Source organism: Spartinivicinus marinus (assembly GCF_026309355.1).
Classification (GTDB): domain Bacteria; phylum Pseudomonadota; class Gammaproteobacteria; order Pseudomonadales; family Zooshikellaceae; genus Spartinivicinus; species Spartinivicinus marinus.
The window spans coordinates 1-57,671 of record NZ_JAPJZK010000002.1; the positions used below are offsets into that span (position 1 = coordinate 1).

Below are 57,671 nucleotides of genomic sequence, written 5' to 3' on the forward strand. Positions count from 1 at the left end.
TGGTTATCGAATTGAGTTAGGGGAGATAGAAAATGTATTACTATCTCATCCTGAGATTGATGAATGTACTGTTAGTCTAACCACAGAAGTAAACAAATCTATTGCAAAAGAAGACCTGCAATTCTGTGTGAAATGTGGGATTGCTTCCAACTATCCGAATACGGTATTTTCTGAAGAAATGGTGTGTAGCCATTGTAGTGCATTTGAGAAGTATCGCGATGTTGCAGAAGCTTATTTCAGTGATATGCAGAAGCTACAGAAAATCGTAGATAAAATGTGTAGTGAAAACCATCCAAAGTATGATTGTATCGTGTCACTCAGTGGTGGTAAGGATAGTACCTATGCGCTTTGCAAAATAAAGGATATGGGCGCTCGGGTGTTGGCCTTTACTTTGGACAATGGATATATTTCCGAGAGAGCGAAGGATAATATCAATAGAACGGCTGAACGCTTGGGGATAGAGCATCGTTATATTTCTACGACCCATATGAACGAGATATTTGTCGATAGTTTGCAGCGTCATAGTGATGTGTGTAACGGGTGCTTCAAGACTATTTACACGATGGCGATCAATCTGGCGCTAGAAGTTGGTGTTAAGTATATCGTTACTGGTTTGTCCAAAGGACAGCTATTTGAGACGCGTTTGTCCGAACTCTTCCGAATGGAGACTTTTGATGAAAAGGTTTTTGATAAAAATCTTATTCAGGCTAGAAAGGTCTACCATCGTGTTGAGGATTCCGCTAATTGTTTATTAGAGAATGATTGGGTTGACGATGACGACGTGTTGGAAAATATACGTTTCGTAGATTTTTTCCGTTATAGCAACGTCTTACGTAATGATATGTATGGGTACATTGAAGATAGGGTGGGTTGGGTCAGACCTCCCGATACAGGTAGGTCGACGAACTGTCTTCTAAACGACGTTGCGATATATGTCCACGGTAAGGAGCGTGGCTACCATAAGTATTCGCTTCCATATAGTTGGGATGTGCGTATGGGGCATATAGAGAAGGGGGATGCGTTACGTGAAATTGATGACTCTGCAGAGATTGATGAAGCCAAAGTTAGCTCGATTTTGAACGATCTTGGTTACGAAGTTCGAGATGAAACTCTTGGCGTGGGGGATGCACAAATCGTTGCTTACTATAAGTCCGATGTTGAAATTCCTGTCGCGAGAGTGGATGAGTATATGGCAGAAGCACTTCCTGAATACATGGTGCCTTCACATTTTATCCGGTTGGAAAAAATGCCACTTACTCCAAATGGTAAGCTTAATAGGCAGGCGTTGCCAAGGCCAAATGATTATAGAAAGAATTTTGCTGAGAGTTATGTGGCACCGCGAAACGAGTTGGAGGAGAAGCTTGCTGAGCTGTGGAAGGAAGTGCTAATGGTAGATAAAGTAGGTATCGAAGACAATTTCTTCGAAATCGGTGGTAATTCTCTTCCTGCTTTGATGCTGTTGTTTAAGGTTGATTCTCAATACAACAAACTCATCAGTATCCAGGAGTTTTCTGAAGATCCAACAATTAAAGCGTTGTCTTCAATATTGCAATAACTTTGTGCAAAAAGACAAAATCATTTGACGATGCCATATATAGGGTGAAGTAGGTTTGAATAATATGAACGAAATGAAAATACAGGGGGCTGTTCCACCGCCGGATCAAAATTTTGCATACCCGCACCGTTGGGCGGCAATGTTCACTTTGTTAGCCGCAAATTTTATGGTGTTTCTGGATGTAAATATTGTACTGGTAGCTATACCGAGTATCCAAAGTAGCCTGCAAGCAAATATGATGCAAATGGAGTGGGTTGTTGCTGTATATATTGCCTGTTATGCCCTGGCTTTGTTGCCGTTAGGAAAGCTGGGTGATCTGTATGGGAGAAAGAAACTGTTTGCTAGCGGAGTTGCGGGGTTTATTGTTTCTTCTTTTCTTTGTGGCGCATCCACTACAGTTGAAATGTTGATATTCTCACGAATATTGCAAGCTGTTTCAGCGGCGATGATCTCTCCTCAGGTGATGGCAGTTGCAACATCAATGTTTTCGCCAAAAGAGAGGTCAGCTTCTTTCGCTCTATTTGGTTTGGTGGCTGGATTGGCAGCAATTGTAGGGCCCGTTGTTAGTGGTGCACTGATTAAGGTGAACCCCTTCGATTTTGGATGGCGATCTATTTTCTATATTAATATCCCGATTGGATTGGCTGTTTTATTTGTAGCTTTGTACCGAGTGCCGAATACGGCTTCATATGCCGGTGAGCGCAAGAAGAATGACTGGTTAGGTGTTTTGTTGGTTGGTATTGCTTTACTAAGCTTGATATTTCCCCTGATTGAGGGGCGTGCTTATGGTTGGCCTTTATGGTGCTTTTTACTTATGGCCGCGTTCATTCCTATAATTTCAGTATTTATTGGGCGGTCAATAAAACTGGCAAAGGAAAATAAGCCAACACTATTGCCAATATACCTAATGGCTAATCGCAATTATATGTTTGGTGCAATAGCAGTGATGGGATTCTTTTCTGCTTTGGAAGGGTTCTTACTGATCTTTGTGATTTTTTTGCAGCAAGGTCATGAATTCACCCCAATGCAAACAGGTATGGCAACTGTTCCATTTTCGATAGGGGTGTTAGTAGCAACAGTTATTGCGGCGCGTTTTCAAAATTTGAAAGTCAAGATTTTTTCCGGAGCTACATTGTGCTTCGTTTCCACTATTGTGCTTTGGTTTGTGGTAAATAATGTTGAAGATCTAGGCGCAAAGGGCTTGATGTTGCCGCTTCTAATTGGCGGTTTGGGTTCCGGGGTGACCATTGCTTCACTGTTTCAGACTGTTATGCGAACGGTGCCTCTTAAAGATACGGGTGCGGGATCAGGTGCTTTACAAGCTATGCAGCAGGTTGGTGGTGCTTTGGGTATAGCCTTGGTGTCCCAGATATTTTTCTCTGGTTTCTTGAATGATGCGCAGAGTGTAGAAATTTTTAATGCTTCTTTTAAAGATGTATTGGTTTACTGTATGGCAGCTTATGTATTTGTTGTGTTTGCTGTTTTTGGTGTGGATTTTAAATTGCCGTCGAAGAACGAGCCTCAGCGGCCGCCTGTAAATATGCCCTTGGAAGAGGGCAGTTAGTTTTTTGTTTAGAAAATTATTGTTGGGAATTTTTCGGTGATAACACCAAATAACTCTTTTGAGTTATACAATTGGTAAGTTCTAGAAAGGATCTCCGTATTTGGCTCTAAACCAAAGTGCGAAGCAGTTGTTTCGCACTTTTCCAGACGAATATCGATAACTTCTTTAAATATTTCCAAACGCTCTTCTTTCCATAAAAGACCAATAGGGGTTTCGGTGTGAAGCAGCTTGTGTTTCATTGTTTTGGATAATTTGTTGATAAGAAAAGAAGACTCAGCAAAAATGTAGTTTTTGGATGAGTCTGTTAGCATGACTTCTCTGTTTAGTAGTGTGGAATCTTTTGATTGAGATGATGAATCTCCTGGAAGTTTTCCTTTTTCAATAGATTGAAAAATTACTTTTGCTTGAATACTTTGGTTTGTATAAAGGGAGAGTAATTCAGTGATGGATCCGTCAGTAGTAAGTAAAATCTTCTGGAATAGGCTTAGTGATGGGTTGGCGATAATCTTGTCCATTGATTCTCCATTGGCCTAGCGATTTTGTGCGAGGTTGGATGAAAATTGAAGTTAGTTTGAAATAAGCTGGAAAGTGGATACTAAATAAAATGAATTGGACGCGAGTCTAGCACAAAAATAATAATAAGTATGTTTTCACTGCTTTCCCGTTAACTTTCAGGCATGGTTCAGAAATAGGTGTTTTTAGTGAACACTGGGCGACCGAGAACCTACCACAGCAGTAGTATAAAAATTAGTTTTCAGCGATAAAAGTGGCGTTGTTGAATAAATAGCTTACCCCGCTCTTGTTGTGTGTTTTTGGCTAATTGGTGGTACCCTGACGCAAAAACCAACCGATCAGAAGCCATCACATGCCGTATAAACATAACCAATCCAGTCACCGGCAACATAAAAAAGCCAAATATAAGGTGATTAATTGGGCGGCATATACGGAAGCATTGCGTCGTCGCGGCGACATTACCATTTGGTTTAGCGTTGAAGCCATTGATGAATGGCATCCAGCCAAAATCCCAGGCTTACGTGGCAGGCCTCTAAAGTACTCGGATGTAGCCATCGAGTGTTGTCTAATGCTGCGGCAGGTGTATCACTTGCCGCTACGGCAAACAGAAGGGTTTACGCGCTCATTAATCCAGTTAATGGGGCTTGACATTAAAGCACCGGATTATAGTTGTCTATCGAAACGAAGTACGTCACTCCAGCTACAGAGGCTCATTGATAGTATTGATCCAGGTTCACACGTCCTTGTTGATAGCACCGGGCTGAAGGTCTATGGCAAAGATGAATGGCATCAGAAAAAGCATCATGTAAAACCTAAGCGAACATGGCGCAAGCCAGTTCAAGTTCATGCAGCGTAACGTACATACCGCCTTCATCAATCAATACGGACGAATGGCATGGCAAAAAGAAGACTTTTTAAGTTGGTGTTGACAGCAACAAAAAACCGAGGCTGAGGTATCCGTGCGCGTATTAAATAGAATGACTAGTCTTGGCATGCCTATTTCTGTGAAAATTGGATAATATAGTGGACTGAATGCCTCAGCACGCCTGATTTTTCGATTTATTCAACAACGCCTAGGAAAGGCCAGTCTGCTAATCCAATGGCTAAACATAAGACAATGTTTGAACAGTTTTGTGCTTTAGTAGGCTAAGTTTGCCCAAAATAAGTTTGTTTTTAACCTAAATAATTTTTGCGACAGAGCCGTTGAAAGAGGCTTCACTTTATAAAGTAAAATTGCATGCGGCTAGTGGGTGGTTCGATCTGCGCTTACCTTTTTTACTATCATTTTTTGTGTAAAATTTTGTAATATTCCAATATATAGATACTTATTAACAATAAACCCTATTTTAGAGAGAGAAACATATGCACAACACCAGTGCCAAAGACGACACTCCCTTAATTATCAATGGCCATCAGGAATCATTGGAACAGTGGGCAGACAACAACAAGCAAATTATCACAAACAAATTAATCCAACATAAAGCAGTACTCTTTCGCAACTTCAGCAATAGAGAGGGACTAAACAGCATTTCAAAATGTTTTTTTTCCGAACTACTAGACTATAACTACAGATCCACGTCTCGTACATTGCTGAGCGAGAACGTCTATACATCAACGGAATACCCACAAAACCTGACAATTCAACAACATTGCGAAAACTCTTACCAGACAAACTGGCCCCTAAAATTACTATTTCATTGCGTCACCCCTGCCACTAAAGGAGGGCAAACACCTATCTGTGACATGATCAATGTGACAGAGGCCATTGATAATGAAATAAAACGAGAGTTCGAACAAAAAAAGGTAATGTATGTCCGAAACTTTCGAAAAGGCGCCGACCTGCCATGGCAAGAAGTTTTTAACACGACCGAAAAAGCACACGTCGAAGCCTACTGCCAATCTCATAACATTGAATTCCAATGGATAGGCGACGACCTAAAAACCCGCCACATAAGCCAGGCCACCGCAACACACCCCATAACACAACAAAAAATTTGGTTTAATCAAGCACATCTCTTTCATATCACAGCTTGGGAAAAGCCTTACAGACAGGTACTTTTGTCTCACTTCACAGAAGAAGGCCTTCCCCGAAATACCTACTTTGGCGACGGCAGCCCCATCCCTCCCGAAACACTCGATCATATACGATCTGCGTTTGACCAAAACATCACTTTCTTCGACTGGGAAAAAGACGATGTACTACTTTTAGATAATATGCTGGTCTCTCACGGACGAACCCCTTACGAAGGAGATAGAAAGGTCACCGTCTGCATGACGGAAGCATATTCTCCACAAGATAACTAACACCTAAAATCAGGCAGGCACGCCCCTCTCTTTTGTGCCTGCCAAACTCTCATTCAACTGCAACAATACTATATCAATCACCGCTTGCTGATTTGTATGTATATAGAAGTGCCCGCCAGCCAGCTCGTAAGTAGAAAATTCCCCCACGACCAAATCAGACCAACGGTCAACATTATCAACAAGCCCATCATCAGAGCCGAACAAGATACTCACAGCACATTCGATTTGTTCCCCGCCCTTCCTGTAGCGATAACTCTCACCTAATCGGAAATCAGCCCTCAATCTTGGAATAAGGTAGTCAATTAATCCTTCATCTTTTAGTACCGCCTCAGGCGTCCCTCCCATTTCTTTAATTTCTTGTACAAACTCATGTTTTTCCAAATGACTAATTTTTTTTCTTGTCAAATCTAGATGAGCAGGAGACCTAGCAGAGATAAATAGATGTATATGATTGCTTTTTTGCTTATCACTCATCCTTCCCACCAATACATAACTGATCAACCCTCCATTGCTGTGACCAAAAAATGCAAAATTAACATTTAGCATTGGTGAGATCACGCTATATAACCGCGCAACCATTTCGTCACAGCAACTAATGAGAGGCTCAGTATTTCCTCCTCTTCCAGGGTACTGAACACCCACAACCTCTACCCCATCAGGCATATTTAACGCCCAATCTCGATATATATTGGCATCCCCTCCAGCATAAGGAAAACAAAATATTCTGATTCGCACCTTTTCCTGCGGATTGAAGATAACAAACCAGGGAGAGGTCTTTACTGCAGGTCGACGCTTGAAAAAAATATCTTTTTTAGACATTCCTAAAACCAATCAAACCAAATCCACTTCACTTCCCAGCTGTTTTAAACAAGCAGATACCGAAAGATTTTTATCTACTACACTATATTCGTAGGGCGTTCCAAGCTCAGACAAATATTGCCATATAGGTTTCAACACAGCCTCTGCTTTTAAGATAATTTCCTCATACTCGCTGCTTGGATCAGAAAGATAGGTAATTGCACCACCAGCACCGAATTTAATTGTTTGCCCATCATAAGAAAGCGTTCTGATTGCAATATTAAGATCTGCAATCCGGTTGTAGCCAAGGTAACCAATGGTTCCGCAATACACTCCTCTTGAGTCCTGCTCCAATTGATCAATAATTTCCATCGAACGATATTTAGGGGCACCTGTAATTGAGCCTCCAGGATACACCGCTTTAAGCAATTCCACCAATGTACACTCTGACTTCAAATATGACTCTACGGTACTAACCATCTGGTGCACGGTTTGGTAACTTTCAATATCCATCATCTTGGACACAATAACACTACCAGGCACTGAAACTCGGCCAAGATCATTCCGCATTAGATCCACAATCATCAGATTTTCAGCTTGATCCTTTTCCGATGCAGCCAAAACCCTTGCATTTTCAGCATCAGTTGCTGGGTCTTCAGATCGAGCACAAGTACCTTTAATTGGTTTGGTTTCAACCCGACCATTCTCATCAACTTTCAAGAAACGCTCTGGGGAAGTACTTAAAATTCTAACTTTACCAATACTAATCAGCGCACCAAAAGGGGCTGGGTTTTCTTTTCGCATAATCATGTAAAGCTCTACAGGGTCGAGCTCTATATCACACGAAAATTGATTCGTTAAGCAAATTTCATACGACTCACCATCAACAATTTTTTCTTTACTCTTTTCAATGGCATCCAGATAACACTCTCGACTCATATCCATATCGATACTGGCTTGCTCTATTCCTAATCCCTGGCCAGCGGATGCATCAACACTTACCAACCTAAGCTGCTCTTCCATTTCATCAATCCAGGCATCAGCCTTCGCTTGCTCCTCTTTCGTCGCAGCATATACCAACCAAACTGACTTATCTAAATGATCAAACGCAACAAATTTCTCCACCCTCATCCAAACCGCATCAGGTATCTTATTTCTATGACGCGTCTCGGCGCCAAAAAGTGTCTTCATCTCATAAGACATATAACCTACATAACCACCACGAAACTCAAACGGTAAGTCCTCATGACTTGCAACATCTACAGCCTCCAACGCACACTCCAGGTTTTTGAGAAATGCTAGACCACCAGAAAAATCTTCGGAGTCTTCTGTAATTTTGTACGTCAACACATCTTCCGGAATTACCTTTCCCATGAAAGAAAAACGAGACATCCCCCTCCTAACGGATTGACTGTCCAACCAAAAACTATTTCGCTCTTCAGCGAACATAGAGCGGAAAACCTGCTCATCTGATACAGGGATATCCACTTTTCGGAAAAATAATTGTTTCTTCACTTTGGACCGTCGAGCTATCTCCTTAGACACTGAAACAGGGGATTTTTTAGTATCGCTTTCCTCTATATTGGCGTGCTTATATGACAGTAACTTAAAGTTTTCGACCAATTGCATACCATATTCAGTCAGAATTGATTCTGGATGAAACTGCACGCCCCACTTGGGTAAGAACTTGTGCTCAACCCCCATTATCAATCCACACTCGGAACGTGCTGTGACGTTCAAGTCTTTAGGCACTGTATCAGCAGCCACAACAAGAGAGTGGTACCGAACAGCTTCAAAAGTATTAGGAAGCTCCTTAAACAAACCAACATTATCGTTATGGACAATATTGGACTTTCGACCATGATAAGGAACTGGTGCATGAACTATCTCACCACCATATATATGCGAGAGCCCTTGAAAACCGAGACACACCCCAAGCACCGGAATATCATTTTGCTCCAACGCTTGACGACTGACACGAAAATCACTCGCATTAGTCACTGAGCCCGGACCAGGTGACACAATAATGGAACCGAACTCGCCAAGCTGCTGAATCTCGTCCCACGTATATTGATCATTATGTATTACTAAAGGCTCATTACCATATATTTGTGCAACATAATCAGCCAAGTTCCAAGTAAACGAATCGTAATTATCGATAATGAGGCAACGCATACGCCTCCCTTTAAACAAAAAAGCGTTAGTCATCATGCAAAATGTATATTTTTTAAGGTATGTATTTTTACTCACCAATGTTGTGGTCAAGTAAACTTGTACAACATTACGTACAGTTAATTTAATAACTCTTTAGCTGCAGGTGTTAAGTAGCCATTGTAACTATGAACACGACAATGGTTGTAATATTTAATGAACTGCATAATATCTTTTTCAGATTCTTGGTAGTTTTTGTAAAAAGTAGATGGCATCCACTCAACTTTATAACTTCTAAGAAAACGTTCTGTTGGGGCATTGTCCCTGCTCTGTCGCAAAAATTATTTAGGTTAAAAACAAACTTATTTTGGGCAAACTTAGCCTACTAAAGCACAAAACTGTTCAAACATTGCCTTATGTTTAGCCATTGGATTAGCAGACTGGCCTTTCCTAAGCATGTGCACTAACTCAATTCCAATCAGTGTAGACCTGGCACTATTGAATGATTTAAAACCCAACATTAGCCGAGTAATGCGCTTTATAAATCGGTGATCCTGCTCAACGATGTTATTGAGGTACTTGACTTGGCGTATAATAATTGGCGTTTTCATCTCCTTATTGATTGTTTCAATAGCCGCTTTATTCGCCGCACTGCCATCAATTGTTATCTTTTCTGGTGCGCCATTAGCGCGAATGGCCTTTTTGAAAAATCGCTTGGCAGCCTTAGTGTCCCGGTGCTTGGTAAATAAGAAGTCAATGGTTTGTCCCGCTTTGTCCACGGCCCTGTACAAATAGTACCAGTCTTTTTTTACCCGGATATACGTCTCATCCATACGCCAGCTGTTGCCGACAGGTGATTTCTTCTTTCGAAACTGTTTTTCTAACTTAGATGAGTAGGTCACCACCCAGCGTTGAATAGTGGCGTGGTCAACGGGAACATTCCGATCTTGCATAAGCTCTTCAATATCGCGGTAGCTCAGTGCAAACCGAAGGTAATAATACACCACTTGCAGTACAACGCACTTGGGAAAGTGACAACCTTTAAAGCGTTCATCAGCACTCATCGTGACTACAAAACAACCATGATTCTGGGAAGGGTTACGAAGGTTATCATTTCAGGCTAAACTTTGCGACAGAACCTTTGTCTTTACGCTAAATAATTTTTGCGACAGAGCCGATCTTTGCGATTACATTCGGTTGATGTAAACTAAAAATCAATTTTAGCTGGCAAGGTAACGAGATAATGGAAGATTTGACATCTAAACAATTCGAGTACGAAGATCAAACTTTTGAAAAAATCGAATTACAAGATCAAACACTTTCAGGCAAAGTTTTTTATGATTGCATTTTTATTAATTGCAATTTCAACAGTACAGCTTTTGACAAGTGTAAATTTAACGACTGTGAGTTTAAAAACTGCAACCTAAGCACAATAAGTGTAAATGGAACCAGCTTTCGAGATGTAAAATTTAAGGATTGCAAGATGATAGGGATCAACTGGACTAGCGCAGCGTGGCCCAGTGTTCAAATATCCAGCCCAGTCGAGTTTGATGGATGCAGATTAGATAATTCAATATTTTTCGGGTTATATTTGCAAGAAATCAAAATGGAGGCATGCCAAGTTCATGACGTCAACTTTACAGAAGCAGACTGTGAACATGCCAGCTTTATTCAATCGGATTTTTCAAATAGTGTCTTCCACAACACCAATTTAAGCAATTGTGATTTTTTTGATGCACTGAATTACACTATAGACGTTTTTGAAAATAAAATAAGCCGTGCAAAATTCAGTTTACCTGAGGCCAACAGCCTTCTCGACGGCCTGGATATTGAAGTCTATCAATAATTCATTTCACCACAACATGGATTAAAACGTGACATCTCCTATCTGGACAACACCAAAAACCCTAGAAGAGCTCAATGAGTTTTCTAAAAACACACTACACGAACACCTTGGGATCGAGTTTATCGATATGGGTGATAATTACCTGAAAGCGAAAATGCCTGTGGATGCCAGAACCCTCCAGCCCCACGGTATACTTCACGGGGGGGCGTCTGTTGTACTGGCAGAAACAACTGGCAGTATTGCATCAGAAATGTGTGTCGATCATGACAAACGGTGCATTGGACTCGACATCAATGCCAATCACATACGTAAAGTCAGCTCAGGCTATGTATACTGCACGGCCCGCCCGGCACACATGGGGCAAACAACACAGGTTTGGCTGCTTGATATTACTAACGAACAAGGGAAAATGATTTGCCACTCTCGCCTGACCATGATGATCCAGCCTCAGTAAAAGGGGCTCTGTCGCAAAGTTTAGCCTGAAATGATAACCTTCGTAACCCTTCCCAGAATCATGGTTGTTTTGTAGTCACGATGAGTGCTGATGAACGCTTTAAAGGTTGTCACTTTCCCAAGTGCGTTGTACTGCAAGTGGTGTATTATTACCTGTTGTGGTCAAATAAATTTGTACAACCTAAATAATTTTTGCGACAGAGCCCGGATAAGTTCAAGCGCTTATTAATTCGATTTGAACGTCTTAGCAATCTCCATTACGCACTTAAAACAGTCGCCTACACAATGATTAACCTACGACATTTCTGTTAGAATTTATTAATTAACTCGTAGGTTATTTTGTGAGTACGTGAATGCCATAGTGGCAGAATGCTAGGGTCGATCATGCCTTGTTTTTGATAAAAAATCGCAAACAATAGTTTTTCAGGTTAATAATAAACCAGTTTTATCACATTTCATCTATTATTTTGGTTGGGTCAAGCACTGAGGCTGCAAGGTTTCTTCAGCAGATACGAAACCCGCAACCAGTAGCGGGAAGTACAAAGGTCAGTATGTTTTTTGAACAACCAAGAACAAAAAAACAACTCCATGTACTGGGTCATAGAGTGAATATAGTTTTTCAACCACTTCACCTAACAAGCTATGTTTTAACAGCTTTAACTAAAAAGCTCTGAGGAACACCCGGAATGCCTCTTGGCGCGAGAGGAAAAGGCCAACGGTTAAGTTTATGTCCCATGGCTGCAATTGTACAAACATCTACGTCCCAACCCAACGGTTCTACAATCCTCTCCGGCTCGTCAGTTCCAAATTGTTGAGCCATATCATGAAGCACTTTCGCATTGGGAGAATTTAGCATTGAAAGACCAATAACATCAAAGAGGCAAATACTACCTTTGGCACTTAACTCACTGACTCTCGAAAACAATAACTTTACGTACTCTTCCTTCAAGTAACACAACAATCCTTCAATTACCCACACTGTTGGAATTTCTGTATCGAATCCGATCTTTTTCAATTCTGCTGGCCAGTCTAATTCCAAATTCATAGCCAATGGAATATATTCACACTTTGATACTACGTGCTCTAACTTTGTGTTTTTATGATCTAACACATTTTCATAATCAACTTCAAAATATCGAGTATTTCGTGGTAACTCAAGCCTATACACCCTCGCATCCATTCCTGCCGCAAGACTAACAACCTGAAACATACCATTTTTAGCTGCCAAAGTAATTTCATCGTCTAACCAACGAGTTCGAACTTGAATCGCAGGAGGCATCACCTTTTCATTCGTTGCTGTACTACGCAGTTCATCGATAAAACTATCATCATCAACTAGCAGTTGAGCAAACGGATCATGAAAAAGAGGATTTTCACCCTCAGATTCAACCGCTCTCATCCCTGCCACCCACAAGGCTGTTCTCTCTATACTACCCATTGACACCGTAAATACTCCTAATTTTCAAAACAAATGATAAAAAAATTTTACTGCTGGCCCACATTTCACCTTCTTGAGCCATCAAAAAAATGTATCCTGCACCCAACAAAATAAACATTCCAATAATCAAAATTTACTAAACCGAAAACTTTGAGCGTGCCTCCTGTTATAAGCTAATCTTTCTTTTCTTCCACTAACTTCCGCAAACTATAGCCTAAAGGAGAGATCCAGGACGCATACTTTTCGACCTCTAACGTCTGCACCATTATAGCTTTTACCATTTCATAATCTTTTTCCGTGGGCAACCAATCACTCACTTTTCTACTATCTCCCTCAGGCATTATATTTCCTTCAACATCATATGGAAGCCTTTTACATGGCCCCGTATTCCTATTAAAACGTTCATGAGGAATAGAAAACTGAAAATCTAGTTTAAGCTCTGCCAGAGACCTGTTCCATTTATCAATTACTCGGCCAATTTCTTCGATATACTGACTTCGCATAATACAATTCAATACCTTACCACCCTCAATCTCCACCTGCTCGACACGGTCATTCTTGCGACGATCAATGACAAACATACTGTTTTCATATACATCAAGATCTCTTGGCGTTCGAATACCAATCTGATACATATTGTTTGCTGTATTCGACTCGTCATTACCAAATAGATCCAATACTCTAGGTACCCAATAATTTATATACTTCTGAATCACAGGCAAAGGAATTGCAACATGCTCAAAGATATCAAAACTCCCACTTTCTAAAGTGAGCTTTGCGCTTTTATATAATGTTCTATCGAGTCCACTAACCCCCATATTAATATGAAGAGGCTCCTCAAAAAGCATAAATCTCGATGCTCTAGCTAAAGGCGCAAAGGCGGCTTGCGTTACTGCTTGTAATTGATACTTCCCATCTCTATCAGCAAGAAAAAGCCACATAAAATGAGACAACCAATCATCAGTGGTGAAATTAAAAGCATCCAATAAACGAGGGTTATTCTCATCTCCACACATGCGATCCAACAATGCCTCAGACTCAACCAAACCATCATGACCAAAATGTTCAAGTAGTATGTGCACCATTGCCCACGAATGTCTTCCTTCCTCGAGCAAAAACTGAAAAAGATTATTCAAATCATAAAAGCTGGGCGCCATTTGAAGTAACAACTGCCCTTGCTCTACACCACCATTTTCAACATCTGCTTGAACTCTAATATGATGCAATAGATAGCTGTAGTAGTCTGTAGGCACTGTCTCCCAAAGCGCCTCACCTTTATGAATACCATGCTGAATCGAGTCATGTCTACATGGAGCCATATATAACCCCCAACAATATTCCGAAGGCCGTATTTTTACAGTTTTATACCAACGTCCTTTAGTTGACCCGTTTGGAATTCGCAATGTCATTGGTACATCAAGAAACTCCGTTGGACCTCTTAATTTCCACCAACTTTTAAAATCTGCCTGGTAGTGCTCAAGTTGCATTTTCAGTGGCTTGTTTTCTTCAAGTCCTACATTGTTTGGTATCATAAGTAATATTCTCTTTATATTATCGTAAGCGCTGATCGAAGTACCTACTTGGCTCTGTCGCAAAAATTATTTAGGTTAAAAACAAACTTATTTTGGTCAAACTTAGCCTACTAAAGCACAAAACTGTTCAAACATTGTCTTATGTTTAGCCATTGGATTAGCAGACTGGCCTTTCCTAAGGCATGTGCACTAACTCAATTCCAATCAGTGTAGACCTGGCACTATTGAATGATTTAAAACCCAACATTAGCCGAGTAATGCGCTTTATAAATCGGTGATCCTGCTCAACGATGTTATTGAGGTACTTGACTTGGCGTATAATAATTGGCGTTTTCATCTCCTTATTGATTGTTTCAATAGCCGCTTTATTCGCCGCACTGCCATCAATTGTTATCTTTTCTGGTGCGCCATTAGCGCGAATGGCCTTTTTGAAAAATCGCTTGGCAGCCTTAGTGTCCCGGTGCTTGGTAAATAAGAAGTCAATGGTTTGTCCCGCTTTGTCCACGGCCCTGTACAAATAGTACCAGTCTTTTTTTACCCGGATATACGTCTCATCCATACGCCAGCTGTTGCCGACAGGTGATTTCTTCTTTCGAAACTGTTTTTCTAACTTAGATGAGTAGGTCACCACCCAGCGTTGAATAGTGGCGTGGTCAACGGGAACATTCCGATCTTGCATAAGCTCTTCAATATCGCGGTAGCTCAGTGCAAACCGAAGGTAATAATACACCACTTGCAGTACAACGCACTTGGGAAAGTGACAACCTTTAAAGCGTTCATCAGCACTCATCGTGACTACAAAACAACCATGATTCTGGGAAGGGTTACGAAGGTTATCATTTCAGGCTAAACTTTGCGACAGAACCGTAATGATATCAATCAGCTTATGACGACGATGACGTTCAACTCGAGGGTCATTTAACTTGTCAAAGTGATCTAAAATTGTACTATTTTGTTCCAATGTTGCGCTCTATATCAGTTACTGTTCATTCTATTATACTGATTTTGTTGTATTTTTATATGCGATTGCCCTGGACGAAGCAGTGGGTTTGTTGAAGGATTAAATAATAAAATTAAAGTAGTGAAGCGAAGGTGTTACGGATTCTTTAAAACCGACACTTTGCAAGGGTATAAACTGTACACTTAATTACCAACGAAAAGCGCAGAAGAGCTAGCCTCTTCTGGGTCTGGAGGGTGTAATGCAAAGCCTGTGAAGTCCAGTGCTTAGGTTTGTGTGTTCGGTGGTGCTGGTAATTGACAAGTAAGTTATATATCCGGCAGAATGCAATGGTTTTTTATTTGTTAGTAAATGAAGCGTTGATAAAAATATACTTTTTTTGAAGTTAAAATTGAATAGGGTTGTGGTGTTGATTATGGAAAAGAATAATAGTTCTGAAGTATATGTTGTTTTGGTTAATGACGAAGGCCAGTATTCTATTTGGTCGCAACAAATGGATATTCCGGAAGGGTGGAGTCAAGTTGGAGCTTCAGGTAGTAAAGAGGAATGTTTAGCTCATGTCGAACAAGTTTGGGTGGATATGAGACCTAAGTCGTTGGGGCTCTGTCGCAAAAATTATTTAGGTTAAAAACAAACTTATTTTGGGCAAACTTAGCCTACTAAAGCACAAAACTGTTCAAACATTGTCTTATGGGTAGTGGGCTAGAACTATGGTTAAGCATGAATATCCACCCCAAATTCAATCTTGTTGATGAGCAGTCCAATCACAATATCATGCATTTTTTCTAGCTTTGAAAAGCAAATGGTCTTTCGCGCTAAACGTTTGATCCAGGTTCTAAAGTTAAGATTTTTTCGCTCAATTTTTTGAGTATTTATTTTTCCAACTTCATGCTTTTCAGGGTCAAGATTGCGATCATAAGCTCCCCAATTATCCGTGTAAAATCGCTTAATATTAAAGGGCTCTAACAATGATTGCAGCTTGTTGAAAACACTATCTTTTCGCTTTCCAAATACATAAGCAAGCACTGTGTTGGTATCATGATCTACTGCATACCACAACCAGCGTTGATTAGGCTTTTTACCTACAAAAGACCACTGTTCATCCATTTCAGCTTCTTCGCAGACGAGTTCCAGTCTAACATCTAGAGGATTGTTTGTTTTTTGCTCATGGAGTTTTGGGTTGACTTGAGTCAGGATACTTTCTTTTTTTTAATGTACTAATGACCGTGCTTTTACTTATTTTCAGAACACGCGCCGTATCCCGAATGCCGCTACTATTGATACTCATTTCGATGATTTGTTCTTTTACTTCAGGCTCACATGCTCTATAGATATATTCCAGCATGAAGGTTTTAGTTTGACACTCAGGATTCATACACTGGTACCGTTGTGTACCCGTTTGGCTTTTTCCTGCTTTTACTATAATGTCACTACTGCAGTCACGGCAGATTATGGTATAATCATGACGTATATATAGAGGCTGCGGAGGGTATGATTTTTGCGTAATTGGTAGTGTTGCTTTTATTTTATATTGTACAGTAAATCAATACTGTAGACAGTTTTTGGTCTTAAAGTGGTAGGATTGAACCAAAAATAGAAACTGTGAGAATGCGGTTGTCGAAATCGAATTGTCACAGGAATCTATCTTTGGAAAGCATAGTAGAAACGGTTTTACGCTCAATGTCCAATGTTAATAAACCTCAACAGACATTTATTGTTGCTTTATTGACGACGCTGGTGGTCTTTCAAGGCAAAGCGACCTTTAGAAATATGAGCCGTTATAGCCAAATGAGTGAAAAACGTTTTAGCCGCTGGTATAGGCGCCAGTTTGATTTTGCCCAGTTCAATAGAGACACATTAACTCTTGCTCTTCCTAAAAATGGTCGTATCGCGGCTATCGATGCCAGTTTTATTAACAAGTCAGGAAAGAAGACTGAGGGCTTAGGCTGGTTTTATAATGGCTCTGTTAGTCAAGCCCAGCAAGGCTTGGAAGCTTCACTTCTCGCATTGATTGACCTTAAATTGAATACAGCTTTTGCTTATGATGTGCGTCAAACAATTGATCAAGAAGATAAAACGCGTATTGAAGTCTATGCAGAGCAAGAAGTGGAATTGACTCCCCAACTTCTAGAGCAAGGCATTCAGTATTTAGTCGCCGATGCTTACTACAGTAAAGAAAAATTTATCACTCCCGTGGTGAAAGCAAAATTAAAGCTTATCGGTAAACTGAGGACCGATGCTGATTTACTGTGGCTTTATGAGGGTGAATACAGTGGGGTTGGACGTCCCAAAAAGTATGATGGAAAAGTGTATTTCGAAAAAGAACTACACCGTTTTGAGCAAGTAGGTAGCCTGCAAGAAGGCTTAGATATTTACAGCAAAACGGTTTATTCAAAGAAATTCAAATGTGCTATTAAAGTTGTAATGCTAAGGCAAACCTCAGATAAACAGGTTAGTAGAGCATTGCTTTATTCAACTGACACAGAACTGGATGCAATGACAGTCATTGAATATTACAAAGCACGATTCCAAATTGAGTTTTTATTTCGTGATGCTAAACAGCACACAGGGTTGACCCATTGCCAGTCACGCAAAAAAGAAGCCATTCATACCCATTTAAATGCTTCATTGTCAGCACTGAATTTATTGGAGCTAGAAGATCAGCAATTAAAAGGAGGCAATGATGAGACCGTTATTTCAATAACCTCATGGAAACGTAAGAAATTTAATCAGTATTTAATGGAAAAACTTTTTAATAAGTTAGGTCTGAGCAAAAGTAATAAAAAAGTCGCTCAAGTGTATGAGCAGTTAAGCGACTATGGGGCTATTGCTGTATAAAAGTGTCTACAGTATTGGTAAATAATAGAAATATTTATTTTCCTAGAAAGGGGGTATCATGGGAAATTGTGTCGCTTGTCGTAGAGAGCAAATCGTTGACGCTGCCAGCGGGGTTGAATTCTCAACATTGATTTTATACTCGACCGAAGTGGCCTCTACTGAGGTGAGTTTTGGTCCTTTTTCAATGAATGTGTCCATGAATGCAGAAGCATGTGAAGGGTATTTTCCTCTTGTAGTGATCTCGCACGGGTCAAGTAGTTCCAACATGATGTTTCGATCGTTAGCACACTTTTTAGCTAGCAATGGGTTTGTTGTATGTTTACCTGAACATTCAGGTGACACTGTATTTGATAATAAATTGCAATATACATATGAAAATATGGTCAACAGACCTAGGTGTGTGTCACAGGTGATTGATTATGTGTCGGAGCTTGCACCACTTAAGGGGAGTGTCGATAGTGATTCCGTCTCTGTAATTGGACATTCTGTTGGAGGGTATACAGCCTTTGCGTTGGCAGGAGGAGAGCCTCATACAGGTTTTTTCGTCGATTTTTGTCATGCACCTGAAAATCAGGAACACCCATACTGGACGAAAATTGTAAGAGATAATGAAATGGAGTCTCAAGCCGTGGGCGTGAGCCCAGACAAACGCGTGAAATCAATCGTTGCTTTAGCTCCTGATGTCAGCTTGTTTATGCATGAAAATGCACTTGCTAATATTAATATCCCGACATTACTTGTGCTTGCAGAAAAAGATCTTTGGGTTCAAGAGACCATTGATACCGTTAGTAAAGGTATTGGTGATAAGAGTGCATTGACTTGTAAGGTGGTAGAAAATGCGGGGCACTACTCGTTCATAAGTCCTTTTCCTGAAATGATGAAAGCTCGCGTTGGGGGGCCTGCGACAGATCCTGAGGGGTTTGATCGAGAGCGGTTTCAAGTTGAATTTCAACAGGAAGTTTTGGATTTTATTTCTGCTGATTAGATAAAAAGAAGGAATGTTGATGTCTCGGTGGTTTGAGACGATACGGTGCTGGGATGGAAAACTTTATAATCTTTCGTACCATAGTAAGCGCCTAAGTCGTACTATAGAAGAAAACTTTGAAATAAAAAGTGAGCTCGATTTAAAGAGCGTTATCACGGTGCCTGATGGTTGTACCAAAGGTGTGTTTCGATGCAGAGTTCTTTATGAAAGGGAAATAGAGAAAATTGAATTTGTGCCCCATGAGTATCGGGCTGTTAATAGTTTGAAGCTTGTGGAAGATGATAATATAGAATATCACTACAAATGTTCGGACCGAAGTCACCTGCAAGTGCTATATGAGCAGCGTGGGGGTTGTGATGATATTGTTATTGTCAAAAATGGTTTCATTTCAGACACTTTGACCGCCAATTTAGTCCTGTACAAAGATGGTCAATGGTGGACGCCTGATACCTGTTTGTTACCTGGTACTCAGAGGGCTAGGCTATTAGAGGAAAATATCATTACCGAAACCTCGATAACGCCAATGGATCTGTATCAATATGACAAAATCGGGCTAATTAATGCGATGCAAGATTTTGATAATATGCCTCAAATACCTACACAGAATATCGGGCTCTGTCGCAAAAATTATTGGCTCTACGCGTCTTTGCGTGGAATGATCAAAAAGCCAGCACAACTGGAGAAAACCTATTCAGCGCCATTGTATCGATAATTAATCGCTTAATATGCCTGATTTAGAAGGGTTGCTAAACATAAGTCGTTAATTGAAATCTTCAATTCTAGCAACCAATCGTGGTGTATATTATTTATACGATCCACGCAAAGACGCGAAGAGCCCAAAAATTATCATTTACTGATATGTATTAGGCGCGATCTGATCAGACAATTCTTACTTGAAAACTGAGAGTTACCCGCTTTGATTAAAGGTGTCAGAACTTTAAATCAAACCAAAAAGGTAACTCTCAATGCTCCATACTAGCAATCCTGTTATTAAACACAAAGTGGGTCTATTAAATCTCGCAGAAGAACTAGGTAATGTGTCTAAAGCCTGCAAAATGATGGGGGTATCCCGTGATACCTTTTACCGTTATCAAGAACTAAAAGAAGAAGGTGGTGTTGATGCCCTTGTTAACAAAAGCAAGCGGGTTCCCAACTTAAAAAATCGAGTAGATGAACAGACTGAACAGGCCGTATTAGCCCATGCCTTTGATCAGCCTGCTCACGGTCAACAGCGAACCAGTAATGAGCTTAGAAAACAAGGGATTTTTGTTTCTGGTAGTGGCGCTAGAGAAAAAGCAGCAGGACGATGAGGCCTGTGGGGAAATCGAAACCGCTCACCCTGGTTACTTAGGCTCTCAAGATACTTTTTATGTAGGCACGCTCAAAGGCGTAGGTCGTGTTTATCAACAAAGCTTTGTGGACACCTACTGCAAAGTCTCCTTTGCTAAGCTTTATACGACGAAAACACCCATCACAGCAGCTGACATGCTGAATGATAAAGTATTACCTTTCTTTGGTGAACAACAGTTGCCGATGTTGCGCATATTAACGGATAGAGGCACAGAGTATTGTGGTCGGGTTGAACAGCATGATTATCAGCTTTATTTAGCCATTAATGCTATTGATCATACGAAAACTAAAGCCCGGCATCCGCAAACGAATGGTATTTGTGAAAGGTTCCATAAAACAATTCTTAATGAATTTTATCAAGTAGCCTTTAGGAAAAAGGTGTATACAACCCTTGAGGAATTACAACAAGACTTGGATGAATGGATAGCGTATTATAATCACCGCCGCACTCATCAAGGAAAAATGTGTAATGGACGTACTCCAATGCAAACTTTACTTGATGGCAAGCAGATTTGGGCTGAAAAAAATTTAACCCAAATCTAACCTGACAGGGCACCTAAAAAAAGCGGGTAGTGTCAGATCAGATATGAGTCAGTACAACTGATAAGCACACCAGAGGCTATCTCTGCTTGTCGCTCTCCCTATCTAAATAAGGTCAGGAAGAGCATATCGAATCAACTTCCCGCTACTGGTACGAGGCAATGAATCCACAGAGCGGAAAAGATGTGGGTAGTGCGCTTTGCCTAGCTTATCGCGGGCAAATTCCTTTAGCTCTCTCCACAGTGGCATAAGGTCTGAAACCTCTTCGGCTAAGACAATTAACGCAGAGGGTCTTGTTAAGCCGAATTCATCTTTGTTGAACCAAACGGCACTTTCCTTTACTTTAGGATGCTTAGTTAAAACCTGCTCAAGAGTTTGTGGAGAAAACCAGCAACCGTTAATCTTTAATGTTGTCCCCGTGCGACCAATGTGATAATAAAACCCTTCAGCATCCACATAATACAGATCTTTGGTATTAAACCAACCATCAGAAAATGATTCTGCATTTACACTTTTAGCATCATTAATGTACCCTTTGGTCAAGGTATTCCCCTTCACCCACAAAGAACCCACTTCACCAACTTGGCATGCGCTACCATCACTATTAATCAACTTGACAGAAAACCCTGGCACTAACTGCCCGCTCGATCCTGGCCGACTATAACCATCCCGATTCGAAATAAATGTCGATAGCACTTCAGTGGTACCAATACCATCCAGCACATCCGTTGCAAGCATTTGTTTTGCTTCCATATAAAGCGCCTCTGGTAAAGCCTCCCCCGCAGAGATGCACAATCTTAAGGCTGGACAGTCACAATGTTCAATTACATGTTGTTGCAACATCATTTTCAATACCGTTGGCACAGTAAAGAAAATATTTACAGAAAATTGTTTCAGTATTTCAATGTAGCTTTTTCCTTTCGCCAACGGTGCCGCAATAACATGGACTGCACCCGAGAACAAGGACACAACGATGCTATTCAAACCATATGCAAAGAAAATTCTTGAAGGTGTGTATACACACTCACCCAATTCCAAACCAACGACTGTATGTGTGTAATTCATGTTACACAATATGAAGTCCTTATGTTCGTGAATCAGTGCTTTGGGTGACCCGGTCGCCCCGGATGTAAACAATACTACGGCAGGATGTTCTCTTGGCAATAATGCCGGCGTTTCGGCCACTCCAACATCGGCTTCACCACTGTCACAAGCAACAACACTATCAAGTGTAACAGTAAGCCCATCAAATAAAGTCGGTAGTTTTAATGCTATCGTTTCCACGTCACAAATCATAATGGACGGAGCCGCTGCTTCTAACATTTTGCCTATATTTTCTGTTGATGCAGTATAATTTATGGGACAAAACACCAGCCCACGCCAAAAACATGCGAGCATAATCACAACACTCTCTATGCTATCAATAGCAGCTAAAGCAACTATGTTTCCTTCCTTTAATCTATACTCATCAAATTTCCGGGCGCAACTTTTTACTTTTTCGCGAAGTCCTTCATAGCTCAGCTGATCACCGGTATTAGGATCTATTAATGCGGAGTTTCGCCCCTCCCTAAAAATAAAATGACACAGATTTGTCTTATCATCATCAAGAGTTTTCAGTGTATTACGTGTTTGTATTACATGAGATACTTCACTATATGTACGCGATCTCTGCATCACCATATCACGTTGAAATCGCAGAGCACTTTCTATTTCTCCTTGAACAACCGGGCCGTATTGACTTATTAACTGCGGTCTCACACCACCATACGACGCCACCCCGGAAGTAATATCTTCAACAGTACTACCGGTTAATGAAAACGTTTCTAGCAATGCTGTGTGCTTTGCCATTATCGCCGACTGCATTAGTGAGTTGAGTACCATTGCCCCTGAAATATAACTACGTGCTCTTTGGCAACTCCTTTCAGGTAAATCATAATGAACATCACTTATCATCAGCAACCCGGCTCGGCGCTGCATACAACCATCTCGATCTAGCACACTTCCTTGCAAATCAATACATACTGAAAGCTGTTCATAAGCTTGGAGATTCCAAAATGTCGCTGTCGGGAATACCACGACAACGCTTGCATCATAACCAGTCACAATATTGAAGCAATCGTACTGCGAAATTAGCGAGTGCAAATGCGGTGCTGCGCGGTCATCGGATAGCACTGCAATTTTAATACGCTCTGTAGTTGTCGACTTTTCTTGTGCAATGTGTTTCAGAACTTCTTTTATTTGTGCAAACCGAAAGATATCTCCATCAATATCTAGCTTTTCGCCCCCCTCCTCCGACTTGATAGATGTCATTATTTTTTTCATTTCAGGAGGAATGACCACACCATCCGAATTACCAACGAGCACAAGCCCCTGATCAAGCAGAGAAACAGCATAATCTTCTCCACCCTCGACTATCTTTTCATACAATGTAGGTAAAACAACAACACATACCTCTGTCTTTGTATTATCTATAACATAGCTCTGCAACACAAAAGGCTGCATTCTATCGCAAAGATAAAGCCACACCTCCATCAGCGACTGCTTATTGAATGTTACAAGGCTAGTATCCCACTTCTTAAGGTCGGCTATAAAGTTAGGGTAGACAAAGCAGGTCAGTTTTTTATCGCCACAACATGCTCTGGCAGTATCTTTGGGAATATGTGAGTGCAGATACGCAACATCTTCGCCATCAACAACATTACTGGCCATATGAGCAAGCAGCTTATCACTTCGCTGTATAGACATTATTTCCAGCAGTGTATCAACAGCAAAAACAATGGTATCAAGTTCATCCTTTGTCAAAGCACCGGATATGTTAAAGAATATTTTTTTTGTTTTTCCTTCTGCTGGCAAGCACACGATTTTATGTGTAGAAAACAAGTAACTACAAACCACCGAAGCCAACAGGTTTTGCCGGTCCAACTCCATAAAAAATGATACAAATACCCTAGCACTCAAATCCCGATAGGCCACCTTTAATGCTATCTGCCCACTCCCATTGTTAGTAACATCACAGCTAAGATTTTTGTAAGCAGCGGTTGATTCACACAAAAGATTAAAGACTGTTTCGCAGTTTTTATTATTTTTTATATCTGTATCGACAACTTCAGACAATGCATCAATATAGCCGGCAGCAACCAAATTTTCTTTATTGATACACCGAAAACCTTTTCTCCCACCTCTCTGTTCAAAGTTATTTCGCACAAAAAAGTCGTTCATTCGCTTATCTTCACAATACATTTACTATGTCACACCTTAGAACACTGACATTAGAGTAACCACATCAGTGCCCTGCTATCTATTCAACTTTTTATTGATAAATAAAAACCACGTCCTGTGGGCGTGGTCATCGCCAGCGAAAGGCTGTGCCTGAAGGAACTGCTCATGGTATTCGTTTACTTGGTTATCCCCATAACTTAGTAAAGGAAAAACGCATGAGCAGATTTGAAAGATTATCGCATGTTATATGGCACTGCCAATACCACATTGTTTGGGTGTACAAATTTATTAAGCCACAACAGGGTGCCGAAGTATAGATATAGAGTATTGACAGGAGGGGTAGCGCATGATGTGTACAACAGTATTTATGTATATAGCCAAAAGCTAAAATGTAGGGTGATAGAGCTAAATGTACAGCCAGATCATGTTCATCTATTGATAAGTGTTCCACCCAAGCAATCCATATCTGAGTTGATGGGTACCTTAAAAGGTCGAACAGCAATAAGGATTTTTAAGCAATATCCTTATCTGAAAAAGAGGCCTTATTGGGGCAATCATTTTTAGGCTAAAGGGTATTGCGTTGATACGGTAGGTTTAAATGAAGAAATGATTAGGAGCTATGTTAGGTATCAAGAAGAGCTTGAAAAGCGACAAGAACAGTTTGATTTTTAGTTAGTTATATTGTGTCCTTACGACACCCTAGCTCAACTTTATTAATTTTTAGTGGTTTACTAGCTTCCGAATAATTTGTAAGGAAGTATTATGGTAGACTCAATATCCCTTGAATCAGTCGCAGCAGCCTTTCAAGCCTGGCGAGAAAATCGTCCTGGTAAACGACAAAAGACACCAGCTGCATTGCGGCAACAAGCCCTGGCATTATTAGAGCATTACTCTGTTTCTAAAGTGATAAATACCTTGGGGCTTAGCCATTCAGCCTTAAAAAGCTGGCAGCTTGTAGAACAAGGTAATGATCCATCTTCTGATTTTGTGGCTTTAACACAACCGATTGCTCCCGTTGATAACCATACATACAATTCATCATTGCGTATTCATTTAACCCTTTCTCATGGCGTGCAGATGTCTATTCAAGGTGAACTTTCTGGTTCGCAGTTGAGTGCAGTCGTGCGTGAATTACAGGCAGGACAAGGGGACTATAAATGATACCGCTAACAACCAGTACGCACATTTTGTTGGCGACTCAGCCTGCGGATTTTAGAAAAGGCATTGATGGTTTTGTCGCCTTATGTAAGCAATCCCTTGAACAAGAGCCTCGCACAGGTGTCGTATTTGTTTTTATTAATCGCAGTAAAACCATGATTCGAGCATTGCACTATGATGGCACGGGTTTTTGGCTCATGACTAAGCGGTTATCCCAAGGGCGCTTTCAAGGTTGGCCGACAAATGGTGTCTTAACACAGGCCATTGCAGCCAAGCAGTTAATCGTGTTGTTAAGAGGACAATCTTTTAGTCACACAAAACAGACCGTATGATTTTACTTGCTATTTTATATTTCATCATTAAGCTAGCGAACCCTTCTATAAGGGGGTAGCAGTGACGGTTTACGTTGAAATTGATATTGCTGAGCTGGATGTATTGACAAACAAAATCAGTGAGTCGATGGAATATGGTTTGGCGTTAAATAAAGAGCAGGGCCAGCAAGCCTTGGATGCCATATCAACGCTGATCAACCTGCATCAGCAATTGCAGAATCAAGATATTACCCTGCATAAGCTACGTAAACAGTTAGGTATTGAAAAGTCCTCGGAAAAGCGCAGTGATGTACTTGGAAAAAACAACCAAGGAAACACTGGCACTGGCCAACCCCGATCACGGAAGAAAAAAAGCAACCAGTCTACCCCATCAAAGAAGAAGTCAGTTAAACAGCAACCCCCAGTAACGATTCACCATCCAATAGCTGGGTTGCAAGCCGGTGAGCGTTGCCCAGAGTGTACATTGGGTAAGCTCTATCACTATGAGCCGGCGCGGTTGCTTCGTATTACCGGTCACAGTCCCTATACCCGTGAACAACACTTATTTGAGCGATTGCGCTGTAATGCGTGTGGTGTATTTTTTACTGCGGATTTACCTGAGTCGGTCAACGCCGATGGAAGTGGTGACCAGATGTATGGCTATTCTGCACGCTCACTGATGGCCTTGAATAAGTATTTTGCAGGCTCACCGTTTTATCGCCAGCAGAGCTTACAAGACTTATTAGGGGTATCCATCAGTGCCTCTACCATTGCTGATCAATGCAACTACTTAGCCAGTGATTTACAAGCCGTGTTTGACATCATGAAAGCGGCGGCAGGAAATGCCATTCATTACCACTTGGATGACACTACTCACCGTATTCTTGACCAGCAGCCAACGATGAAAAAGCGGCATGGGAGTGACAAGCCAACACTCAGAAGTGGTATTTATACCTCAGGTGTCATTGCCACACTGCCCTCAGGGCAAGAAATCACCCTATTTCAAACCAATATTGGCCATGCAGGTGAACTCATGGATGAATTGTTGGAAAAGCGTTCACCCGACCAACCACCACCCATTTTAATGAGTGATGCTTTGTCAAATAATAACCCACATGTGCCGTGCGAAATGATTCGTTCGCTTTGCAATAGCCACGGAAGACGGCAGTTTGTGGATGTTATTCAGCACTTTCCCCAGGAAGTTGATTATGTGTTGGAACAATATGGCCACATTTGGACGCATGAGAAACAGACAAAAAAAGACAGCTTGTCACCTAAAGAACGACTGGAATATCACCAACAGCATTCATTGCCTATTATGGCCAAGATCCGCGAATGGGGAAGCCAGCTAATACAAAGCGGAAAAGTAGAAAAAAATAGCGGACTAGGCAAAGCCATTGGCTATTTTGAACGCCACTATAATGGACTCACTCGATTTTGCACCCATGAAGGTGCCAAGCTGGATAACAATCAAATGGAAGCAACCCTCAAATTAGTGGTACGAGGGCGTAAAAATAGTTTGTTTTTCAAAACCCAAACAGGTGCCAATGTGGCTGATGTGATTACATCAATGATTGCAACAGCAGCCAGTGCGGGGGTTCATGTGTTTGACTACTTTAATGCCATTCAGCGAAATCAAGAAGCAGTAAAAGCTAACCCAGAAAATTGGCTACCGTGGAATTTTACGTCAGCTCAATGAGCGGGATACTTTGATACTGATAAAAAATTATAATTCAAGCTATGGTGTCGTAAGGACACGTTATATTTTCTGTAGGGGATGGCTTGCTTGCCTTCTAAGAGGGCAAGCTGATACCCCCTTTTAGGGGGCTAAAAGCAAAACCACCTTCTAAGAAGGTGGATTATTTACTTATGATAATTAATTAACACCAACATATCGCATCAATCAGCGCACTCCTCTAACGCTTCTTCAGGCTGTTGTTTGCTCGTGGCAATTAAGAACTCCATAACCTGTTGATGATGTTTTATCATGCGGGAGATAGTATTTTCAGAGAACAGCTCCTCCGCATACTCCACAACTACCTGTAAGCTTGATCCATCACCAAAGAACTGCAAATCCATTTCATTGGGAGTTGACCGTTCATCTCTTTCTATTATTTCCATATCCAACTCATCGTTCCATTTGTCACTCAATGCTGTTGGAAAGTTTTGATGACGTAATACAATCGGCACTAGTGGAATCTGGCTGCTATCTCGCGTATTTTGCATTGCATTTAACAGGTGCTCAAAAGGTAATGCCTGATGCTCAAAACCGTTTAAAACCAACCGTTTAACACGCTCCATATATTCTCTGATACTCGGATCACCAGAGAGGTCAATTCGCAACGGCAGAATGTTAATGAAAAAACCTACCAGATCTTCCAGTTCGACTTGATTACGACCACCAGAGGTAGTACCGATACAGATATCTTGACGACCAGTATAACGACTAATAAGAAGAGAGAAACTTGCTAACAACCCCATAAACAGGGTCGCCTGGTGCTCACGGATAAATCTGTCAAACTCCTTAATCAATGCTTCCGGGTAATCGTAAGTATAAGTGGCAGCATGCCAATCACGACTTTTCGTGCGCGGACCATCATAGGGCAATTCCAAACCTTCCTTGTATCCATCCAACTCTTCCATCCAGTAATCAAGATGTTTGGATAGATCATTACTTTTTTGCCATATCGCATAATCCGCATATTGGATTGGCAGATTTGGCAAGTTAGCTTTTTCTCCTGTCATTTGCTCATTGTATAAAGCTCTCACATCCCGACTCATAACATTGTACTGTGACCAAGCATCGTAAATAATGTGGTGCATGCCTATAAGTAATACATGCTCATTAGTATCTAACTTCAATATCCGCAGTAGGATAAGAGGTCCATTAAACAAATCGTAAATATTACTCGCGAGTTCATCCATCATGCGAAAGACATCAGATTCGTCTCCATCGAAAACTTTCACATCCAACTTGCCAGTTTCTTTAATAATTTGCTCAGGCTGATTGGTTTTCGGGTTATTTCTAAAGATTGTACGCAGGGTTTCGTGTCTTTGTATCAGAGCTTCAAATGCTTTAATCAAAGCATCCAAGGACAAGCTACCCAATAGACGAATACCAATAGTACCGTTGTAACTTGTTCGCTGCTCAGGCATATGCTCATGAACAAACCATAGACGCTCCTGTAGATAAGATAGAGGTATCATCTGATCTCGGCTGACTGGAACGATATCAGCAACGGTATAACCGCCCCCTTCCTTTTGAGCCTGCTCAATACAAACAGCCATTTGTTCCAATTCTGGAAATTCAAAAATATCACGCATTGGAAGCTCTACACTGAACACTTGTCTTGTGCGCGATATCAATTGCGTCGCCAGTAGTGAATGTCCACCAAGATTAAAGAAGTTATCCCGTACACCCACTTTCTCTATATGCAAAATCTCACTGAATATCGCGGCCAACGATACTTCCGTTTCATTACGTGGCGCAACATATTCTTCACCATTTTCCGATGTATCCGGAGCCGGTAATCCCTTACGATCCAACTTACCATTAGGCAATTTCGGTAACGATTCCAACACCGTATATAAACTCGGCTGCATATACGTCGGTAGTTTCTCCGACAAATGTGTACGCAACTGATCAAGATCCACCACACCCTGCGATGCCACTACATATGCCACCAACTGCGCATTTTGTGTTGTCGGTGGCCAACTGCTCACCACAGCTTGCGCAACGGATGCGTGACCATTAAGCGCACTTTCTACCTGACGTACATCAATACGGTGACCACGCACTTTAATTTCAAAATCCTGACGTCCTAGATATTCCAAACTGCCATCTGCCAGGTAACGTACCATGTCACCCGTTTTGTACATCCGCGCGCCTGGACGCGAGCTATACGGGTTGGCAATAAAACGCTCGGCTGTTAATCCCGGCTGCTGCCAGTAACCTCGCGCCATACCAACACTGTCGACATACAGCTCACCCATGACCCCTATCGGCACCTGACGCAGATGCTCATCCAACACATAGACCTGGGTATTGTGAATCGGATAACCGATCGGCACGAAGGCATTCTCATCAACGCTTGCGTGTGTAGCACTAACCTCGTAATAACTAACGTCATTCATCTCGGTGCACCCGTAGTTATTCCATAACGTCACCTCTGGCAAACTTTCCAGCACTTGATCACGAATGCTTTGTGTCAGCGCCTCACCGGCGGTGACGATACAATTCAAAGATTGCAACTCTCGCGTATCATCGAGTAAGGAAGCCAAATGTGAGGGCACTAAAAACAGGCGACTCACCTGCCAGCGTGCAATGATTTGCTTCAACGCTACCGCATCTTTGACAAGCTGATCAGCCACCATAACTTGTGCCGCCCCTGCCAACAGACCACTGAGCAGCTCTTTCACTGATACCGCAAAAGCAATCGGCGTTTTTTGCAACACAACATCAGTGGCTGCAAAAGGTGTTCGCTCCCATGAGGCATGTAACCAATTTAAGATTTGATGATGAGGTACCATCACGCCTTTGGGTTTACCCGTGGAACCTGAGGTGTACATCACACAAGCTAACTGCTGGGCCGCCAAAGGCTGGTGAATATCAATATCACCTGGCTGTGCATTCACTTCCGGGTTATCCAGATCCAACCAGGGGTGAACCTGAGGAACGGCCGGCAGCTTTGCCTGTTGTTCGGCCTTACACAGAATTAACCCTGGTGTCACATCATCAATGATCTGCTCCAGATAGTCTTTCGGATACGCGGGATCCATCGGTACGTAACAGCCGCCCGCTTTAAACACCGCTAACAAACCTATCAGTAATTCCTGGGAACGATCACTGAAGATACCCACCGGCATCTCGTTCACCACACCAGCCGCCAGTAGTTGCGCCGCCAACTGGTTAGCACGTGCATTCACCTCGGCAAAACGCATCTGCCTCTCATCACTCCCAAGCTCGCTGACACTGATACAAGCGATGGCTTCGGGCTGACGGGCAACCTGCTGCTCAAACAGGTCGATCAGACTAGTATCACGGCTCATCATTCGCGAGGTATCGTTGAACCGCGAAAATAGCTTGCTCTCATGACGTGTTAATACTGCGCAATCTAACAGTCGTGCCTGCGGTGTACTTACCAGTTGTTCCAGCACTTGCTGGTGATGCTTGATAAACCGTCTGACCGTCGCTTCGCTAAACAGGTCTGCAGCATATTCCAAGGAGACTTCCAGGTAACTGCCGTCACCAAAGAACTGCCAATCCAGTTCACTCGGTGTGGTTCGGTCACCACCCAATTCTGTGCGCTTCACATGTACGCCATCAGACCATTCCACAATTTCTGACATTGGGAAGTTCTGGTGACGTAACATCACCGGTACCAGTGGAATCTGGCTACTATCACGTTGCATCCTCAATTCGTTGAGTAAGTGCTCAAACGGCAATGCCTGGTGGTCAAAGCCGCCCAGTACCATTTGACGTGTACGCTGCAGCACTTGCTCCAGACTCGGGTTGCCCGACAGATCCAAACGAATCGGTAAAATATTGATGAAAAATCCAATCAGACTTTCCAGTTCTATTTGGTCACGCCCTGCTACTGTGGTTCCGATAGACAGATCTTCTCGTCCAGTGTAACGTCCCATGATGACAGCCAAACTGGCCAGCAACGTCATAAATAAGGTGCTTTGTTGGGACTGACTGTAAGTGGCTAGTTTCCTGGCCAACGACTCGGGATAGCTGTACTGGATCATTGCCGCCCGCCAGGCTCGACCAGCCGTACGCGGGTAATCGTATGGCATGTTCAACCCATCTTCATACCCATCCAGCGATTCTTTCCAGTAACTCAAATGGGCATCCAGGTTCTGCTCGCGCTGCCATACCGCGTAGTCCCCATAGTGGATATTTAGAGCGGGCAGTTGTGCACTCTCCCCTCGCAACCGCGCTTCGTACAACGCTTGCAAGTCTTCGATCACAACCCCTTGCGACCAACCATCTGAGATGATGTGGTGAATATTTGTGATGAGTACGTAGTATTCCGGTGAAATACGTAAAATAGTGACGGTGATCAGCGGACCATTGACCAAGTCAAACACATAATGGGTGTTTTCATCGATCTTTCCCTGAATCTCATCTTCACTGACATCCAGTACCGGAATGTCCAGCACCATACCTTCTTGAATCACTTGTTGAGGTTCGCCACCCTGGGTCAGTACTTTAAAACTGGTGCGTAACGCTTCATGCCTGGCGACAAGATCATTAAAAGCACCACACATGGCATCGATAGAAAAGCGCTCGCCTTGGAAATGAACAGCTGTAGTGATGTTATAGCTGGTACGCTGATCTTCCATGTACTCATGGACAAACCAGAGACGCTCTTGTGCATACCCCAAAGGAATGACTTGGCTGCGATCAGCAACCTCAATGACTGAAAGTTCACTGCCATCACCGGACGCCTGTAATTCATCAATCTTCTGCGCCATACTTTCAAGCACTGGAGACTCAAAAATTTGGGTAATAGGTAAGTCTACTTTCAAATCTCGACGCACACCGGAAACAAGCTGTATCGCCAATAGGGAGTGACCACCTAAATTAAAGAAGCTATCCAATAACCCCACCTGCGCGACACCTAGAATTTCCTGCCAAATAATCGCCAGGCATTTCTCTGTTGGTGTACGTGGTTCAATATACTCAGCATTATCAGTGACACCGTCTTCAGGCGCTGGTAGGGCTGCTTTGTTTACAGAACCATCAGCAGCTAATGGTAAACGCTCCAAGAACACATACGCTGCAGGTAACATATAATCAGTGAGTTTCCCTTCAAGCGTATCGGCTATACTAGATGCCAATTGTTTCTTGCGAGTATCACCAGGAGCAGGGAAAACCTGCATAGTATTGCCTTGATGAGTTTCTCTCTGGTTAACAATGTAGGCAATAATTTTATATTGGCCTGTATCATCAGCTCGGTATGTCACCACAGCATCTTGTACAGTATTGACTTCGCGCAGATAGGCTTCTATTAATCGCAAATTGATTCTACGATCCCGTAGATAATCGTTATCATCGACTCGACCTATATGCTCTAAAGCGCCATTGGACAACCATCTAACAAGATCACCAGTACGATAGAGGACCTTGCCTTCAAAGAACGGATTAGCCATAAAACGAGACTGATTTAAAGCTGCATTGTTATAGTAACCACTAGCCATCTGATCAGCACTGACATATAACTCACCAGGAATTCCTACAGGTGCCAAATCACCATTTTCCAATCTTACATAACAATTGGCATTATCATGCGGCTTGCCAATGATCTCCGTATTTTTTTGATACGTATCAGCATCGGAAACGTCATAGCTACATAGACCGCTAGAAACCTCTTTACCACCGTACAAAGCGATCAACCGTACCTGTAAGCCCGATTTTTCAAGCTGGTCTTTGGTACGACGCATGACATCCTCCGACACACCAGTGCCGCAACAGAAGAGCATTCGCAAGGAACGGAATTGTTCAGCTGCACTTTCATTACAACTCAAATACAGGCAAAGATCGCTTAAGGATGAAATAGGCAAATACAAAATAGTAATGCCCCCCTTACTCACTTGTTCAGCAAGATCTTCAACCGAATCCCAATCCTGGTTAATGATATGAAGCTCGCCACCACAGACCATCCACTGAAACATTTCTAGTACAGCCATTTCCTGCATGCCCGATGTTTTCAGTAAGAAACGGTCCTCTGAAGACAAATCCGACAACCGCTGATGCGACTGCAAACGCGCGGAAAGTGCTTTATGGGAAACGCTAACTCCAACCACATCTCCACTGTTCCCAACACTGTAGCTAACATTCGCTAGGCTTTCGGCTGAAACAGTAGGCAGACTAGCCTTATCCTCTACCGCAAGCGGTGTCTTGCCTGACAACACCTTATCAATAAACAGTACCTTCTGCTCATCAACAGGCAAATTGTCTACCACGTCTGAACTCGTCAGAATAACCTCTAGTTCAGACTCAAATAGAATGTGGTAAACCTGGTCTGGAGCTGTGTCACTATCTATAGCAACATAAGCGCCACCAGCTTTTAGTATGCCTAACGCACCTATTAACAGATCTGCTGAATGCTTGACATGCAGTGCAACAAGCGTGTCTTTTTTGACTCCCTGAGACACCAGATAACTGGCGACACGATCCACTTTTTCACCTAGCTCTGCATAGCACATTGGCACATCTCCCCCAATAGCTACTTGAGACGGGGTCACATGTACGAACTGCTCATACAAATCCAGTACAGTGGCAGCATCCTCCGTCAAAGTCTCTGGAATGGAGCGATCAAGAAACAGATCTCTTTCCGCCTGTGTAAGCAGTGACAACTGATCAATTGAGGTGTTCGGTTTTTTGCAGACAGACTCCAACAAAACGGTTAAGTGAGTCATTAGGCTCTGAATGTAACCTTCACTAAACAAACTCGTGGCATATTCAATAAAACCGGATATACCATGACTTGTTTCAGTCAAATCAATAGTGATTTCAAATTTGGCGGTACCATTGTGCGCCATAACTGGTGTTACATCTAATCCTTCCAAGACCAAATCTGTATTTGGCGTATTCTGATAATTGAACATCACTTGAATAAACGGAGATCGTGCGGTATCCCTCTCTATATTGAAGTGATCAACGATTTTCTCGAAAGGAACGTCTTGATGTTCGTATGCATCCAATGTTGTTCGCTTTATATCACAAAGCAACTCCGCAAAACTTGGAGACTCGCCTAAACGCACCCTCATAACTAACGTATTCACGAATAGACCAATTAAGTCATGCAGCTCGGCATGATGACGATTGGCAATTGGACTACCAATACAAATATCTTTTTGTCCCGAGTAACGAGACAATACAATACTGAAAGCAGCTAATATCACCATGTATGCAGTGGAACCGGTTTCACTACACAATGACTTAATTTTTTGCACTAACGCCTGGTCTAAACAAAAATCAACAATGGCACCATCAAAATTCTGGAAAGGTGGACGCTCATAGGTAGTAGGCAAAACAAGCGCTTCAGCGTCCTTAAGCTGTTGCTCCCAATAAGGTAATTTTTTCGCGAACGCATCTCCCTCAAATAGCTCTCTTTCCCAATGAGCATAATCAGAATACTGTATTGCCATTGGTAAAAGCGGATTCTGCCCACCTTTTACCAGTGCGGAGTAGCTCTTTGAGACTTCTTGCAGGAGCACAGATGATGACCATCCATCAAAAACGATATGATGAATGACAACCGACATATAGTGTGTCGTCTCATCCAATTTATATAGTGCAGCTCTAATTAGCAGATCCTTTTCCAAATCGAAAGGACGCACCGTTTCAACAGCTAAAATTTCATCGAGCTGAGCTTTGCTTTCAACGGGAATCACAGGCATTTCAAAGCGTTCTGCACTTCCAACATGCTGTAATATTGACTGCTCTTCGTCGATAAAATTGCTTCTCAATACTCGGTGTCGCTCAATAACCATTCGGAATGATTCTGTCAAAGCCTCAACATTTACCTCTCCCTTAAGCAACGCCATCCCCGGCGTATTGTATGGGGCTCCCTCCACAAAATTATGCAGGAACCACATTCGCTCTTGCGCAAATGTCAAAGGCAAAGAAGAATCACTGGTAACACTTACTATCGCTTTATGTTCAACTTCCCCATCTAGCATTTCAATGTATTCTGCCAGCGAACTCACTTCAGGATTACCAAACAACACACTAAGAGGAATGTCGACAGACAATTCCTGATGAACCCTCGATATCAACTGTGTCGCCAGTAGTGAATGTCCACCAAGATTAAAGAAGTTATCCCGTACACCCACTTTCTCTATATGCAAAATCTCACTGAATATCGCGGCCAACGATACTTCCGTTTCATTACGTGGCGCAACATATTCTTCACCATTTTCCGATGTATCCGGAGCCGGTAATCCCTTACGATCCAACTTACCATTAGGCAATTTCGGTAACGATTCCAACACCGTATATAAACTCGGCTGCATATACGTCGGTAGTTTCTCCGACAAATGTGTACGCAACTGATCAAGATCCACCACACCCTGCGATGCCACTACATATGCCACCAACTGCGCATTTTGTGTTGTCGGTGGCCAACTGCTCACCACAGCTTGCGCAACGGATGCGTGACCATTAAGCGCACTTTCTACCTGACGTACATCAATACGGTGACCACGCACTTTAATTTCAAAATCCTGACGTCCTAGATATTCCAAACTGCCATCTGCCAGGTAACGTACCATGTCACCCGTTTTGTACATCCGCGCGCCTGGACGCGAGCTATACGGGTTGGCAATAAAACGCTCGGCTGTTAATCCCGGCTGCTGCCAGTAACCTCGCGCCATACCAACACTGTCGACATACAGCTCACCCATGACCCCTATCGGCACCTGACGCAGATGCTCATCCAACACATAGACCTGGGTATTGTGAATCGGATAACCGATCGGCACGAAGGCATTCTCATCAACGCTTGCGTGTGTAGCACTAACCTCGTAATAACTAACGTCATTCATCTCGGTGCACCCGTAGTTATTCCATAACGTCACCTCTGGCAAACTTTCCAGCACTTGATCACGAATGCTTTGTGTCAGCGCCTCACCGGCGGTGACGATACAATTCAAAGATTGCAACTCTCGCGTATCATCGAGTAAGGAAGCCAAATGTGAGGGCACTAAAAACAGGCGACTCACCTGCCAGCGTGCAATGATTTGCTTCAACGCTACCGCATCTTTGACAAGCTGATCAGCCACCATAACTTGTGCCGCCCCTGCCAACAGACCACTGAGCAGCTCTTTCACTGATACCGCAAAAGCAATCGGCGTTTTTTGCAACACAACATCAGTGGCTGCAAAAGGTGTTCGCTCCCATGAGGCATGTAACCAATTTAAGATTTGATGATGAGGTACCATCACGCCTTTGGGTTTACCCGTGGAACCTGAGGTGTACATCACACAAGCTAACTGCTGGGCCGCCAAAGGCTGGTGAATATCAATATCACCTGGCTGTGCATTCACTTCCGGGTTATCCAGATCCAACCAGGGGTGAACCTGAGGAACGGCCGGCAGCTTTGCCTGTTGTTCGGCCTTACACAGAATTAACCCTGGTGTCACATCATCAATGATCTGCTCCAGATAGTCTTTCGGATACGCGGGATCCATCGGTACGTAACAGCCGCCCGCTTTAAACACCGCTAACAAACCTATCAGTAATTCCTGGGAACGATCACTGAAGATACCCACCGGCATCTCGTTCACCACACCAGCCGCCAGTAGTTGCGCCGCCAACTGGTTAGCACGTGCATTCACCTCGGCAAAACGCATCTGCCTCTCATCACTCCCAAGCTCGCTGACACTGATACAAGCGATGGCTTCGGGCTGACGGGCAACCTGCTGCTCAAACAGGTCGATCAGACTAGTATCACGGCTCATCATTCGCGAGGTATCGTTGAACCGCGAAAATAGCTTGCTCTCATGACGTGTTAATACTGCGCAATCTAACAGTCGTGCCTGCGGTGTACTTACCAGTTGTTCCAGCACTTGCTGGTGATGCTTGATAAACCGTCTGACCGTCGCTTCGCTAAACAGGTCTGCAGCATATTCCAAGGAGACTTCCAGGTAACTGCCGTCACCAAAGAACTGCCAATCCAGTTCACTCGGTGTGGTTCGGTCACCACCCAATTCTGTGCGCTTCACATGTACGCCATCAGACCATTCCACAATTTCTGACATTGGGAAGTTCTGGTGACGTAACATCACCGGTACCAGTGGAATCTGGCTACTATCACGTTGCATCCTCAATTCGTTGAGTAAGTGCTCAAACGGCAATGCCTGGTGGTCAAAGCCGCCCAGTACCATTTGACGTGTACGCTGCAGCACTTGCTCCAGACTCGGGTTGCCCGACAGATCCAAACGAATCGGTAAAATATTGATGAAAAATCCAATCAGACTTTCCAGTTCTATTTGGTCACGCCCTGCTACTGTGGTTCCGATAGACAGATCTTCTCGTCCAGTGTAACGTCCCATGATGACAGCCAAACTGGCCAGCAACGTCATAAATAAGGTGCTTTGTTGGGACTGACTGTAAGTGGCTAGTTTCCTGGCCAACGACTCGGGATAGCTGTACTGGATCATTGCCGCCCGCCAGGCTCGACCAGCCGTACGCGGGTAATCGTATGGCATGTTCAACCCATCTTCATACCCATCCAGCGATTCTTTCCAGTAACTCAAATGGGCATCCAGGTTCTGCTCGCGCTGCCATACCGCGTAGTCCCCATAGTGGATATTTAGAGCGGGCAGTTGTGCACTCTCCCCTCGCAACCGCGCTTCGTACAACGCTTGCAAGTCTTCGATCACAACCCCTTGCGACCAACCATCTGAGATGATGTGGTGAATATTTGTGATGAGTACGTAGTATTCCGGTGAAATACGTAAAATAGTGACGGTGATCAGCGGACCATTGACCAAGTCAAACACATAATGGGTGTTTTCATCGATCTTTCCCTGAATCTCATCTTCACTGACATCCAGTACCGGAATGTCCAGCACCATACCTTCTTGAATCACTTGTTGAGGTTCGCCACCCTGGGTCAGTACTTTAAAACTGGTGCGTAACGCTTCATGCCTGGCGACAAGATCATTAAAAGCACCACACATGGCATCGATAGAAAAGCGCTCGCCTTGGAAATGAACAGCTGTAGTGATGTTATAGCTGGTACGCTGATCTTCCATGTACTCATGGACAAACCAGAGACGCTCTTGTGCATACCCCAAAGGAATGACTTGGCTGCGATCAGCAACCTCAATGACTGAAAGTTCACTGCCATCACCGGACGCCTGTAACTCATCAATCTTCTGCGCCATCTCTTGTAAGACTGGTGACTGCAATAATTCCACAACAGGATATTCAACACGGAATTGCACCCTAACCCTGGAAATCATCTGCAAAGCCAGCAGTGAGTTGCCACCGAGACTAAAGAAACTATCCTGTAAACCAATAGGTTGATGAGTCAGAAGGCTTTGCCACAATTGACATAACTTTTTCTCAGTGTCAGTAACCGGAGCCTCATAAACCTGTTTAGCCTGCACTTGTTGTTGCAGCTGCGGTATATTTTTTTGCGTAGTATCTACAACAATGACATCACGCTGAACAGTTTGAGAGGATGTTACCTGCCAAAAGCGACTACTCTTTGAAAACGGGTAAGTTGGCAAACTGATACGACGAGGCCGTTGCAGCTGATAAAGTTTTTGCCAGTCAAGATCAAGACCTTTACACCATAAATCCAGTAATTTATCGAACTTTTTCTTTTTCAGCCACAGATCAATGGTCATAACCATATCTTCATCTGCAGCAATCATTTCAATAGTTTTGTCAGACCCGACGGAACCAGAATATACCCCACCCTCTACAACATTTTGCAAATAAGCATTGAGTTTATCCTTAAGTGATTGAATTGAGCTAACAACAAAAGCAGCTCTATGACTCATTCCTTCACGGCCCACCTGCAAAGTGTATGCTAGACTTAGTAGATCTTTCTCAACGAAGTTACTCTTGTCCAACCAAGCAAACAATTGGTATGCTTTTGCACGAAGTGCTTCATCGTTTTTTGCTGAAAGTATGACAGCCACAGGACTATCGAAAACCGCAGTCTCTTCAATGGGATGAAACTCTTCAACAACAATATGAGCATTTGCACCGCCAGCACCATAGGAGGATATACCCGCCCTTAAAGGAAACTCCTCTTCGGCACCATTGAAATTTAATACCGGACGTTGCCAAGACGCATTTTTTTGCTGAACTTTAAAAGCACCAGAAGAAAAGTCGATATAAGTATTCGTTTTCTCGGCATGAAGACTGGCCACCAACATCTTATGCTTCATTTGCATTAAAACTTTCGTCAATGCTGCAATACCAGAAGCACTTTCATTATGACCAATATTGGACTTAACTGAACCAATAGCACAGAATTGCTTATCACTAGTGTCAGCCATAAACACCTTATTTAACCCAGCAAGCTCAACTGCATCGCCCATTGCCGTACCAGTTCCGTGCCCCTCTACATAACTGATAGTTCGCGGGTGTATATTCGCTCGCTTGATTGCTCTTCTAACAACATCGGCTTGGGAATTAGGGTTCGGTACGGTGTATCCATTTGTCCGACCACCGGCATTAATCATGCTACCTTTTATCACCCCGTAAACATGATCACCGTCAGCCACTGCCTGACTCAAGGGTTTTAAAACAACGGCTCCGCATCCTTCGCTATCCACAAACCCATCAGCATTTTCACCATAGGATCGGCACTTATTCCCCGCCGACAACATACCCTCATTTGCTAGATTGGTTAGTTGTTCATGGTCTACAATTAAGTTTACCCCACCTGCGATTGCCACTTCACACGTTTCACTTTGTAAACTTTCAATGGCCATATGTATCGAGGTTAAAGAAGATGAGCAGGCCGAATCAATTGCAACGCTCGGCCCATGTAAATCCAAAGCGTAAGAAACGCGATTCGCTATCGACCAGTTTTTAGCTCCTTTTTTATAGAAGCTATTCATAACACCAACGAATACCCCGACGTGTTTATTTTTGCTTAAAGCTACAGGGGTATAACCTGCATCTTCCACACAAGCATATGCCTGTTCCAAAAATAGTCTTTCCTGGGGGTCCATTTGCTCAATATCCGTTGATGCGATCCCAAAAAAATCCGCATCAAATGCATCAACATTCGCTATAAAACCACCCCAATCAGGGTATTTTTTATCTCCAGTGGAATTTTCCCAGCGCCCATCGGGGACAGGAGCAATACAATTTTTGCCCTCTTTTAAATTTTCCCAAAACTCAACATAGTTGTCAGATTCAGGAAAACGTCCGGATAACCCGATAATGGCCACATCACTATCAACACTTTCCTGTATTTTCCGAGGTGTACCGAGACTTTCCTCTGGCGAGTTAACCCCGACATGCGAGCTGTTATCCTGTAGTGGTGTATTTAACGACGTCGCAACATTGTGTGTTACGCTTTCCCCCAGCCAACCCTGTAATCCTGAGTAATGGCGATCCATTAATGTTTCAACCAACGCTGTTATCGTCCGCGTTTCAAAGAGCAGTGTACTATCTATATCTGGCAGTACTTTTTTCAGTTCATCCGTTAGCTCCATAATAACGATGGAATCAATACCGTACTTTTCCAATACAACATCAGGATCAATTGCATGGTTTTCTATCTTAACCAAGCTGGCAACCAAATCCTTAAGCTTACTGATTGCCTGGTTTTTTATATCAATGCGTTCTGGTCTTGATAATGCTGTTTCACCGATCGATGCTGAGCGCTGATCAAAGCCAACCCAACCAAGTAAATCCTCTCGGTTATTTTTAACCAAGGTATCAACTAAAGCTTTAATCGTCTGAGTTTCAAATAGTAACGTATGATCAATACCTGGAATGCCTTTAGCGAGTACATCAGTCATTTCCATAATAACAATAGAGTCGATGCCGTACTTTTCCAGCATATGATCTTCACTAATTTCGCAGCTATCCACTTTCACCAACCCAGCCACCAAGTCTTTTATTTTGCGGGTTGTTTTGTCAATCAGCCCATCACCAGCATATTGAGAGCCGGTATTAGCTGCTAACATTTCTCCTGAAAACGCATGACCCGAAACTACATCTATATTCAACCAACGCTTTAAACTTTGAGTATTTTGGACAATCAGGGTATCCACCAGAGTTTCTATTGTCTGACTTTCAAACAACAAAGTACTGTCTATATCTGGAATCCCCTTACACAACTCGTCCGTCATTTCCATGATCATTATCGAGTCTATGCCGTAGGATTCGAGCGTTGCTTTAATTTTTATTTCGCTATCACTGACTTTAGCTAAATTCGCTATTAGTTTTTTAATCTTAGCAACCGTATTTTCCTTTAATTCATTGGAATGATCGGTTGTCGTTTCTATCTCACTGGTTGTCTTCACTGCATTTTTAGCTTGAGATATTTCTTCACCATTGCTCTTTTCGTATGCACGTTCAATATCTTTTACTTGCGCAACAAAGACTTGCTGCCCCAACTCAGCGGCCGACACTGCGGGTAAACGCCCAACAGAAAAACCTACCTCAGAGAGTAGTGTTAGCCAAGATGTGCTGCTTAGAGCTGGTGAATCGCCTGTTCTCCGCTCTGCATCTTCATATCGCCACCAACCTTCCAGCAGCCCGAAAGTCATATGCGTAAACAGACTACCGCAAGTAATTTCGTTGACTAACAACAAACCACCAGGTCTCAATAATTCATGGGCATTTGTTATTGTACGATGCATATTTGTCGTGGCATGTAACACATTCGTTGCGAGTGCTATATCATAAACGCCACATTGCATTCCCTGCTGCTCACAACTTTTTTCAATATTGAACTGTGATGTTTTTAAATAGCCAACCTTCGGTGCAAATGTTTCATCTGCATGCTGCAAGAAAACCCTTGATATATCACTATAACAATACTCTTCAATATGCTCGGCATAAGGTTCTAAATGTTTAAATAGTCGCTCACTGGTACCCCCAGTGCCTGCACCAATTTCAAGAATTCTTATTTTTACACGGCTATTCTGCTGGATGCGTTGTTTGATATAAGCAACTAGAACATCACCCAAGACATCGTTAAAGTAATCAGTGACATCATTACGGTAGATACCTTCAACCAAATGCAATGACCCTGAGGGAAACATAATCTGCGTTGCTTTTTCTTTACCAGCCAAGATAGCGGTTAAAGATTTCAATGTGCAATCCAGTAAATTTACTTTATCCCGCAACTGCTCATTATCACGACTTTCTTTCAGGTAACGCTCCCATTCCTGCCATACATCAGTGATGGGGCTAACGGCTTTTTTAAGCGTACCGTTTTGCATATCGTAATAGCCAGCATCAGCCAATACTTGTAGACTGTGTTGCAACCAGCGATCATACAGGTTTGGAAAACTCTGTTGTCGCTTCCACTGTTCAACTGCTATATCACAATCAAACAACCCTATATCATTAAGGGTGCTAGCCAGCACCTCTACTAATAAAGCATCCATTTCATGGGTGTTTCGCTGACTCTGCGCCAAGGTATGCTCGGCAATACTTCTATCACTTAAATCTACTTTATCCAGTACAACAGCACCAATATCATTATTATTCATCGTATGCTTGAAAAGACTATTCGGTAGAATTCCATTAGTGTTGTCGAATCGGTCATTGATCTTCATATAAAAAAGTTGCTGTTCTTCAGATGCAGTCAGTAAGGATTCAAGTACCGACATGGCTTCGTTAGTCTCAATAGACTCCTGTCCCAATGCCTGCATACGCTTTTGGTATTGCTCCGTCGCTACAACGCCAGTATGTCCCCAATAACCCCAGTTTATAGTTTTAACATTGGCGCCAAGTAGAGACCACGCTTTAGCATAGGCGTCCGAAAACAAACAACCCGCAGCGTAGTTACTCTGCCCTGCCGCTTTAACAACACTCTGCATGGAAGAAAAGAACAATACAAAATCCAATGATTGATCAACAAAGGTTTTGGCCACCTGCACACTTACATCGACTTTTGCCCGCAAGCTCGCTCTAAAAGTATCCTCATCCATTCTCGCCAAACTTCGATCCTGCAGAACGATTGTCGATACCACAACGCCATTGATATCACCGAATTTGTCCTTTATTCTTTTATATGCTCGCGCCATCTGCTCTGGATCACATGCATCGGCACTGAGGTAATAGGGCTTACTCCCAAGTTTCGCTAAGCGATTGCGCTTTGCTTGAATTATTTCATCTTCTTCACGGCGACCGATCCAAATAACCTGAGCGTTACATTCATTGATCAGATACTCGCTGAATACCTCTCCAATTCCACCGGCACCACCAACAATAAGGTATACACCCTGTTGACAAAGAGCGCTTTTATTATCATGTGGGATCTGTGTTTTGGTTTCGACCAAACGCGACATGAACCATTGTGCATTACGGTAAGCGATCACTTCACCGTTACAATTAGGCAACGCGAATATAGACGACCACAGAGGATCCGACTCAGGGTTTTCCTGTAAATCTATGACACGCACGTTCCAGTGGGAACATTCTTTCGCTAAAGCGCCCATTAACCCATGAATACTGGCATGCGCTGGGCACACTGCCTCATCACCATCCACCATCATGGTTTGCCTAGTAAGCACTATCATATCTAGCGAATGACTAGCGTACCCCATAGCTAATAGCGCTTTAACCAAACGAAATCCCAGAACAACGCCGCTCTCTTGGGCATCAAGCATTTCAGCATTTGTAATATCTCCAGCATGGAGCAGTGGTGACCAAATAATACGCTCAATTTTGTTATCAATACCCTCAAGCTTTTGCACCACGGTTTCTATACTGTCACTGATACTAAGTTCCAGCTGCTGAATGTTTGGGTAGAGAGTTTCTAATTGCTGGCAGTTTTGTATGGCTCCAATAGCAACAACGGATGTATCCGATTCGGCTTTATCAATGCCTCGCGCCGAACTTTCTTCACTCTTACCTAACTCACTCTTAGCATGTGCTTCTAAATCACATGAATACCATTCTTGTTTTAATACAACATCTCGTATGGTATCTGACCTCAAAACTTCAGTCGGGCTGTTGTTAGTGGTATTTTTGTCACTCTTTAATGTACGGATAACAAATTGTTTTATGGCTACACATAACAACCCACTTTCATCAAAAATATCGATATCAAATTTATCCAGTGTCTCATCCACACCTGAACTTTCGCTACTACGAACATATACCGATGCTCGTGTAGAGATAGGCCTGAGTATATGAACTTCCTTCGCAATAAAAGGCATTGGTGTAAATTGCAGCGCCTGATTGCCCAAAAGAACCATAGTAAGTTGTAATGCACCATCCAAAATTGCAGGGTGTAATATATACTCAGCAACATCTGTAACTTTATTATCCAGATATAATTCACCCAGCACACATTCACCCTGAACGGCAGTAGTCCCTGATCTAACCTCTTTTACTGTGCGGAAACTCTCACCGTAATCCAACCCAGTCCCTTCAAGTTGCGCATAGAACCGTTGACCAGAGATACTCTCGGACCAATTGTTTATCTTCAACATTGATAATGTATTGGATAGCAGTACTTCATTGGTGGTTATCTCGGCATCACCTTTGCTATACACTTCGCCCTTGTTTCTATCACCAAATATTTCAAAGTGAATTAAATTCTCATCAATAAGCGCAAGCTCAATATGTATTTCGAGCTTACCGTCAACAATGATTGCCGGGCGCAAAAAAGTAATATTTTTAAGGTTAATCTGACAATTAGCATCATCACTACCCATTGATTCGATCACTGCTTTACGCGCCATCTCCATATGTGCAGCACCAGGTAGAACTTTTTTTCCATCAACCCTATGATGATCCAGGAACAGCTCGTCACCATTAAACTTGGCGCTAAATCGCTGCTGACCGAGCGAAGAAGTATTAGCGTGCAACAAAGGATGAATATATTGTGGGGATACTACCTCGACAACAGGCTCCGTATCAGGTACCCAATAGTGCTTTTTAGCAAATACATATGTTGGCAAAGAAATTCGGCATCCTTTCTCCCCTTTATATATTTCTTTCCAGTCGATATCCGCACCATCAACCCAGGAGCGAAGCAACTGCAAATCATCCAAAGAATTCGCATCCTCAGCAGCAATCACATAATTATCATGATTATCTGTACTACCATAAAAACATCCATCAACTGACTTCCCAGCCAAAAATGTACTCAATTTTTCCTGCAATTCAGTGACAGACTCAACATACAACCCCAATCTTTGCTTCATAGGATGACGAGCAACTCCCAGGGTATATGCAATATCCGCCAACGCTGGGGTCTTATCATCTAACAACCAATAATGGAACTTTTCAACATAAGCATTCAAGCTTTCCTCATTTGCCGCAGATAAAAGTATCAACGCCGACTTTCCGGCATCTTCAGCGGGTAGCTCCTTGCCTTCATCAACGTACTCTTCAACAATTATGTGCGCATTCGATCCCCCAAAACCAAAAGAGCTCAGGCCTGCACAACGAGGTTGTTCGTCATTATGACGACGCCATTGACGATCCTTATCCACGACGTAAAACGGTGACTTATCCAGTTCAATTAGCGGATTAATCTGTTGAAAGTGAAGCCCACCCGGTAATCTATTGTGACGCAGACTCAATAATATTTTAATTAAACCCGCCATTCCCGCCGCCGATTCGGTGTGGCCTATATTTGACTTAACAGAACCAATACCACAAGAACCTAATTCCAAGTTAGTATTTAGACTGGTAAATGCCTCTTTTAGGGCTTGAATTTCTATAGGATCGCCAAGACTTGTTCCTGTACCATGCAGTTCAACATAAGAAATACTTGAAGGGTCAACACCAGCATCTTGATAAGCTGACATCAATAGCTCTTTTTGAGCATTGACATTTGGTGCGCGTAGAGAATTTGTTCGGCCATCATGGTTAACAGAAGCCCCCTTTATTACCCCCAGAACATTGTCACCGTCATTCAACGCCTTATCCAGAGGTTTTAACATTATTCCGGCGATACCTTCAGAACGCACAAAACCATTTGCACTGGCATCTAACGTCTTGCAGCGCCCGTCTGGTGACAACATTCCAGCAGAAGCACTGGATAATAAGACCTTGGGAGATAGAATCAGATTAACGCCAATAACTATCGCGGAGTCGGCATCGCCACGTTGAATGGATTGAATGGCACGATGAAGCGCAACCAATGAGCTGGAACAAGCCGTATTAATGATTTCACTCGGGCCAGACAAGTTGTACCATCGCGATGCGCGGTTGGGAATCATCGTTTGATGCGAACCCGAATCAATATACGCACCATACTCACTCATCAGCGTCGGCTTTTCGGCAAGCAAATCAGCATAGTCCGTATTATGTGCTCCAACAAACAATCCTATACGCTTACCTCCAAGCGACAAAGGATCATATCCCGCCAGCTCAGAAAGTTTCCAGATAAACTCCAGTACTTTGCGTTGTTGAGGGTCGAGGCATTCAGCTTCACGCCTTGAGATACCAAAAAACTCTGCATCAAATGAACTAACATCATCTAACAGCCCCGCCCACTTGGGCAGCCCCTTTTTTGGGGTTCCACCAAAATTGCACATAGCTTTCCACAATTCTGGGCGCTTGACCTCAATCAGGTCGATAGCATCACCGCCATCCAGAATAAAATCCCAAAGCGCTTCCACTCCCTCACCAACTTTTGGAAAATCACAATGCATGCTTACGATTGCAATAGGTGAGCTAAAATCCTCCTCTCCTTTTTTGTTTGCAATATTTGCTTTTTCTGAAACATCCTCTTCGCCCGTGAGAAAATTCGCAACTTCGCGGATGGTTTGGTATTTAAATAACAGTACTGCTGGAAATTCAACGTCAAATGCCTGCTCTATCCGAGCAGCCAGTCGTACACATTGAAGAGAGTCCAACCCTTCAATAGTGAACAAAGTGTCAGCTTCCAACACTCTACCCAGTACAGGTGAAAATACACTTTTCTGTAGTGTTTTTATAACTTGCGAAAGTGAACTACCTGACAGTGAAGAATTTTCAACTTTCTTATTTAAAGCAAGTGCCCAAAGGGGCTTCAATTGTTTATGCACATACGCTTCCTTGAACGATCTTCTTTTTACTTTTCCAACAATCCCGGCTTTCAATTCCCCTTTTCTAAAGAAGGCTATATCACCTATAGCCACGCCATGATCTTCCACTATACTCTGGCAAATATTCCCTGATAGATGAAGATAATCACCGGAAGACACATCTAAATCAACTTCCAACAGAGCGATAATCGTCTCAACATTACCATCGTCCAAACCGAAAACAACAGCCTTTGTCACCTCACTTACAGCAGAGTAAATGCTGTCTTCAAGTGCCGATGGGTAATGATTTTTTCCTCGAACAATGATTGTCTCTTTTTCTCGGCCACTCACATACAGTTGGTTATTTTTGACAAATCCCAAATCTCCCGTACGAAAAAACCCCCTCTCTCCCGTATCCTGAATAGCGGCATCGAACGCTTTCTTAGACTCATCAGTATCGGTGAAATAACCCTCAGTTATTGCATCTGATTTTACCCATATTTCACCTATTTGATCATCCAGGCACAAACACCGACTCTCTGGATCAACAATTCGAACCTGCACAGCGTTACTAATTGCCCCACATTCAGCGATGGCAACATGCGCAGCAGCATTATTAAACTCCAATCGTCCCTCGTTTAAAGCGTTTATATCCACTTTACAGACACTTGCGCCGCCCCCTCTCTGTGTCACGATAGGCCCGGTCTCTGATAAACCGTAATGGGCCATAAATGTTTCTGCTCGAGCGCCAACCACTGAAAACGTATTGAAAAAACTTTCAGCGGTCTTCTCCCGAACCGTCTCCCCACCCGACACCACACAGCTCAATGTTGAGAGCATTTGTGAAGAAAGCTTATCAACCAGAATAGATTCAACGCATAACTTGAATGCAAAATCTGGTGCAGCTATATGTGTCGCCCCTTCAGCTTGAATCGTCTCAAACCACAACAAGGGATTCTGAGTAAATTGAGCTGGATGTAAAAAAGTACTAGAAGCACCACTAAAAAAAGGAGCGAGAAAACCAAAATGCAAACCAAAATTATGCGATAGCGATAACCAGCTAACAACCTTACTATCCTGAGTGCATGCCCACTGTTTTGCTCCCTCCTTCAACTGACAACAGAGATTTTTATGAGTAAGGTGAATACCTTTAGGTGCGGAAGACGAACCAGAAGTAAATAGCGCAATAGCCACATCGTCATCATTTGCTTTTCGTGCAAACAAGCCATCAGGATTTGATGATGCCAAATTCATTGCATCTGCTTTTACTATTTTTAACTCCTCTTCCGACTGAAGATCAGAATTTTCCAATGTGAATTCATCAGTCACAACAACAACATCACCGTGCTTTTTAAGTACCCTGTACACAGGGGTGACACGTGCAACTTCATGAAGCAATGGTTCATCAGAGGTATAACACAAAGGCACTGCGATAAGATCAGCCTGAAAACAAGCTAAAAGAGTTGAAACAAACTCCCGACAATTGGGCAGCGCAATCAGAACGTAACTCTGTGATTCAGTTTGTTGGATCAGGATTTCAGATACTCTATTGACCATGTCGATCAACTCCGGACCCGAAACACTGCTACTAGCTTTTCCGCTACAAGGTGGGAATTTAAATTCTGAGTTTAGCAACTCAGTACCGCTTGACATCTCATCAAATAGTTTCTGTAGTGATGAAACACTGGCTTCGTTCTTCTTTGACATTTCCCTAAACAACCTTCTATTTAAATCTTTTTTCTTATCTCAACTAAGGACTTTAACGCTAGCCCTCTTACCCAGCGCGAAATCTGGCAAAACCCCACATAACACCTTATACATGCGTTAGACACATCCTTTTCGGCATTATCAAATATTCTTTCAAAGTAGAGGCTAACACCGCCCCTACCAATACCCCAAAGCAACGCTAAAAATATTTTTACTATCATTACATTACAACGTATTTTTACAAGCACACGATCGCTTACAGTAAAAACCTATTTGGGTCAATTCACATTTATATAAAACATACCACTGCTGTCCCGTTAACTTGGGAAAATAAATGTCTGTTTTCGCGCAATGTTTTATAATGGATTCGCCAAAAAACACCACAGTGTCCTTACGACACCATAGCTTGAATTATAATTTTTTATCAGTATCAAAGTATCCCGCTCATTGAGCTGACGTAAATTTCCACGGTAGCCAATTTTCTGGAGCCTCTTGCAAAATTATACAGTTGAACTGATTTATTGGGGTTCGCAGAGAATGACACAAAGGGGAAAGGAAAATATAAAGGGCGCTCTTTCTATGTATACTGTTTATCTCAAAACATAAGACAGTACAGAAAGAGCATAACTATGTGTAAACTGCGAGACACAATATCACAGTATTGGCTAGCCATTCAAGGATGGCGTTGTTGAATAAATAGCTTACCCCGCTCTTGTTGTGTGTTTTTGGCTAATTGGTGGTACCCTGACGCAAAAACCAACCGATCAGAAGCCATCACATGCCGTATAAACATAACCAATCCAGTCACCGGCAACATAAAAAAGCCAAATATAAGGTGATTAATGGCTCTGTCGCAAAAATTATTTAGGTTAAAAACAAACTTATTTTGGGCAAACTTAGCCTACTAAAGCACAAAACTGTTCAAACATTGCCTTATGTTTAGCCATTGGATTAGCAGACTGGCCTTTCCTAAGCATGTGCACTAACTCAATTCCAATCAGTGTAGACCTGGCACTATTGAATGATTTAAAACCCAACATTAGCCGAGTAATGCGCTTTATAAATCGGTGATCCTGCTCAACGATGTTATTGAGGTACTTGACTTGGCGTATAATAATTGGCGTTTTCATCTCCTTATTGATTGTTTCAATAGCCGCTTTATTCGCCGCACTGCCATCAATTGTTATCTTTTCTGGTGCGCCATTAGCGCGAATGGCCTTTTTGAAAAATCGCTTGGCAGCCTTAGTGTCCCGGTGCTTGGTAAATAAGAAGTCAATGGTTTGTCCCGCTTTGTCCACGGCCCTGTACAAATAGTACCAGTCTTTTTTTACCCGGATATACGTCTCATCCATACGCCAGCTGTTGCCGACAGGTGATTTCTTCTTTCGAAACTGTTTTTCTAACTTAGATGAGTAGGTCACCACCCAGCGTTGAATAGTGGCGTGGTCAACGGGAACATTCCGATCTTGCATAAGCTCTTCAATATCGCGGTAGCTCAGTGCAAACCGAAGGTAATAATACACCGCTTGCAGTACAACGCACTTGGGAAAGTGACAACCTTTAAAGCGTTCATCAGCACTCATCGTGACTACAAAACAACCATGATTCTGGGAAGGGTTACGAAGGTTATCATTTCAGGCTAAACTTTGCGACAGAACCTTTGCATTCACACAGACCAAAATGATACGTTTATAAAATGCAACTTGTTCTCGAAGGTCATGTATTAACTGAAAGTCCCACCATGTTCTGTACTTTACTTCTATAAGATGAGATTTTGTCTGTTCCTTATTAAGCACAATAAAATCTGGCATTTTTCTCAGTTGATCGGAGAATCCTAGGTCTAAGTATTCATTTTGAGTAAGGCATGTGGTTTCTCTTACTAGATGCTCAATTCCACTATCTATAACCCTATAACCTTCATCTACAAGTAAAGCTTTTACTACTGTCTCAGTTAGGTTGCCCTTTAGTCGGTTAATAAAATCCATTTTCCAACCTTTAATTCCACATTATTTATTTTTGGTAGCAATTATAGATACTTGTCCTGAAGGAAGTTTATGCACATCAATATCGTAATCTTTTGCTCGGTTTATCGATGCTGTTATAACTTTAACGTCTCCCCAGGTATATTTCATTCGATTTGACATGGTGATACCGCGCAGCTGTAGTATGTCCATGTCATCAGCATTTTCGTATTCACCCACTGGAATATTTTTAATTTCAACATCAGGATAAATACAAGAAGCCAATTGAGGTTGTGTTTGGTACAAGCTTATTGTGAGCTTCCGAGAGCGTAGCTCAACTTAACTTTTTAAATCTGATTAACTGACTACCTCACTTATTAAGAGGTAAGCCTATGTCAGTTTCCCCCACATTAGAAAGCGTTGCAGCGGCGTTTAAAACTTGGCGAAATAACCCTCAACTGGGTCGCAAGCAAGTTCCACGGTTGTGTCGCAAGAATTTTTCAGACTCAAAAATGCCTACTTTCAAGACACACTTAGCCTGCTAATGCACAGAATTGTTCAAACATTGTCTTATGTTGAGCGGCTGGGTCAGTAGACTGACCTTTCCTAAGCATATGCACCAACTCAATACCAGCCAGTGTTGATCGAGCACTATTAAATGATTTAAAGCCCAACATTGGTCGGGTAATCCGCTTTATAAATCGATGGTCCTGCTCAATAATGTTATTGAGGTACTTTACTTGCCTTATAATAATTGGCTTCTCCATCTCTTTATTAATTTCCTCAATAGCCGCATTATTCGCTGCACTGCCATCAATTGTTATCTTTTCTGGTACGCCATTAGCGCGAATGGCTTTCTTGAAAAATCGCTTGGCAGCCTTAGTGTCCCGGTGCTTGGTAAATAAGAAGTCAATGGTCTGCCCGTCTTTATCAACGGCCCTGTAAAGGTAATACCACTTGCCTTTTACCTTAATATAGGTCTCATCCATTCGCCAACTGCTACCAACAGGTGACTTCTTTTTTCGAAACTGCTTTTCTAATTTTGGCCCGTATTTAGTCACCCAGCGCTGAATAGTCGCATGATCTACATCCACATTGCGATCTTGCATGAGTTCTTCTATATCGCGGTAGCTCAAGGCAAATCGAAGGTAATAGTAGACAACTTGTAGTACGACACATTTAGGGAAATGACAACCTTTGAAGCGCTCATCAGAACTCATATCGACTACAAAATAATCAGAAATTTAGAGGAAGCTGGAAAGGCTATCATGATGGGTAAAAGTTTGCGACAGAGCCTTTATTTGTGCAAAGGAAAATGCCACTGAGCAGGAATTTCGCCAGCAGTGTTTGCAATCATTTACTGACTATAAAGCGCTGGATTTTATGTTTGATCAGTTGAAAGCGATAGCACTCAATGAAGTTTGGGAAGCGGATGATGAAGGGGTAATCACATAATGATGGTTACCTTGGTTTCCCAGTGTGAAAAGAAAGCCATCAACAAAACCCGTCGCGTGTTGGATGCTTTTGCAGATCGTATTGGCAGCAACACTTGGCAAACTGTCATTACCCAGGAAGGCTTGCTCGCGGTAAGAAAATTACTGCGAAACACCGCGAGTAAGAACACAGCAGTCGCCTGTCATTGGATACGGAGTCGGTCGAGGACGGAGTTACTTTGGGTGGTGGGCAACAAACAGAAATTCAACGCTCGGGGTTTAGTGCCAGTAAATAGCACCTCAAACCCTAACACTTATAGGGATGACCAGGCAGACTGGCACTACTTACCGCTTATTCAATCTTTAGCTTCACTGGCAGCTTTACTGCATGACTGGGGAAAAGCAAGCGCCCGTTTTCAGGAAAAACTGGACACAAATTACAAAGGCAAACAAGGCGATGCTTTACGTCATGAATGGGTATCCTGCTTATTGCTGAAAGCACTAATAGAAAGCACAAATGCTGAATCTGACGAAGGCTGGTTAAAACTACTCGCCCAAGGGGAAGTTAGCGAATCACAACTTATGCAGGTCGATTTGCCATCAATTAAAACTCCCTTAGCTGGATTACCGACCATTGCCAAACTAGTTGTCTGGTTGATTGTGACCCATCATCGGATGCCTTTACAACGGAGCAAATCCAAAGAGCTACTAAACGAATGGAAGGGACGGGAAGAAGCAGAGAGTATTAATAAGTTGTTTGCTCATATTTCCCGTGAGTGGGGTTATTGGAATGAGCCTGCACGGGAAACATTGGCAGATTGTTTGCTGTTTCCTCAAGGTTTGGTTACAAATTCCAATTCCTGGCTCAAAGCACTCAAGCGCTGGGCCAAAAAACTACTGGATCAACAACCCCTGGTTGACACTTTAATGTCAACCGGCAGTTACCGCCCCATACTCCATCACGCTCGCCTCTGTTTAATGCTGGGTGACCACTATTATTCCTCATTATCTGCACAAGAATCTGGTCCCTGGAAACATCATATTGGTCTGATCGCCAATACCCAAAAAGATGGAGCACCAAAGCAGGCGCTGGACCAGCATTTGATTGGCGTTTATGAGCAGGCCAAGCGCAACGTGAATAAGCTGCCCCAATTAGAACGGCAACTACCCGTTACTGATAATATTACAGCTCTCAGGAAAAAAAGCCCCACTCCATTTCGTTGGCAGGATAAAGCCGCAAGCAAGGTCAGTGATTGGACATCCCAGCATAATGATCAGAAATACGGTTTCTTTGCCGTTAATATGGCCAGCACCGGGTGTGGCAAGACCTTTGCCAACGCTAAGGTCATGCTGGCCCTTGCTGAGAATAATGATGGTCTTCGCTATATTCTGGCACTGGGTCTGCGTACGCTGACACTGCAAACTGGCGATGAATACCGTGAACGCATTTTTCAGCAAAGCGATGGCAGTGACTTAGCTGTTCTTATTGGCTCCAAAGCGATTGCTGAACTACATAACCAGAAGAGTGATAATAAAGAAGCAGAGAAACAGGCCCAAGAAAAAGGCTCAGATTCCCAGGAAAGCCTGCTTGGCGTGGATGAAGAAGTCTTTTATGACGTTGAGCTTCCAGAGGATGGGCTGGCGACTCTCCTACCAAACAACAAAGCCCGCAAATTTCTTTATGCCCCCATTCTGGCTCTGTCGCAAACTTTTACCCATCATGATAGCCTTTCCAGCTTCCTCTAAATTTCTGATTATTTTGTAGTCGATATGAGTTCTGATGAGCGCTTCAAAGGTTGTCATTTCCCTAAATGTGTCGTACTACAAGTTGTCTACTATTACCTTCGATTTGCCTTGAGCTACCGCGATATAGAAGAACTCATGCAAGATCGCAATGTGGATGTAGATCATGCGACTATTCAGCGCTGGGTGACTAAATACGGGCCAAAATTAGAAAAGCAGTTTCGAAAAAAGAAGTCACCTGTTGGTAGCAGTTGGCGAATGGATGAGACCTATATTAAGGTAAAAGGCAAGTGGTATTACCTTTACAGGGCCGTTGATAAAGACGGGCAGACCATTGACTTCTTATTTACCAAGCACCGGGACACTAAGGCTGCCAAGCGATTTTTCAAGAAAGCCATTCGCGCTAATGGCGTACCAGAAAAGATAACAATTGATGGCAGTGCAGCGAATAATGCGGCTATTGAGGAAATTAATAAAGAGATGGAGAAGCCAATTATTATAAGGCAAGTAAAGTACCTCAATAACATTATTGAGCAGGACCATCGATTTATAAAGCGGATTACCCGACCAATGTTGGGCTTTAAATCATTTAATAGTGCTCGATCAACACTGGCTGGTATTGAGTTGGTGCATATGCTTAGGAAAGGTCAGTCTACTGACCCAGCCGCTCAACATAAGACAATGTTTGAACAATTCTGTGCATTAGCAGGCTAAGTGTGTCTTGAAAGTAGGCATTTTTGAGTCTGAAAAATTCTTGCGACACAACCCAAATAAAAGCCCAAGGAAGAATAATCGCGTCCTTAATTAAATCAGCTATGTCAAATACCAGTGCACCGCGTCGGGTTTTACCATGCATAACAGCAAACCCATGGGGAATCCCCAGCACCCACAAGGTAGTCGCTGCCAACCCGTAGGCTAGGTAATTCCCGTGGTTTAAAAAGGCATTGGCTTTATCAGTTGCATCTCTTTCGCGACTGAACTCGCCGTACTGGGTTCGATTGGCAGCGTATCGGTAAAGCTGTTTTGTTAATTCTGCTTCAGCCTGTAACAGGCTGGTCACTTTATTTGCATTTTGGATTTTATTTTTACATATTCGTAGTTCTTGCTCTAAATCAGAGCTATTGAAGCCTTCTGCGGCAAGATCCCGGCTTTTATCCCAATGCGTTTGTAAATAGCTGATACGAGAGAGTTGGAATTGTTTGGCGGCATATAAACGCTTGTTGCCGTCAAACCAGAATTTCATCCATCCCTGCATGTACTCCGTTGGTCTGTATTCACTTTGCGGTGTTAACCATTCGACCTCATTGCCCATGAGGAGTGGCGTGCCACCACCACCGCAAAAGCCTACTAAAACACCCGCTTGTGCCAGCATACGCATAGCAGCCTGAGTTATCGATGTGCCGGTACCCAGAAGTAAACAGGTGGTGTTTGCAATAGGGATATTCCAATACTGGTTTTCACTCTTAGCCTCTGTGAGGTAAAGAATTCGACCATCTTTTTGCATTACTCTGCATTTTTCCAGGTAATAAATGTTGGCCCGCTTGGAGTGTAGAATAGCTTTTAGGTCTGTTAATTGATCCATTTTATCTTTACCACTGCTGTTATGGGTTTCTCAGTTAATGAGGGTTACTCTGCATCCCTTTAGATATAGCGGTTTGGTCTGAAACACTACTATCTCCTTCATCTGCAGTACAATACGCTTTTTTTAAAGGTAAAATGGCTACAACTCAGAAAATCCAAGGGATACCAACGACATTAACTATCGAGCAGTTCAAGCAAATCAGCATTAGTAATACTGTAGACAGCTTTTTAGTTATACGACATATGCCTACAGACCATATATCATAGGAAGTAGGAGTTTATTGCACAACCTATCCTGCAATAAAGTGTATTAAGGTAGCGTTACAAGTGTTCAACAACTTACGATACTTATAAAACTGTCCGAAGTATTGCATTAGCAAACTTCATTACGCGCTCAAAACAGACGCTTACACAATGATTAACCTATGACATTTTTGCTGAAATTTATTAATTAATTCGTAGGTTATTTTCTAGTACATCAATGCCATAGTGGTAGAATGCTAGGATCAATCATGTCTTTTTTTTGATAAAAAATCGTAAATAATATATTTTCAAGCTAATAATAAATCAGCATGAATAGGGATTTGCAGATAAACAACGCTCTCTACTGCTTTAAAGAGAGCACAACGAGATGATAACTCTACCATAGAAACCTCATTATCTATCGACGGCAAAAAAAGACAACGATTTTTTTAACTAAACAACCACCTACTAAAGTAGGTGGGTTAGTAATATGGACTGAAAGTCCGGATACGGGTCGAAGACCCGTTTTTTTTATCAGTCTTCAGTCCTAAAATTATCATCAATCCTCGGCTCAAAGTGATGTTCTAAATATTCTTTTATCATTTCTTCTGTTACATCTCCTGAAGTCACACAAAAATAACCTCTAGCCCAAAAATGTCGACCCCAGTATCTTTTCCTTAAATCAGGATAGCTTTCAAACAGTTTTGCCGACGTTCGACCTTTTACTCTTCGCATTATTTCGCTAGGAGCCATATTGGGTGGCGCTGAAACTAGCAGATGTACATGATCCTTACTAATGACACCCTTTAATATATCAATTTCAAAAGTATGGCATGTCTGTCGTATTAACTCTCGAGCCTTTAAACCAACATCACCTTTTAGCACTTGATAACGATATTTCGTTACAAATACAAAATGATACTGAATTTTGAAAACTGTATGGCTACCATATCTATAGTCCATCGCAATACCCCTACAGCATTATATAAATATAAGTAGACTCAGAGTATCACAGCTAAAGCTGACCGGCTAAAAGCCGGTGGTTTTAACCTTTCAGGTGACTAATAAAATGGCTGTGACCTAAAAAACGACTATCCCCGCAGCAAGCTACGGGGTATTTCGCCGTTTTTTTCCTTCGGAACGGTCACCTTGAAAGTTACATACGCTGCAAGCAGCGGGGAATATGGCCCTTAGAGATTCAATAATTAATATATTGCTGTGAGATTGAGCCGTAGTGTTATGGACATCCTGACGCGTCAGGAACAGGTATAAACTGATGGATAAGCTGTGACACAAAAGCGCTGCTTTTCTGCACGAGCTTACCCACAGCTTGATACCTTTGCCCACAAACGGTAGGGGCTGTTGGCTTCAATAATAACAAGCCCCTCCCAGCCTCCCCAAAGGGGAGGTGTCTACGTAATAAAGAAACATTTTTTCTTGAAAAGAATTCAGTTATTGTCGATCCTCTATTCTCTCTGATCTTACTGAGCCTGTTGTATGCCCCATGATCATGCTTACAAACAATTCTTTTCACACCCTGAAATGGTCCAAGACCTACTCACGGGATTTGTCCATGAGCCTTGGATTGCTCAACTGGATTTTTCTACCCTAGAACGGGTTAATGGTAGCTACATCGCTGATGACCTGCGGGAACGGTCAAATGACATGATCTGGCGAGTGAAGTATGGTGAAGGAGATGAATGGCTTTACGTTTACTTGTTATTGGAATTTCAATCGACCATAGACCACTTCATGGCGGTCAGATTAATGACCTATGTGGGCTTACTCTATCAAGAC

34 protein-coding genes and 3 pseudogenes (1 of these 37 running past the window's edge) are annotated in these 57,671 nt (G+C 42.5%); 19 read left to right on the forward strand and 18 right to left on the reverse strand.

Translation table 11 applies throughout. The features are described 5' to 3' along the window. On the forward strand, positions 1 to 1,555 hold a 1,555-nt coding region (locus tag OQE68_RS28310), incomplete at its 5' end, for a phosphopantetheine-binding protein (protein WP_266195937.1). Between the two features lie 64 nt (positions 1,556 to 1,619). Further along, positions 1,620 to 3,119 carry an MFS transporter gene (locus OQE68_RS28315; protein ID WP_180571479.1) on the forward strand — a complete coding sequence of 500 codons (1,500 nt, stop codon included), beginning with the start codon at positions 1,620 to 1,622 and terminating at the stop codon, positions 3,117 to 3,119. Positions 3,120 to 3,127: 8 nt separating this feature from the next. Here OQE68_RS28315 and OQE68_RS28320 read toward each other — a convergent pair whose 3' ends face one another. Both OQE68_RS28320 and OQE68_RS28325 read right to left on the reverse strand, forming a co-directional pair. Then, positions 3,128 to 3,634: a chorismate pyruvate-lyase family protein gene (locus OQE68_RS28320; protein ID WP_180571480.1), complete on the reverse strand. Its 507-nt coding sequence runs from the start codon at positions 3,632 to 3,634 to the stop codon at positions 3,128 to 3,130. A gap of 239 nt (positions 3,635 to 3,873) precedes the next feature. Beyond that, positions 3,874 to 3,999: a hypothetical protein gene (locus OQE68_RS28325; RefSeq protein WP_266195938.1), complete on the reverse strand. Its 126-nt coding sequence runs from the start codon at positions 3,997 to 3,999 to the stop codon at positions 3,874 to 3,876. Between OQE68_RS28325 and OQE68_RS28330 the strand changes: the two genes are divergently transcribed. Together OQE68_RS28330 and OQE68_RS28335 are read left to right on the forward strand one after the other, a co-directional pair. Then, on the forward strand, positions 3,985 to 4,488 hold the full coding sequence (locus OQE68_RS28330) for an IS5 family transposase (protein WP_266195939.1): 504 nt from the start codon (positions 3,985 to 3,987) through the stop codon (positions 4,486 to 4,488). The genes OQE68_RS28325 and OQE68_RS28330 overlap by 15 nt on opposite strands. A gap of 506 nt (positions 4,489 to 4,994) precedes the next feature. Beyond that, a complete protein-coding gene (locus tag OQE68_RS28335; RefSeq protein ID WP_180571631.1) occupies positions 4,995 to 5,936 on the forward strand; it encodes a TauD/TfdA family dioxygenase in 942 nt (313 codons plus the stop codon). Positions 5,937 to 5,945: 9 nt separating this feature from the next. Here OQE68_RS28335 and OQE68_RS28340 read toward each other — a convergent pair whose 3' ends face one another. From OQE68_RS28340 to OQE68_RS28350, 4 genes are all read right to left on the reverse strand, one after another. Then, the gene (locus tag OQE68_RS28340) at positions 5,946 to 6,755 is read right to left on the reverse strand and encodes a thioesterase II family protein (RefSeq protein WP_180571630.1); all 810 of its coding nucleotides are present in this window, start codon (positions 6,753 to 6,755) and stop codon (positions 5,946 to 5,948) included. Positions 6,756 to 6,767: 12 nt separating this feature from the next. Then, positions 6,768 to 8,909, reverse strand: coding sequence for an aminodeoxychorismate synthase component I (gene pabB, locus OQE68_RS28345; RefSeq protein WP_180571629.1), 2,142 nt, complete (start codon positions 8,907 to 8,909; stop codon positions 6,768 to 6,770). Positions 8,910 to 9,025: 116 nt separating this feature from the next. After that, complete coding sequence (locus OQE68_RS31060; protein WP_180571628.1) at positions 9,026 to 9,223, reverse strand: integrase core domain-containing protein; 198 nt, start codon at positions 9,221 to 9,223, stop codon at positions 9,026 to 9,028. A 39-nt stretch (positions 9,224 to 9,262) separates the two neighbouring features. After that, entirely contained in the window at positions 9,263 to 9,949 is a 687-nt protein-coding gene (locus tag OQE68_RS28350) for an IS6 family transposase (RefSeq protein WP_266195940.1), read from the reverse strand. Between the two features lie 179 nt (positions 9,950 to 10,128). On the opposite strand from OQE68_RS28350, the gene OQE68_RS28355 reads away from it, so the two are divergent. Beyond that, positions 10,129 to 10,731 (forward strand): pentapeptide repeat-containing protein, encoded by a 603-nt coding sequence (locus OQE68_RS28355; RefSeq protein ID WP_180572005.1) that lies wholly within the window; start codon positions 10,129 to 10,131, stop codon positions 10,729 to 10,731. A 28-nt stretch (positions 10,732 to 10,759) separates the two neighbouring features. Further along, positions 10,760 to 11,185, forward strand: coding sequence for a hotdog fold thioesterase (locus OQE68_RS28360; protein WP_180572004.1), 426 nt, complete (start codon positions 10,760 to 10,762; stop codon positions 11,183 to 11,185). Between the two features lie 639 nt (positions 11,186 to 11,824). On the opposite strand, the gene OQE68_RS28365 is transcribed toward OQE68_RS28360, so the two are convergent. The 3 genes from OQE68_RS28365 to OQE68_RS28375 form a co-directional block, all read right to left on the reverse strand. Then, positions 11,825 to 12,622, reverse strand: coding sequence for an SAM-dependent methyltransferase (locus tag OQE68_RS28365; RefSeq protein ID WP_180571779.1), 798 nt, complete (start codon positions 12,620 to 12,622; stop codon positions 11,825 to 11,827). 173 nt (positions 12,623 to 12,795) lie between these two features. Beyond that, a complete protein-coding gene (locus OQE68_RS28370) occupies positions 12,796 to 14,154 on the reverse strand; it encodes a hypothetical protein (RefSeq protein ID WP_180571778.1) in 1,359 nt (452 codons plus the stop codon). A gap of 102 nt (positions 14,155 to 14,256) precedes the next feature. Then, positions 14,257 to 14,944 (reverse strand): IS6 family transposase gene (locus OQE68_RS28375; RefSeq protein ID WP_266195941.1). Its coding sequence is split into 2 segments (ribosomal slippage): positions 14,257 to 14,334 and positions 14,336 to 14,944, totalling 687 coding nucleotides; the frame shifts between segments, so codons are not numbered across the junction. Positions 14,945 to 15,172: 228 nt separating this feature from the next. Between OQE68_RS28375 and OQE68_RS31065 the strand changes: the two genes are divergently transcribed. Both OQE68_RS31065 and OQE68_RS28380 read left to right on the forward strand, forming a co-directional pair. Next, positions 15,173 to 15,301, forward strand: coding sequence for a transposase (locus OQE68_RS31065; protein WP_353620499.1), 129 nt, complete (start codon positions 15,173 to 15,175; stop codon positions 15,299 to 15,301). Positions 15,302 to 15,527: 226 nt separating this feature from the next. Beyond that, positions 15,528 to 15,740 carry an MbtH family protein gene (locus OQE68_RS28380; RefSeq protein ID WP_180572194.1) on the forward strand — a complete coding sequence of 71 codons (213 nt, stop codon included), beginning with the start codon at positions 15,528 to 15,530 and terminating at the stop codon, positions 15,738 to 15,740. A gap of 86 nt (positions 15,741 to 15,826) precedes the next feature. Here OQE68_RS28380 and OQE68_RS28385 read toward each other — a convergent pair. Further along, positions 15,827 to 16,565: pseudogene (locus OQE68_RS28385) on the reverse strand (IS1 family transposase). 194 nt (positions 16,566 to 16,759) lie between these two features. Between OQE68_RS28385 and OQE68_RS28390 the strand changes: the two are divergent. From OQE68_RS28390 to OQE68_RS28405, 4 genes and pseudogenes are all read left to right on the forward strand, one after another. Further along, entirely contained in the window at positions 16,760 to 17,950 is a 1,191-nt protein-coding gene (locus OQE68_RS28390; protein WP_266195942.1) for a transposase, read from the forward strand. 58 nt (positions 17,951 to 18,008) lie between these two features. Next, a complete protein-coding gene (locus tag OQE68_RS28395; protein ID WP_219340240.1) occupies positions 18,009 to 18,935 on the forward strand; it encodes an alpha/beta hydrolase family protein in 927 nt (308 codons plus the stop codon). 19 nt (positions 18,936 to 18,954) lie between these two features. Then, positions 18,955 to 19,647 (forward strand): aminotransferase class IV family protein, encoded by a 693-nt coding sequence (locus tag OQE68_RS28400; RefSeq protein ID WP_180571524.1) that lies wholly within the window; start codon positions 18,955 to 18,957, stop codon positions 19,645 to 19,647. A gap of 253 nt (positions 19,648 to 19,900) precedes the next feature. Further along, positions 19,901 to 20,828: pseudogene (locus tag OQE68_RS28405) on the forward strand (IS481 family transposase). 102 nt (positions 20,829 to 20,930) lie between these two features. Here the strand turns inward: OQE68_RS28405 and OQE68_RS28410 are convergent. Next, complete coding sequence (locus OQE68_RS28410) at positions 20,931 to 24,044, reverse strand: AMP-binding protein (RefSeq protein ID WP_180571523.1); 3,114 nt, start codon at positions 24,042 to 24,044, stop codon at positions 20,931 to 20,933. A 215-nt stretch (positions 24,045 to 24,259) separates the two neighbouring features. On the opposite strand from OQE68_RS28410, the pseudogene tnpA (OQE68_RS28415) reads away from it, so the two are divergent. From tnpA (OQE68_RS28415) to tnpC, 4 genes and pseudogenes are all read left to right on the forward strand, one after another. Beyond that, positions 24,260 to 24,716, forward strand: a pseudogene (tnpA, locus tag OQE68_RS28415) (IS200/IS605 family transposase). A gap of 90 nt (positions 24,717 to 24,806) precedes the next feature. Then, positions 24,807 to 25,205 carry a hypothetical protein gene (locus OQE68_RS28420; RefSeq protein WP_180571843.1) on the forward strand — a complete coding sequence of 133 codons (399 nt, stop codon included), beginning with the start codon at positions 24,807 to 24,809 and terminating at the stop codon, positions 25,203 to 25,205. Continuing rightward, the gene (tnpB, locus tag OQE68_RS28425) at positions 25,202 to 25,534 is read left to right on the forward strand and encodes an IS66 family insertion sequence element accessory protein TnpB (RefSeq protein WP_180571842.1); all 333 of its coding nucleotides are present in this window, start codon (positions 25,202 to 25,204) and stop codon (positions 25,532 to 25,534) included. The genes OQE68_RS28420 and tnpB overlap by 4 nt, the downstream gene beginning before the upstream one ends. Before the next feature lie 61 nt (positions 25,535 to 25,595). Further along, positions 25,596 to 27,212 (forward strand): IS66 family transposase, encoded by a 1,617-nt coding sequence (tnpC, locus tag OQE68_RS28430; protein WP_180571841.1) that lies wholly within the window; start codon positions 25,596 to 25,598, stop codon positions 27,210 to 27,212. A gap of 200 nt (positions 27,213 to 27,412) precedes the next feature. Here the strand turns inward: tnpC and OQE68_RS28435 are convergent, their stop codons facing one another. From OQE68_RS28435 to OQE68_RS28455, 5 genes are all read right to left on the reverse strand, one after another. Then, a complete protein-coding gene (locus OQE68_RS28435; protein ID WP_180571150.1) occupies positions 27,413 to 48,913 on the reverse strand; it encodes a non-ribosomal peptide synthetase in 21,501 nt (7,166 codons plus the stop codon). An 896-nt stretch (positions 48,914 to 49,809) separates the two neighbouring features. Then, positions 49,810 to 50,496: an IS6 family transposase gene (locus OQE68_RS28440; RefSeq protein ID WP_266195944.1), complete on the reverse strand. Its 687-nt coding sequence runs from the start codon at positions 50,494 to 50,496 to the stop codon at positions 49,810 to 49,812. A gap of 51 nt (positions 50,497 to 50,547) precedes the next feature. Further along, the gene (locus tag OQE68_RS28445) at positions 50,548 to 50,898 is read right to left on the reverse strand and encodes a hypothetical protein (protein WP_180572163.1); all 351 of its coding nucleotides are present in this window, start codon (positions 50,896 to 50,898) and stop codon (positions 50,548 to 50,550) included. A 21-nt stretch (positions 50,899 to 50,919) separates the two neighbouring features. After that, positions 50,920 to 51,180: a hypothetical protein gene (locus tag OQE68_RS28450; protein WP_180572162.1), complete on the reverse strand. Its 261-nt coding sequence runs from the start codon at positions 51,178 to 51,180 to the stop codon at positions 50,920 to 50,922. Between the two features lie 227 nt (positions 51,181 to 51,407). After that, positions 51,408 to 52,094 (reverse strand): IS6 family transposase, encoded by a 687-nt coding sequence (locus OQE68_RS28455; protein ID WP_266195703.1) that lies wholly within the window; start codon positions 52,092 to 52,094, stop codon positions 51,408 to 51,410. Positions 52,095 to 52,328: 234 nt separating this feature from the next. On the opposite strand from OQE68_RS28455, the gene OQE68_RS28460 reads away from it, so the two are divergent. After that, positions 52,329 to 54,053 (forward strand): CRISPR-associated endonuclease Cas3'', encoded by a 1,725-nt coding sequence (locus OQE68_RS28460; protein WP_180571905.1) that lies wholly within the window; start codon positions 52,329 to 52,331, stop codon positions 54,051 to 54,053. Positions 54,054 to 54,077: 24 nt separating this feature from the next. Further along, positions 54,078 to 54,764 (forward strand): IS6 family transposase, encoded by a 687-nt coding sequence (locus tag OQE68_RS28465; protein WP_266195703.1) that lies wholly within the window; start codon positions 54,078 to 54,080, stop codon positions 54,762 to 54,764. Here OQE68_RS28465 and cas1f read toward each other — a convergent pair. Together cas1f and tnpA (OQE68_RS28475) are read right to left on the reverse strand one after the other, a co-directional pair. Continuing rightward, the gene (cas1f, locus tag OQE68_RS28470; RefSeq protein WP_180571899.1) at positions 54,703 to 55,632 is read right to left on the reverse strand and encodes a type I-F CRISPR-associated endonuclease Cas1f; all 930 of its coding nucleotides are present in this window, start codon (positions 55,630 to 55,632) and stop codon (positions 54,703 to 54,705) included. The two genes, OQE68_RS28465 and cas1f, sit on opposite strands and share 62 nt — an antisense overlap. A 776-nt stretch (positions 55,633 to 56,408) precedes the next feature. Further along, positions 56,409 to 56,837, reverse strand: coding sequence for an IS200/IS605 family transposase (tnpA, locus tag OQE68_RS28475; RefSeq protein WP_180572236.1), 429 nt, complete (start codon positions 56,835 to 56,837; stop codon positions 56,409 to 56,411). Positions 56,838 to 57,371: 534 nt separating this feature from the next. On the opposite strand from tnpA (OQE68_RS28475), the gene OQE68_RS28480 reads away from it, so the two are divergent. Further along, positions 57,372 to 57,671, forward strand: partial view of an Rpn family recombination-promoting nuclease/putative transposase gene (locus OQE68_RS28480; RefSeq protein WP_180572053.1) — the 5' portion only. The gene runs 243 nt beyond the window's last position; 300 of the gene's 543 nt are visible here — the first part of the coding sequence; the start codon lies at positions 57,372 to 57,374; its stop codon lies beyond the right edge, outside the window.

What these genes read in the sequence shown, in the direction of transcription:
- OQE68_RS28315 (WP_180571479.1), top strand. Translation starts at nt 1,620, where the DNA reads ATGAACGAAATGAAAATACAGGGGGCTGTTCCACCGCCGGATCAAAAT.
- OQE68_RS28320 (WP_180571480.1), bottom strand. Translation starts at nt 3,634, where the DNA reads ATGGACAAGATTATCGCCAACCCATCACTAAGCCTATTCCAGAAGATT.
- OQE68_RS28330 (WP_266195939.1), top strand. Translation starts at nt 3,985, where the DNA reads ATGCCGTATAAACATAACCAATCCAGTCACCGGCAACATAAAAAAGCC.
- OQE68_RS28325 (WP_266195938.1), bottom strand. Translation starts at nt 3,999, where the DNA reads ATGTTTATACGGCATGTGATGGCTTCTGATCGGTTGGTTTTTGCGTCA.
- OQE68_RS28335 (WP_180571631.1), top strand. Translation starts at nt 4,995, where the DNA reads ATGCACAACACCAGTGCCAAAGACGACACTCCCTTAATTATCAATGGC.
- OQE68_RS28340 (WP_180571630.1), bottom strand. Translation starts at nt 6,755, where the DNA reads ATGTCTAAAAAAGATATTTTTTTCAAGCGTCGACCTGCAGTAAAGACC.
- pabB (WP_180571629.1), bottom strand. Translation starts at nt 8,909, where the DNA reads ATGCGTTGCCTCATTATCGATAATTACGATTCGTTTACTTGGAACTTG.
- OQE68_RS28350 (WP_266195940.1), bottom strand. Translation starts at nt 9,949, where the DNA reads ATGAGTGCTGATGAACGCTTTAAAGGTTGTCACTTTCCCAAGTGCGTT.
- OQE68_RS28355 (WP_180572005.1), top strand. Translation starts at nt 10,129, where the DNA reads ATGGAAGATTTGACATCTAAACAATTCGAGTACGAAGATCAAACTTTT.
- OQE68_RS28365 (WP_180571779.1), bottom strand. Translation starts at nt 12,622, where the DNA reads ATGGGTAGTATAGAGAGAACAGCCTTGTGGGTGGCAGGGATGAGAGCG.
- OQE68_RS28370 (WP_180571778.1), bottom strand. Translation starts at nt 14,154, where the DNA reads ATGATACCAAACAATGTAGGACTTGAAGAAAACAAGCCACTGAAAATG.
- OQE68_RS28380 (WP_180572194.1), top strand. Translation starts at nt 15,528, where the DNA reads ATGGAAAAGAATAATAGTTCTGAAGTATATGTTGTTTTGGTTAATGAC.
- OQE68_RS28395 (WP_219340240.1), top strand. Translation starts at nt 18,009, where the DNA reads ATGGGAAATTGTGTCGCTTGTCGTAGAGAGCAAATCGTTGACGCTGCC.
- OQE68_RS28400 (WP_180571524.1), top strand. Translation starts at nt 18,955, where the DNA reads ATGTCTCGGTGGTTTGAGACGATACGGTGCTGGGATGGAAAACTTTAT.
- OQE68_RS28410 (WP_180571523.1), bottom strand. Translation starts at nt 24,044, where the DNA reads ATGAACGACTTTTTTGTGCGAAATAACTTTGAACAGAGAGGTGGGAGA.
- OQE68_RS28420 (WP_180571843.1), top strand. Translation starts at nt 24,807, where the DNA reads ATGGTAGACTCAATATCCCTTGAATCAGTCGCAGCAGCCTTTCAAGCC.
- tnpB (WP_180571842.1), top strand. Translation starts at nt 25,202, where the DNA reads ATGATACCGCTAACAACCAGTACGCACATTTTGTTGGCGACTCAGCCT.
- OQE68_RS28435 (WP_180571150.1), bottom strand. Translation starts at nt 48,913, where the DNA reads ATGTCAAAGAAGAACGAAGCCAGTGTTTCATCACTACAGAAACTATTT.
- OQE68_RS28440 (WP_266195944.1), bottom strand. Translation starts at nt 50,496, where the DNA reads ATGAGTGCTGATGAACGCTTTAAAGGTTGTCACTTTCCCAAGTGCGTT.
- OQE68_RS28445 (WP_180572163.1), bottom strand. Translation starts at nt 50,898, where the DNA reads ATGGATTTTATTAACCGACTAAAGGGCAACCTAACTGAGACAGTAGTA.
- OQE68_RS28455 (WP_266195703.1), bottom strand. Translation starts at nt 52,094, where the DNA reads ATGAGTTCTGATGAGCGCTTCAAAGGTTGTCATTTCCCTAAATGTGTC.
- OQE68_RS28460 (WP_180571905.1), top strand. Translation starts at nt 52,329, where the DNA reads ATGATGGTTACCTTGGTTTCCCAGTGTGAAAAGAAAGCCATCAACAAA.
- OQE68_RS28465 (WP_266195703.1), top strand. Translation starts at nt 54,078, where the DNA reads ATGAGTTCTGATGAGCGCTTCAAAGGTTGTCATTTCCCTAAATGTGTC.
- cas1f (WP_180571899.1), bottom strand. Translation starts at nt 55,632, where the DNA reads ATGGATCAATTAACAGACCTAAAAGCTATTCTACACTCCAAGCGGGCC.
- tnpA (WP_180572236.1), bottom strand. Translation starts at nt 56,837, where the DNA reads ATGGACTATAGATATGGTAGCCATACAGTTTTCAAAATTCAGTATCAT.